Below are 56,749 nucleotides of genomic sequence, written 5' to 3'. Positions count from 1 at the left end.
GAAGTACCACCGCGGAAGATCGCCCTTCGAGTTCCTGAGCATCATTCCGGCCACCGGTATCAGGATCGCCAGGATGGCGAGTGCGGTAACGAGGGCGCGCATCACATTCCGTTCGGTGAAATCCGGTCCGGCAGGCACCAACACGAAAGGGGTGCACCGAAAACGGGGCACCCCTTCTGGCTGCGCCAAGGCGCATGTGGCGGAGGCTGAGGGATTTGAACCCTCGGTGACATCGCTGCCACGACGGTTTTCAAGACCGTTCCCTTAGGCCGCTCGGGCAAGCCTCCCCGCGTCGGCCGGCCTGCGGCGACGCGGGAGTAGCCTACCGGGTGCGGGTCAGTTGTCGCCGCGGCGTTCGCCGAGGACGATCTGGGTGGTGGCCGTCTTGCCGTCGCGGATGTAGGTGACGGTGACCTTGTCGCCGGGCTTGTGGGTCCAGATCTCGCTGATCAGGGTGGGGCCGCTGTCGATCTGGGTGTCGTCCAGCTTCGTGATCACGTCGCCGGGCTTGAGGCCGGCCTTGTCGGCCGGGCCGCCCGGGGTGACGGAGGGGGCGCCGCCGCCGGCGCTGGGGGCGATGCGGGCGCCGCCGCCGGAGTCCTTCATGTTCACGGTCGCCGAGATGACCGGGTAGATCGGGGTGCGCTCCTTGATGAGCTGCTCGGCGACGCCCTTGGCCTGGTTGATGGGGATGGCGAAGCCGAGGCCGATGCTGCCGGCCTGGCCCTGGCCGCCGAAGCCGCCGGTGCCCGCGGACTGGATGGCGGAGTTGATGCCGATGACGGCGCCCTGGGCGTTGAGCAGGGGGCCGCCGGAGTTGCCGGGGTTGATGGAGGCGTCGGTCTGCAGGGCGCTCATGTAGGAGGCCTGGCCGCTGCCGCCGCCGTCGCTGGAGGCCACGGGGCGCTTCTTGGCGCTGACGATGCCGGTGGTGACCGTGCCGGAGAGTCCGAAGGGGGCGCCGATGGCGACGGTGGCGTCGCCGACGGCGGTCTTGTCGGAGTCGCCGAGCGGGAGGGGGTTGAGCTTGGCGCCGGAGGGGTTCTTCAGCTTGATGACGGCGACGTCGTAGCCCTGGGCGCGGCCGAGCACCTCGGCGTCGTAGGACTTGCCGTCGGAGAAGGTCACGGACAGCTTGCCGCTGTCGGCGGCCGAGGCGACGACGTGGTTGTTGGTGAGGATGTGGCCCTGCTTGTCGTAGACGAAGCCGGTGCCGGTGCCGCCCTCGCCGTTGTTGCCCTGTGCCTCGATGGTGACGACGCTGGGCAGGGCCTTGCTGGCGATGTCGGCGACGGAACCGGGCGTACGGCTCTCGGTCTTGGGGTCGCCGGAGGAGGAGACAGTGGTGGAGTTGTCGCCGCTGTGCTGCGCCGCCCAGTAGCCAATGCCGCCACCGATGCCGCCCGCGACGAGCGCCGCGGCGAGCACGGCGGCCACGAGGCCGCCGGCGCTGCTGCGCTTGGGCGGCGGGACGGGGGCACCCCAGGGGGCGGCCGCCTGGTACGGGGGCGGCGCGTCGGCACCGCCGTACCAGGCGCCGCCGGCGGCCGGGGCGCCGAGCGGGACGCCGGTGGCGGTGTGGGTGGCGGCGGCGTCCGGCTCGCCGGCCGGGGCCGAGGGGGCCTGGGTCGGGGCCTGGGTCGGGGCCGGGGGCGTCTGCGGTACCGGCGGGAGCTCGGTCGTACCGTCGCCGGCGGGCGGGGCGGCCGGGGGCGGGGACGTCGGAGACTCCGGCCGCGGCTCGGCCGCGGGCGGAACGGCGGCGCCCTCGTTCTCGGTGCTCACAGTCGTCTCCTCCATCGGTGATCGTCGGACGGACCGCCGGATGGTCCCACCCATCAGGTGCACGTCAGTACAGCGTGTCCGGTAACAGCCTTTCCCATCGCACGTCAGACCGCCGTAAACGGAGCCTGTGACGTCCGCGGAGGTCCTTACTTGCCGACAAATGGGACCCCATGCGCGATTGTGCCAGGCAGTGGCACCATAACGCGGTGACCCCTGCGCGCCACCCCCTCGACGTCGTCGCCCACCGCGGAGCGTCCGACGACGCGCCGGAACACACCCTGGCCGCCTACCGCAAGGCCATCGAGGACGGCGCGGACGCCCTGGAGTGCGACGTACGCCTGACGGCCGACGGGCACCTGGTGTGCGTGCACGACCGCCGGGTCAACCGCACCTCCAACGGCCGCGGCGCCGTCTCGACACTGGAGCTGGCCGACCTCGCCGCCCTGGACTTCGGCTCCTGGAAGGCGCCGGCCGGCGAGACCGAGGCGCCCGACCGCGACCGTACCTCCGTACTCACCCTGGAACGGCTGCTGGAGCTGGTCGTCGACTCCGGCCGCCGCATCGAGCTGGCCATCGAGACCAAGCACCCCACGCGCTGGGCGGGCCGGGTGGAGGAGGCGCTCCTGGCCCTGCTCACCCGCTTCGGCCTGACCGAGCCGCCGCCGGACGAGCCCTCCGCCGTGCGGGTGATGAGCTTCTCGGCCCGCTCCCTGCACCGGGTGCAGGCGGCGGCACCGCTGCTGCCCACCGTCTACCTGATGCAGTTCCTCTCGCCGCGTCTGCGCGACGGGCGGCTGCCGCAGGGCGTGCGCATCGCCGGACCGAGCATCCGGATCGTCCGCAACCACCCCGAGTACGTCGCCCGGCTGCACCGCGCGGGCAACGCCGTCCACGTGTGGACGGTGAACGAGCCCGAGGACGTCGAGCTGTGCGCGCGCCTGGGCGTGGAGGCCGTCATCACCAACCGGCCCCGCGCCGTACTGACCCAGCTGGGCCGACGCTAGGCATTACGGGGTGTGCACCGGCGCGTTCGGTGCGTAAGAAGGCCGCGCGAGTGCTCCCTTCGGCCGGAGGTTGGCCGGTTTCCGGTCCAGTCCATTGGGGCATTCATCCCCTGACGTGGGGCAAAGGAGGTCTCGGGGGTGGCGTTGGTGGTGGCACAGGAGGTGCCCACGTCGTCGATCATGGCCGTACCCCATGGTCCAGCCGGTGTGGGTCGGGCAAGACACCGGATGCGCAGCGAACTGCGCACCAGCGGGGTACCGGAGACGGTCATCGACGACGCGGTACTGATCCTTTCCGAGCTGCTCAGCAACGCGTACCGGCACGGGCGCCCGCTGAGCCGGGTGAACGGCTCCGATGAGGCGGACGGCGGCGTCCTCGCCGCCTGGCGCGTCGACGCCCGCGGCCGGCTCACCGTCGAGGTGACCGACGGCGGCGGCACGACCCGCCCCTTTCCGGCCACGCCCTCGGTGACGGCGCGCGGTGGCCGGGGCCTGAACATCATCAGCGCCCTCTCCCAGGACTGGGGCGTGCGCGACGCCCTCGGCGAGGTGACGGTGTGGGCCGCGCTCTCCGCGCAGGCGGCACTGTCCTCGCACCCGGGTCGTGCTACGCGCGTCGACCCCGTGCCATCGGATCCTTTCGCCGATTCCCTCACCCATGCCCTCGTCGACGCCTACGCCGATCTGGACGAGCCGGCCTGACGCCCGGCCCGGGCACCCGCGCCGGCACCCGCTACGAGCCGCCCGGCACCCCCGCCCGTACCCGTCCGGTACTCCACCCGTACCCGGCCGGCTCCTCCACCCGTACCCGCCCGGCGCGCCGCCCCTTCCGCGCGTGCCCGGCGGCCGCGGCCGCGCCTGGCGCTAGGCTCGCGCCGCAAGGTGGAAACGCCGCGGGGCGCGACGACGCCCCGGGGCGCGACCGCACCGCGCGCCCACGCCGGACGCACCGATCGGGAGACACGCACGCATGGCCAAGAAGCGCCGCCCCCAGACCCAGGCCGCCCAGCCTCGGACCGGCAACACCCCGGTCCCCGTCGTCGGCGCCCGCCAGCCCTGCCCCTGCGGCTCGGGCCGGCGCTACAAGGCCTGCCACGGCCGCGAGGCCTCGCACGCCGCCGTCGAGCTGGTGCAGCGGCCGTTCGAGGGACTGCCGGGCGAGGCCGACTGGGTGGCCCTGCGCGAGCTGGTCCCGGCCGCGACCGTGGAGCTCCGCCTGAAGGGCGGGCTGCCCGAGGGCGTGCCGTCGGTGACGCTGGCCACCGTGCTGCCGATGGCCTGGCCCGCGCTGCGCCGCGACAACGGCGCCGTGCTGCTGGGCCTGCAGAACGACACCGCCACCGGCGACCTCAGCCGCGACCTCGCCGACACCCTGCAGCGGGCCCTGACGGCCGAGCCGGGCACGCCGGTCGCCGCCGGCCGGGCCGCTGTCGACGGGCCGCGCCTGCAGGACCTGCTGGACACCGAGGCTCCCTTCGAGCCGCAGGTGCACACGGGCTTCGAGTTCTGGGTCGAGAACGCCGATAACGCCACCGGCGAGGTCGCCGCCTCCCTCGAGCGGGCCAACGCCGCCGCGATCCCCACCGTCCGCCTCGCCGGCCTGGACGCGGCGTACTGGTGCGAGACGCCGGAGAAGAACCACCTGCGCTGGGTCATGACCGTGCCCGAGGAGCAGCTGCTGGACGCCCTGGCCCGGCTGCACGCCGCGGGCACGAGCTCGCTGGGCGAGGGCACCCGCCTGGTCGGCTCGTTCCGGGCGCACGGGCTGACCGTGCCGGTGTGGGACCTGCCGAGCTCGATGGGTGCGGCGGAGACCGAGAAGCCGGCGGCGGCCCTCGCCGAGCGGCTCGCCGTCGCGCTCGCCGACGACAGCCCGCTGACCGCCGACGAGCGCCGCGCCCGCGGCGGCCTCACGAGCCGTCAGGTCACGCTCAACTGACGGCCGGCCGAGGGGCGGCGGCAGCCGATCCGGAAGATCGTGGCAGTCGATCGCGGCGGCCGTGAGAGCCGATCGCGACGTCCCTGGCAGCCGATCGCGAGGTCTGCGACGGCCGGCCAGGACGTCCTCGACGGTCCGAGCGCGCGATCGGTGACGGATGATCACTAGGGCGTGTCCGGTGGATCATGCAGTGCCCCGTCAGGGGCGCCGTGGTGGCGCACGACGAAGATCCGCCGGACACGGGCCGGATCCGTGCGGGACCCGTGCGAGATCCGTGACAGTCGATCAAGCGGCCGTCCCACGGCAGCCGATCATGGAATCCGGGCCTCCGGGCAGCCTTCCGGGTGATCACCCGAAGGGCCACCCGGAAGATTGCCCGGAGGCATTCGGACACCCACGGACCCCCCGCCGGTCCCCTGCCCGTCACCGGCCGCACCCTCGAAGACGGGCGGATGGGGCGCTTTCCGGCGCCCGGAGCGGGCAATTCCGTGGCCGGAAGGCGTGACTCCTGTCACAACTCCCGTCGCTGACCGGCAAATCGGCGTCCGGAAATCCACGATCGAATTTGCGAACCGCGGATCTCTTGTTACCTTTTTAGGAGCCCGGTCGCTGGTGCATCCCCCGTCGCCAGCGACCGGGCGTTTCCATGCCCGGCGCCGGTTCGGCGCCTTCGGGCACCGGCCGGGGCGGCTCCGCCCGCCGGCCGACCGCGGTGCCGGCGCCCTGGACATCCGTTCCCCGCCCGGCCCGGCCGCCGATGGCCGCGGCCCCTGTGCCCCCGCACCCCTCCGTCCAGCTCATCGCCCTGCCGAAGCCGCAGGTCATGCGCGTGGGCGCGGTCCCGGGGCGGCGCCGCCGGCGGCGCGTACGGCCGGTCCCACGCCCCCGGCGCGGGCCCTACGAGGGGGCGCGGACCCGCCGGAACAGCGCTGACGATGCCCTCGCGCGCCCCTGCCCACGGTCCGCCGGACCGCCCGTTGATCAACCCGCGTCGTCCTCCGGAGAGTTGCTGCCGGAGCGGAGCAGGAGCTTCCCCTCGGTCGAGGCGATCTCCGCAACCGCTGCATACGAGCCATGTCCGCGCACGGTCGCCCGGTGGGGGGTCTCGCACATGTCCGGATTATCGGTTGCGGTCAGACGGCAGTTCACCTGCATGGTCCGGCCGTCGGGGGACATCAGGCTGAGCACGCCCGTCAGCGGGGCGCCGGTGGCGTTGCGATAGTAGGTGCGTCCCCACGTCTCCCGGTCCTGTTCGAGGACGCAGGTCTGCGCCTCCACTCCCTCGGGGGAGGTGAGTTCGGGGCCGCACCTCGCCATCCCGGCGGCGCCGGCCTCCGGGCCCGCGAGGCCGGGCATCGCGGACAGCCCGAGGGCCGGGTCGTCCCAGCCGTCCGTGTCGTCGGGGTGCTGCGCGCCCGACCCCCGTGCCCCGCCCATCGGCCGCAGGGCGGCCGCGCGGGCCGCCGGGCCGGCGCCGGAGCCGGGGTGGCCCTGCGGAGCCCGCCCGGCGCGTTCCTTCGCCCGTCCCGCCGGACCGGCCGTGGCGACTGCCAGCGGCAGCACCACGGCCAGTACCACCGCGCTCGCCAGCGCGATCATCCGGAAATTCGCCGCGCGCTGCCCGGAGGGGCCGGGAAGGCTGGAGGCACGCACCATGGGGATCACCTGCAACTCGCCGCGGGGCACGCGCTCGCGCGCCACCGCGGGGAACGGGACGTAAGGAAGGGGTGGAGGCCGAGCGGCCCCGCCGGCCCGGCGGCGCCCTCGATGTCGCGGCGCCCGGATCCGGTCCGGAGCCCCGAACATACGGGCAGGAAGGGGCGCTTCGCCGCGCCGCGCGCCCGTTTCCCGCGTTTCTCCGGGTGGCTTACACCCAAAAGAGTGAGCGCCGGTTCGCGGCCCGTCCCGGGTGGGTGTGGCAGCGCGTGCGTCTCCCGTCCGTACGCGCTCCCCGCTCCGCCCGCGCCGGGCAGCGGCCCGGCACCCGTCAGTGGGCGAGCCGGGTGCTGTCCCCGCCGGTGCCGGCGCACTGCTCGACCAGCACGTCGACGAGCGTGGCCACGTCGGGCAGCCAGGGCCGGGCCGGTTCCGCCGGGCGGCGCCGGCCGCCGCCGCGGCCCGCTCGGGCCGGGGCCGGCGCCGCCGGACGCGGGGCGCGCTCCCAGCGGACCTGGCCCGCGCCCGTCGGCGAGGGCGGCAGCACGGTGTAGCCGCCCTCGCCGTGGAAGCGCAGCGAGCCGGGCACCCAGTCCTGGCGGTGCAGCAGCTCGCCGAGCGCCTCCAGGGAGTACGGGGCGACGAGCAGCGCCCAGCGGGTGGGGGTGGCGACGACCGGGCCGACCCGTACGCCCGCCCGGTCCAGGGCGGCCAGTGCCCGGGCGCCGGCGACGGCCGGCAGGCTCACCGCGCAGGGGGCCCGGCCCCCGGTGGCCAGCACGACGGGGGCCTCCGGGCGGTTGGTCCACCACCAGCGGACCATCCGGGCGTCGGTGGTCGCCGCCAGCAGCCCGGGGTCGAAGGGGTGGGCGCCGGGGTGGGCGCACTCGGGGTCGGGGCAGCCGCACTCGCGCAGGCGGCCGGGCCGCAGCCCGACGCCGGGCACCACCGGCCACTGCCACTCCGTGGCATAGGTCAGGGCCGCGGTCAGCACCGCGGACCGGCCGGCCCGGCGCAGGGAGAGCTTGCGTCGCCTTCCGAGGATCTCGCGCATGAGCGCTCGTTCCTTTCCGTGAACGTCCGTGAACGCCGAAGGTCGGTCCGCGACCGGGGCACGGCCGGGACCGTGGGGCACATGCACGTCCACCTGAGTGAACGGCATGCACCGCAGGGACTGCAGGAATCGCAAGACTGCAAAGGCACTGCGTGAACTGCATGGGACTGCACTGCATGGTTTGCATGGACTGCGGTGGCACTACGTGGCACTGCGTGGGACTGCAACAGCTTCCTGGGACTGCTATAGCCCCCTGGAGCCCATGGGGACTACATATGGCACTACGGGCACTGCTCGGCGCGGTACTCAACGCGCCGCGACCCCTCGGCCGGCACACCACGTGGATCACGGGTCACTGCGTACTACGCAGCGCATCACGCCGCGGGCCAAGCGGGAAACCTGGCGGGGGGTGGCGCACGCATGGCGCTTCGTGCTGAGCCGGTGCGCCCCTCGCCCTCGGCGCGGGTCGCCCCGTGCCGCCCGGGGACGGGCGTGGCCGTCGACCGATAAGACGCTCGGGTCCGCCACCGGGTTGCGGGGCGGTCCCGACTGCCGCTTGCCCTTCTTTCGAGTACGTACCCACCGGAGTGGGTGCGACGCGCCGTCGGAGCGGGATCAGTCGACAGCAACGGGCGGGCCCCGGCCACATTTTCCGGCCAAACTCCCTGTGCCCCCGATCGGCCGCGAAACCTCATCAGACACCACCAATCCCACTGGTCCGATGCTGGACATGCCCTTGCCCGGGCGTGTACATGTGGAGCACCCACAGCGCGCGACACGTCAGGGGGTGTGCGGTGCCGTTGCCCCGAAAGCACAGGCCAACCCGCTGGTCGAGCGGGGTCGCCGGGCTGCCCGTGCGCCCCGCGCGGGCCGGGGGCCGAGCGGGCCCGCGGCGGCCCGGCCGAGGCGGGCCGCCATGACCACGCCCCACCCGCCGAAAGTGGCCGGAATCAATCCACCGGCCCCTGCCCCCGCGCACACTTCGTCCCCCGCGGTGCCCGGTCCCCCCGCCGCCCCCGAGCCGGGCGCGCCGCCCGCCCAAGGGCCCCCGGCGGACGCCCCCGCCGGCCCCTCGCCCGCCCGCGTCGTCCAGGACCGCCTCGCCGGCTGGGTCTCCGACCTGACCACGCTGCAGGAGCTGACCGAACGCCTGAGCCGCACGGCCGGCGTCGAGGACGCCCTCGGCGAACTGCTGCGCGCGGGCGCCTCGCTCGTCGGCGCCGGCCGCGGCCTGGTCACCCTCCACCCCGCCGCCGCCCACGGCCACCCGGTCACCGTCGGCCTCGGCCTCGGCCACGCCGACCTCGGCCACATCGAGACCCTGCCCGCCGGCGGGCCGCAGGGCTCCGGCGGGCCGTACGCCGGCCTCCTCGACGACCTGCCGCCCGTCGGCGACCGGAGCGGCACCGTCCACCCCGACATCCCGCACGACAGCGCCCTCGACCCCCGCCACCGCGAGGTCGCGGCCCGGCTCGGCTACGCCGCCAGCTACGCCCTGCCGCTGGAGTCCGCCGCGAGCCGCGGCGAGCCCGCGGACCCCACCGCCGCGGGCCGCATCGGCGGCGCCGTGTGGCTGTACGACGAACCGGCCGAGCCCGACGAGCGCCAGCGGCACCTGGCCGGCCTGTACTGCGGCTACGCCACCGAGCACCTGGCCCGGCTCATCGAGCTCGACCACGCCCGGCAGACCCTGGCCACCCTGCGCGAGGAGCTGCTCCCGCGCCGGCTGCCGCGGGTGCCCGGAGTCCGGCTCGCCGTCCGGCACCACCCCGGGGCGGACGGCGGCGGCGCCTGGTACGACGCGCTGCCGCTGCCCGAGGGCGCGCTGGGCCTGGCCATCGGCGCGGTCACCGACTCCGGGCCCGGCGCGATCGCCGCGATGGGCCGGCTGCGGGCCTCCCTGCGCGCGTACGCCGTCATGGAGGGCGAGGACCCGGTCGCCGTGCTCTCCGACCTCGAACTGCTGCTGCGGCTGACCGAGCCGCACCGCACGGCCACGGCCCTGTTCGCCTACTGCGAGCCCGCCGAGCGCAAGGTCGTGGTCGCCGGGGCCGGGCACTGCGCCCCGCTGATCGTCGGCGGCGGGCGGGTGGAGTACGTGGACACCACGCTGTCGGCACCGCTGGGCATGCTCGCCTGCTGGGAGGCACCCAGCGTGGAGATCGAACCGGCGCCCGGAGAAACGCTCCTCTTCTACAGCGACGGGCTGCTGCGCCGCGCCGGCGGCAGCGCCGACCGGGCCTTCGCCCGACTGCACCGGGCGGCCGCGAGCGTGCCCCGCGCGGCCCGGCACGACCCGGAGGCCGTGGCCGACCACGTGCTGCGGGCGGTCCTGCCCAAGGACGCGGCCGGTGCGGCGGGGGGCACAGCGGCCGACGACATGGTCCTGCTCGTGGCCCACTTCGACTGAGCGGAGCCGGACGGCAGCGCTGCGTACTGGGCCCTCGGTCCCTTCTCCGGCACATTCCTGCGCACATACGATGTGAACGGTCGAGGTGAGCGCCCCGCCGAGGAGGAATTGCAGTGACCGAGCAGCCCGCGCCCGAGAACCCCGAGGGCGATGAGCAGCCCATCAAGCAGCGGAAGAACGGCCTCTACCCGGCCGTCTCCGACGAGCTTGCCGCCAACATGACGTCCGGCTGGGCCGACACCGAGCTGCGCGACCTGCAGCCGGTCCCCCAGGCCGCAGAGACCGCCCGCCGCCGCGCGGAGCTGTCGGCCCGCTTCCCGGGCGAGCGCCTGGTGATCCCGGCCGGCAACCTGCTGACCCGCTCGAACGACACCGAGTACCCCTTCCGCGCCGCGACGGAGTACGTGTACCTCACCGGTGACCAGACCCACGACGGCGTCCTCGTCCTGGAGCCGGCCGGTGAGCAGGGCCACACCGCCACCGTCTACCTGCTGCCCCGCTCCGACCGCGGGAACGGCGAGTTCTGGCTGGACGGCCGCGACGGCGAGCTGTGGGTCGGCCGCCGCCACAGCCTCACCGAGGCCGAGCGGCTGCTGGGCCTGCCCGCCGCGGACGTGCGCGAGCTGCCCGACGCGCTGCGCGCCGGCACCGGCCCGGTCCGCGTCGTGCGCGGCCACGACGCCGGCGTCGAGGCGGCCCTCGACGGCCTGGCCGACGCCGGGCGCGACGAGGAGCTGCGCGTCTTCATCAGCGAGCAGCGCCTGGTGAAGGACGCCTTCGAGATCGGCGAGCTGCAGAAGGCCGTCGACTCCACCGTCCGCGGCTTCGAGGACGTCGTGAAGGTGCTCGACAAGGCCGAGGCGACCAGCGAGCGCTACATCGAGGGAACGTTCTTCCTGCGCGCCCGCGTCGAGGGCAACGACGTCGGCTACGGCTCCATATGCGCCGCCGGCCCGCACGCGACCACCCTGCACTGGGTGCGCAACGACGGCCCCGTCCGCTCCGGCGACCTGCTCCTGCTCGACGCCGGCGTGGAGACCCACACCCTCTACACCGCCGACGTCACCCGTACGCTGCCGATCAGCGGCACGTACACCGAGCTGCAGCGGAAGATCTACGACGCGGTGTACGAGGCCCAGGAGGCCGGCATCGCGGCGGTCAGGCCCGGCGCGAAGTACCGCGACTTCCACGACGCCGCCCAGCTCGTGCTCGCGACGAAGCTCGTCGAGTGGGGCCTGGTCGAGGGCCCGGTCGAGCGCGTCCTGGAGCTCGGCCTGCAGCGCCGCTGGACCCTGCACGGCACCGGCCACATGCTCGGCCTGGACGTCCACGACTGCGCGGTCGCCCGCACCGAGACCTACGTCGACGGCGTGCTGGAGCCCGGCATGGTGCTCACCGTCGAGCCCGGCCTGTACTTCCAGGCCGACGACCTGAGCGTGCCCGAGGAGTACCGCGGCATCGGCGTGCGCATCGAGGACGACATCCTGGTCACCGAGGACGGCAACCGGAACCTCTCGGCCGCCCTGCCGCGCACCTCCACCGACATCGAGGCGTGGATGGCCGCCCTCAAGGGCTGACCCGACACACCGCCGCGACCTGCGGCGAGAACCCGGCGGACCGGGGGACCCACCGAGCGGTGGCCCCCGGTCCGCGGCGTTCGGCGGGTGCGGCAATCCCGAAGGAATCGATGCATGTTGATTGCCAAGCAAATCGCACGACCGTACCGTTAATCGAAAGCTCGGGGGGAATGGGGGCTGTCATTCTGCGCGGAACCACGGCACAGTTCGCCCCACTCACTCGCTTCCTCCCTCGAAGCACCGCACGGCCACGCCCCGCGTGACCGGCGCGGCGGGCCCGGTCGAACCCGCCCCTTCTCCCGCGCGTTCAACCCGTACGGCACGACTGCGACTTCCGCTCCTAGGGGGGACGATGCCGATCCATCGGAATGGGACGACAGCCACCACCGGCCACCACCGGCCCGGCGGAACCGGAACCTTCGGGGCCCAGCTGCGCTGGTACCGGGGACGCGCCGGACTCACCCAGCGCGAACTCGCCGAGAAGTCCGGCCTGAGCGTGCGGGCCCTGCGCGACATCGAGCAGGGCCGCGTGCAGCAACCGCAGACCAGGACCCTGCAGCGGCTGATGGAATGCCTCGGCCTCGACCCGGAGGAGGTCCGCCGGGCGGGCACGGGCACGGCCCCCGACGCCGACGCGGACCCCGACGCCCATCCGCCGGACGACCGGCTCCGCATCGGCATCCTCGGCCCCCTCACCATCGGCCTCGGCGGCACCGAACTGGACGTCCGCGCCGCCAAACCCCGGCGATTACTGGCCCTGCTGGCCCTGCACCACCCGCAACCGGTCGGCCTCGGCGAGATCACCCGCGCCCTGTGGCCCACCGACCCGCCCCCCTCGTACCAGGGCCTGATCCACACCTACGTCGGCCAGGTGCGCCGGCTCCTGCTGCCGCCCGGCGCCGGGCCCGCCACGCCGGCCGCCTCGTACCTGGCACGCACCCACACCGGCTACGCGCTGTGCGTCGAGCGGGACCAGGTCGACCTCACCCGCTTCGAGGACCTCTCCGCCAGGGCCCGGCAGGCCCGCGCCGCCGGGGACACCGCCGCCGCCCACGACCTGGCCGGCCGCGCCTACCGCTGCTGGCGCGGACCGCTGCTGTCGGACGAGCCCCTGCTGACCCAGGACCCCGCCGCCACCGCCGCCGCCAAGCGGCGCATCGACAGCCTCCTGCTGTACGCCGACCTCGCCATGGAACTGCGGCGCCCCGAACAGGTGGTGCACCCGCTGCGCCTCGTCGCCGAGCAGGAACCCCTGCACGAAGGGCTGCAGGCCCGCCTCATGGTGGCCCTGGCCAGCTGCGGCGAGCAGTCCGCGGCACTGAAGGTCTTCACCGAGGTCACCCACCGGCTCGACCGCGAGCTCGGCATCGCCCCCGGCGACGAGATCCGCCGCGCCCACCTGCAGGTGCTGCGCCAGGAACTGCCCTGGCCGCGCGGCGAGTGGCTGGCCCGCCTGTCCGGGCGCGGCGAGCGGCCCGCCCCGCCGCAGCCGCGCCACCCTCCCTCGGCCCCGCCGTCCTGCAAACCCTCCCAACTGCCGGGCGAGGCCCGCATCCACGTGGGCCGCGCGGCGGAGACCCGGCAGCTGGACCGGCTGCTGCTCTCCCCCGGCGAATGGCACGGACAGGTGCCGGTCGCGCTGCTCACCGGGCTGCCCGGCGTGGGCAAGACGGCGCTGGCCCTGCGCTGGGCCCACCGCGTCCGCGAGCGCTTCCCCGACGGCCAGCTCTACGTCGACCTGCACGGCCACTCCGTCCGGCCCCCGCTGCCGGCCGCCGCGGCCCTGACCCTGTTCCTGCGGGCCCTCGGCGTCGCGGACGACCGCCTGCCCACCGCCCCCGACGAGGCGGCGAACACCTACCGCACGCTGCTCTCCGGCCGACGGGTGCTGATCGTCCTCGACAACGCCGGTACGGCCGAGCAGGTACGCCCCCTGATCCCCGGCAACGCCGAGTGCGCCGTCCTCGTCACGAGCCGCAACACGCTCTCCGGGCTCGTGGCCCGGGAGGGGATCCGCCGCATCGGCCTCGACGCGCTCGGCCCGGACGAGGCCCTGGTGCTGCTCACCCGGCTGCTGGGGCGGGCGCGCACCGAGGCCGAGCCGCAGGCCGCCGCGGAGCTCGTGCGGTACTGCGGGGGGCTGCCGCTGGCCATCCGCATCGTCGCCGCCCACCTCGCCGAGAACCCCGGCGTCGGCCTCGCCGAGTACTGCTCGGAGCTCGGGGACGACGGCCCGGTGCGCGGCCTGCGGGTCGAGGGGGACCGGCTCTCCTCGGTCGAGGCGACCTTCGAACTGTCGTACAAGGCACTGCCGGAGCCGGTGCGGCGCTTCTTCCGCCTGCTGGCCACGACCGACAGCGGAAACGTCACTGCGCTCACCATGGCCGAGCGGGCGCGCATGACGCCGTGCGAGGCGATCCGCATGCTGCGCACCCTCGTCGACGCGAGCCTGGTGCAGGAGTACGCCCATGGCTGCTTCCGCATGCCCGACCTGCTGCGGCGCTATGCGCGGGTGCTGGTGAAGAGCAACGATGCCTCTCACCTCCGGGTGGTCCGGTCCTCGACCATGTGATCCGGGCAGTAAGGAGATCCTCGGGTCAGCCGCCGAGCGGGTCAGCCGCCGAGCGCCAGGCGCACGGCGAACGTCCCGAAGACGGCGGCGGTGAGCCCGTGCGTGAACCGGGTCGCCCGCGGGGAGTGCAGAAAACGGGCCAGCCGGTGCACCAGCCGCATCCACACCAGGAGCCAGCCCAGCCCCATGGCCAGATACCAGGCGGCCAGCACCGCCACCCCGGCCGCGGGATCCGCCCCCGCGGGCACGAACTGCGGAAGGAAGGCCATCAGGAAGAGACCCACCTTGGGGTTGGAGCCCGTGCACAACAGCCCCTGGACGAACGCCAGTCGCACCCCCGGTCCCCGCTCGGCGGCCGGCCCGGGCGCCGCTGCCGCCGGCGCGGGCGGGCGCAGCGCCGACCGCAGGGCGAGGACGGCCCAGACGACCAGCACGAGCGCCCCCGCCCAGCGGAACGCCGTGAACAACTGCGGCCGCGTGGTCAGCAGCGCGGCCAGGCCGGCCGCGCCCAGGGCCGCCTGGGCGGCCCCCGCCGCGATCATGCCGATCGCGGCGGCGGCCGCCGCCCGGCGGGTGCCGCCCAGCACCAGGCGGGTGATCAGGGCCAGGTCGGGACCGGGCGTCATGATCACCAGCAGGGAACTGGTCACGAAGGCGACCGCGTCGACGGCTCCTCCTCGACGACCAGGCGCTCCTCCAGCGCACGGACGGTGGCGTAGTCCTCCAGCAGTTGCTCCTCCTCGCGGTGGGAGAGGATCACGAAGCCGAAGTTCAGGCTGTCGACCAGGTCCTTGGTGAGGGAAACCCGGTCGCCGTGGGAGAGGTTGAGCACCGAGAAGTGGTGGCTGGGCAGGGTGCGTATCGCCTCCAGCGGAGCCGTGCTGCGCACCGTTCCGGCCCGGCGGGCCATGTGGAAGACGCACATCTGGTGGGCGCGCAGGGCGTACCCCCGGGGCGGCTCGTCGCCGGCCAGCCAGCGCACCGTCCGGTCGATCTGGCTGTCACCGGTGGCGTTGCGGTTGAACCGGGGCTGGCCGCCGCCGTGCGGCCGGGCCCCGAGCTCGATGAGCACCGGCCCCTCGGCCGTGCCCATGACCTCCACGTGGGCCGCGCCGACGCGCATGCCCACGGCGTCCAGGACACCGAAGACGTACTCGGTGAGGCCCGCGACCGCCGCGTCGTCCGGAGGCAGCCAGCGCATCGTGTCGTAGACGGCCATGTGCGGGCCGTTGTCGACCTTGCGATAGGCACATACGTCGACAAGGGAATGCCGGCCGTCGTGGCTGAAGGTGTCCACGACGTACTCGGTGCCCGTGACGAACTTCTGCACGATCAGACGGTCGTCGACCTCGCCGAACTGATTGACGCGACCGAGCTGCCGCTCGAAGACCGCCCGCCAGTCGGCACCGCCCGGCAGCTTGATCACACCGTCCGTGCTGGCGCTCTTGGGCGGCTTGAGCACCAGATCCGCCCCCTGGAGACGCTCCTTCTCCAGCCATTCCTGCACCTCGTCGGCGTTCGCGGTGCAGATCTGCGGGATGACCGGCAGCCCGGCCGCGGCGACGGCCTCGGCCATGCGGCTCTTGTCGCGGCGGGCCTCGGCCAGCTGCGGCACATTGCAGCGGCCGGGCACCAGGAGCGGGGCCAGCCGCTCGGCCAGCTCCACGCCCGACTCGCAGCCCGCGACGACGGCCCGCGGCGCGCGGCCGGCCAACTGCCGGACGACGCCGTCGAGATCGCCCTCGTAGACGACGGTGTCGGGGAAGTCCTGCGGGCGGAAGGAGGAGGCGTAGGCCTCCGGGGGCCGCGGGCCGGTGAGCACGGCCACGGCCGGAATGCCGTGCCGGGCGAGGGCCTCGGCGAACAGGGCACCCGAGGAGTAGGGGTCGACGACGACGCAGGGGCCCTGCCCCCACCCCGCGTGGTGCTCAGGCGCGGTCATGGCCGGCACCTCCCGCCGCCAGGGCGGCCACGGCCGCACAGTAGCGGGCGAAGAACTCCGCCGCGGGCCGGCTGACCCGGCGGGCGCGCACCGGTGCGTGCACCATGCCCTCCTCCATCACGTACTCCACCGGGATGCCGTGCTCGCGCAGCAGGCCGGCGTATTTCTCGGCGTCCACGCGCAGCGAGTCCATCGAGCAGCCCACGATGTAGGCCGGGGGCAGCTCATGGAACGCGCCGCCCAGCAGCGGGGAGACGTACGGATCCTCGGCCTGGCCGGGCCGCGGGCAGTAGCAGCCGGTGTAGAACTCCATCTCGCCCCCGGACAGCAGCGGCGCGTCCTCGCCGCCCTGCCGCCAGCGGGTGAAGTCGAGCACCGGGCTGATCACCGCCTGGCCGCGCAGGCGCGGGCCGCCGCGGTCGCGGGTCATCATCGACAGCACCACCGCCATGTTCGCCCCGGAGCTCTCCCCGCAGATCAGCGCCGCAGTGGGGTCGAGCCCGCCGAGACCGAGCGCGGGAAGATCGGCGAGCGTGCCGCACAGCCCCGCGTAGCAGTCCTCGACGGGGCCCGGGAAGGGGTGCTCGGGCGCCGTGCCGAAGTCGAGGGCGACGGTCACCAGGCCGGTGCGGGCGGCCAGTTCGGCGACGAGGCTGTGGTGGCTGTGCAGCGAGCCGATGACGAAGCCGCCGCCGCGTATGTAGAACAGCACGGCGCTGCCGCTGCGTTCGGCTGGCTCGTAGATCCGGATGCGGGCCGTGCGCCCCTCGTGGGAGACGGTCGCATCACGGTGCCGGACGCCCTCGGGGACGGGGACGGGCAGCACCTCGGTGAGCCCGTCGTACAGCGCGCGCTGCCGCTCCACGGGATAGGTGTAGAAGTCGGGAGGCAGCGCGCGGTCGACCGTCGCCACGAACTCCTCGATGCCCTCTGCGTAGGCCATGCGCCTAGCTCGCTTTCGCGTCGTGACGGCCCGGCTCGGCGCCGGCGTCGGTCTCCTCGTCCGCGCCGGCGCGCGGCCCGGTCATGCCGGTCAGGGTGGCGGCCACGGCCACCGCCGTCAGCACGCCGCACATCCACCAGGTGGCCGCGGGCGACGCCGACCACACCGCGACGCCCGCCACCGGGCCGATCGCGTAGCCGATCTGGAACGGGAAGGCCGCGGCCGCTATGTACCGGCCGCGCAGGTGCGGCGGGGCGATATGGCCCGGGTAGGCGGACGCGCTCGGGGTGCCGATCATCTCGCCCACCGTCCACACCACGGTGGCGACGACGAACATCGCCATGCCGGTGCCCGCCACGTAGAGGTTCATCCCGACGCCCACCAGCCCGATGCCGAGCGCCACCGCGATCCTGGCCGGCAGGTGCTGCACGTACTTGGTGATGAGCAGCTCCAGCGCGATGACCATGATCGCGTTGAGCGACAGCAGCGTCGAGTAGAAGGTCGTGCCGTACCCGTCGGCCTTCAGCTGCAGCGGCAGCGCGGAGGTGTGCTGGATGTACACCAGCGCATTGAGGAAGAGGGCCAGCAGGAAGAGCATGTACCGCCGGTCGCGCACCACCGCCGCGTACGACCGGACGGGGGCGTCCTCCTCCGCCGTGACGGCCCCCGTGCGGTCACCGGAGCGGGTGAGCACCAGGGCGCACAGGGCGAAGCCGATCTGTGCCGCCGCCTCGATGTAGAAGATGAGGTCGTAGGAGAAGCTGATGAGGAGCGCGCCGAGCAACGGGCCTATGGTCGTGCCCAGGTTGAACGCCATGCGGTAGATGGCGAACACCATGACGTGGTGCTCCTTGGGCGTGCGCTCCACGAGCAGCGCCGAGGAGGCCGGGCGGTACGCCTGGGCCACCACGCCGATCAGTGCCGCCACCGCGACGATCACCGGCAGGCTGGTGAGGTAGACCAGGCTGAGCGTGAGCGCCCCGGCGAGCGCCATGGAGCTCGCGATCGTCCGGGCGTAGCCGAGCCGGTCCGAGAGCGAGCCGCCCAGCAGGACGCCCACCACCGTGCCGACACCGTAGGCGCCGAGCGCGAAGGCCGCGTCGGTGGCGGAGATGCCCTTGTCGGTGAGGTAGAGCACCAGGTAGATCTGCAGGAAGTTGCCCAGCCGGTTGATGAGCATGCCGCCGAGCACCAGCCAGATGGGCCCGGGGATGCCCCGCAGCGTCTGCATGACCGAGGGCTTGGCGGCCTTCGGCGCGGGGGCGGGTGGTTGTCCGGTCGTGGTCATCTGGCCGGGCCCTCCAGCGGCCGGCTCTTGAGCTCGACGATCCGCGGGGCGTCGGCGAGCGCGGCCCGCGCCTGCTCCACCGAGTCGGCGAGCGCGACGACGCGGCCGTAGCGGGAGATGTACCCGCGGGGCGGCAGGCGCAGCACGGCGCCGGCATCCGCCATTTCCACGGCGCTGTGGATCGACGGGGTGAACCGCCCCTCGTGGACGGTCACCGCCTCCACCTCGACGTCCTGCTCGGGGTAGAGGAAGCGGACGGCCGCCGCCTTGCGGTGCCGGACCGTGGTGTCGGGACGGCGACCGGCCGCCGTGTCCGCCGCCGCGAGGGCGACGTCGACGCCGGTGGCCAGGTGACCGAGGTAGGGAATCATGTCGCCACCGAGGCGGGCGTTGACCTCCATCAGCTTCGGCCCGTCGGGCGTCAGGCGGAACTCGGTGTGGCTGACGCCGGTGGTGAGGCCCAGCGCGGCGTGACTGCGCCGCAGGGCGTCGAGGAGCACCGGGTCGGACAGCAACGGGTCGGCGCCGTCCACCTCGTGGCCGATCTCCTCGAAGTAGGGCGCCATGCCGACCTCCTTGTGCGCGACGACGAGCGGGGTGCACTCGCCCTCGAAGCAGACGGAGTCGACGCTGATCTCCGGCCCGTCGACGAACTCCTCGACCAGCACGGAGACGTCGAAGACGGGAACGCCGGGGTAGGAGGCGCCCGCGGCGGTCGCGTAGGCCTCGGCCAGCTCCCCGGCACCGGCGGCCTTGCGCACGCCCAGGCTTCCCGCGAGGCCGCGCGGCTTGAGCACGACGGGGTAGCCGATCTTCTCCGCGGCGGCCTCGGCCTCGGCCAGGGACCGCACGCCGATCGAGGCCGGCTGGGCCACACCGGCCCGCTCCAGCGCCGTTCTGCCCGCGAGCTTGTCCCGGCAGGCGGTGACGGCCTCGGGGGTGTTGCCCGGCAGCCCCAGCGCCTGCACGATGTGCGCGGCCGGTGCGATCAGGCCCTCGTCGTAGCAGAACATGCCCGCCACCGGGTGCTCGGCGGCCACGCGGCGGGCGGCTTCGACCAGCGGCTCCGGGCGCGTGTTGTCGACGATCGTGCTGCCGACCACGTACGGCCGCTCCCACGTCACCTCCGCGGGCTGCAGGAGCCACAGCGCATACCGCCGGGCGACCGTCTGCAGAATGAACTCCCTGCTGCGCCGGCCGCTGCTGCCCACCAGAAGCAACAGCGGCTTCTCGCCGTCCCACCCCATGTTCCGCTCCCTCACGTCTCGAATCGCTCCTGCGGCCGGTGCGGTCGCAGGAGGTGCCCCCATCCCGCGCAGACGGCGGTCACCGGTTGAAACACCGGACCGGCCGCCGCCGTTGCACGGGCCCCGCCCCACGGTGCAGCGGGGGTCAAAGGGGACACCGGGCCGCCAGTTCCGGTGCCAGGGTCCGGTGTTCCCGTCGCACCCCGGCCTCCCCCTCCGCCGCCGGGTCCGCGCCCCAGGCGGCGGGCCGGTCGGGGAAGACGGCGGTCACCGTGCCGCCCACCCGGACGGCGGGGATCTCCGCGCGCAGCCGCGCGACCGAGGTCTTCATCTCGTGCCACGGGCACACCAGCCGCACGGCGTCCGCGGTGGGGGCGGCCAGGTGCAGGGGGCCGCCGCGGTGCGGGCAGCGGGCCCGCATCACGAACCCCCGGCCCGCCACCGTGGCGTAGACGTACGGGGTGCCGGCGACGACGACGCAGTTGTCCCGTCCGGCGACGGGGAAGGTCACGACAGGCACGCGCGGTAGTCCCCCACGGAGTGGATCTCGTAGACGCATTCGTCGGACAGGATGTCGGCGCCGTGCAGCCGGTTGCGCCTGATCACGACGCCCTCGCCCGCCTGCAGGGTCAGCGACGAGCCGAGCCCGCTCTCGAAGCGCATGGTGCCGGAGACGATGTGGCACAGTTCGTCGCCGTCGTGGCAGTGGGTGTTGGACAACTCTCCCCGTGGCTCGACCAGATGGGCGACCGGCGCCTGCACCCGGCCCAGCCGGATGCCTTCGAAGACCGGGCCGTGGAGCTTCTTGAGCTCCGGCTGGTCGTCCATCCACCGGATCTGCTCGGCGAAGTCGTGGTCGCCGATCTCCAGCAGCGTGCGGTACTCCTCGATACCGCGGACGAGCTCCGGGATGATCCCCTCGCCGTGCGCCTCCAGCAGCGGCTTGATGATCTTCTCGCGGGCCATGCGGCCGTGGTGCTGGTCGATGTGGACGTGCTCGGTGAAGTACTCGGTGTCCACCACGTCGCCGAACACACCGCGCAGCAGCCGGTCGGCCCGGCGGCAGAAGTCGACCAGCGAGCTCTCGGTGTAGTAGAGGGCACCCACGTAGCGGAAGAAGAGTTCGTGGTTCTTGCCCAGGTAATGGAAGTAATTGTTCAACAGGAGGCTGCTGTTGAGGTAGTACTGCCAGTACCGGTGGACATCCGACTCCAGGCCGACCGACTCGAGGGTCCGCTCGTACAGGGTGCTGTGCTTCGTCTCGTGCACCCCGTAGCCGTACTCGTCGATGACGACCTTGAACCACTCCGACTGGGCCCTGCCGTAGTAGCCGAGCACATTGCGCATCATCGGGGACGCCTCGGAGAGGAAGTCCGGCGCGAACTGCACCAGCCACATCCGCGCGGCGCGCTGCGGATCACTGGAGCCGGTGATGGTGCGCTCGAACGGCGACTGCTCCTCCTCGCTCTCCATGACCAGCGAGTCCAGGTAGCTGTCGAGGCTCTCCGTCGTCCAGGTGCCGGAGGTCTCCACCTCGTCGTCGAGGAAGCCGAAGGCGTAGCGCTCCAGGGCGGGGCGGATCCGCTCGCCCAGCGCCCGGTTGCCCGGGCTGTAGAAGGCGCGGAAGTCCTCCTCCTTGCCCTTGAGGCCGGACTTGGGGAAGAAGACGAGATCGGCCTCGTAGATGCTGGTCAGCAGGCGGTTCACGGCCAGGCTGGTGTAGTCGAGGACGTTCGCCCGGCCGGGCACCGCGTCGAAGTCGAGGTGCGGGAGCACCTGCGGGCGCAGCTGGCGGCGGTAGGGGTTGTCGTGGTTCAGCCAGTCCTCGTTGTCGAGGTAGATGGGGTTGGTGGCGTACTGCACCACGGCGTCGCGCAGTTCCTTGCCACTGAGTTCGAACGGTATGTGCTGCGGGACGTGACTCATGACTCGCTCCCTTGTCCTCAGAGGTGCACGCTCAGCTGGAAGTCGCTCCACCGCAGGCGGAAGGGGACCTGCTCCCCCGCCTTGACCGGCACCGGCTTCTCGAACGGGACCCACCCCTGCATCCAGTGCGACGTGGTGTTGCGGGGGGAATTGCTCAGCGTGATGCCGTCGTCCAGGTCGAGCTCGAACCAGACCACCAGGGCGTGGACCTCGCCGTCGTCCGTCGCGGTCAGGGACACCGGGCGCTCGCCCGGCTCCAGCGGATCGCGCACGAGGTCGAACTCCAGGACGCGGTCGGCGTGCGACATCAGCCGGTGCGGCCAGGTGCCCAGCCGTACGGGGAAGTGCCCGCGGGTGGCCAGCGCGTTCATCAGCGAGACGTCGAAGGCGTCGGCCATGGCCACCTGGTTGAGCTTCACTGCGGCCTCGCTGTGCACCAGCTGGCCGATCAGCCGCGCGCTGGTGGGCAGCATGACGGCGTCCGGGGCCAGCAGGTGTTCGCGGGCGTGCCGCACGGAGGGCAGCAGGCCCTCGCCGATCAGGCCGCAGTCGACGATCTCGGAGACCAGGACGTCCACCGGGGCGTCGAGGTCCTTGCCGACCTCCAGCTCGTGCGACGGCTTGTCGATCACCGTGATCGTCCCCGAGAGGTCGTGCGCGTCGACGACCTGCCGGGCGACCTCGGCCAGCAGCGGGTTCATCTCGCACGTGACGACCTTGCGGGCGCCGGCCCGGGCCGCGGCCATGGCGAGCAGCCCGCTGCCGGAGCCGATGTCCAGCACGCTCGCCCCCGGCGGGATCACCCGCTCCAGGGCGGTGACCAGGGCGTCGTTGCGCTCGGCGTCGTTGAGCATGGGGAAGTGCCAGCGCGGCACCGTCCGGCGGGCGATGCGCGCGAAGGCGTCCGAATCGGTGGACAGCCCGCCGGACGGTGCCCGCAGGAGCGAGGACGCCTGTTCGGCTATCTCGCTCATCTCCTGGGCCAGCGACTGCAGCGAGGCCACCAGCAGGCGGTGCTGCGGGCTGTTGGGCGAGGTGTTCCCGCCGCCCGGTCCGGCACCCGCCCAGGACGCCGCGATCTCTCCGATCTCTTCGATCTCTCCGACATGTGCCTGCTGCATGTGCACCACTGCTCCTCACGCCTTCTCGCCGGGTCGACCGTGGTGCGAGGCCGGCCTTGTCGACCTTCAAGATCTCGGCGCCCCCGCACTGCGACCGTACGGAGGAAAGGGGGAAGCCGATCTGCAGCGCGCCTTCACCGCGAACGGCAGTTCCTACCGCGCGGTTGACATGGACACAGTGCGGTGACCTGGGCGGACGCGGACACGGCGTACCGGCGGTCACAAGGCGGCAGATTCCGCCGCGCCGCGCCGGTTGATTCCGGCGCCGGCGACCGCCGCGCACGGCGCGGCCGGCGGTGTGACGTCGGCCACTACCGCAGCGCCCCGTAGGGGCGCGGGGCAGGGCGTGTCCGGCGGGTCTTCGTCACGCGCCACCGCGGCGCCCCGTAGGGGCGCTGCATGATCCGCTGGGCACGCCTGGCCGTCGGTGGCCGGTCGCGCCCACGCGGCGGCAGCCGCAGATCAGCGCTGCCCCGCGCCCCTACGGGGCGCAGCACGATCCGCCGGGCAGGGCCTACGACGCCTGCAGCAGGGCGCCTGCCGGCGGGGCGCCGTCCCGCCACTTGAGGATCTTGTCGAAACTCACCACCGCACCGGCTCTGCCGGGCCGATTGCGCACCCGCACGTGATCCGTGAGGGAGGCGATCAAATAAAGACCCCGGCCGTGTTCCTCGTGAACGCCGGCCGGGGCCTTGGTGTACGTGGCGCGGGCCGTACGGGCGGCGCGCCTGCGGGGATCGGTGAACCCTGGTCCCGAATCGGTCACCTCGATGCGACAGGTGTCGCCGTCGATCACGGCGGTGACCCGGTAGCCGGACGACGCATCACCCCCGTGCTCGACGGCGTTCGCACACGCCTCGCTCAGGGCGATGGCCAGGTCGTACGAGGTCTCGGGGTCGACGCCGGCCGTTTCCATGGCACCGATCAGCAGCCGCCTTGCGAGCGGAACGCTCGCGGCCTCGCGCCGCAAGTGGAGTGACCACCAAATGCTCATGCTCAGCCTCCTGGCTGCGGCTCGACATACCGATACCTATAGCCGCACCACGCGCCCGGTAAGCCTGTCGGCCCTGTGAGTGCCCTCATTCGGCCGACGCGCCGAGTGGGTGAAGTCGTGTAAGGGAGTGGCCATGGAAGCGCGCGGGACCCGTGCGCAGGCCGGGCACCCTGCTTCTAGATCGTCCGGCGGCGGTGGGATGATGGCGCAGCCATGCCTCAACCCGTCGCGCGCGCCGGCGCCGATCTGCGACTGATCCGGGCCGCGGTGTTCACCGCGGTCTGTGTCGTGCTGTCCGCGGGCGGGCACGTGCTGGCGTCCTGCGCCGGGGTACCGCTGTGGACCCTGGCCGCGGGTTGCGTGCTGGTCTTCGCGGTGGCCGCGCCGCTGGCCGGGCGGGAACGCTCGCTGCCGGGCATCGCGGCCGCGCTGGCCGTCGGCCAGCTCGCGCTGCACGCCCTCTTCGGACTCGGCCAGGCCCGCGCGGGCGCGATGCCCGTCCCCGGGCGGGACGGACACGAGGGCCGTCTCATCGACTTCGCCGGGCAGCTTTTGTGCGACCAGCGGCCGCTGTCCGCGGCCGAGGCACGGCGCGTCGTGACCGACGCCGGTCTCGACCCCGCGGTGCACCCGGCGATGGCCGCACCCGCCGGCGGCACGGCCGCGCCCGGCGCCGGCCACGCCTCGCTCGCGCACGCCCTGCTGCCCTCGCTGCCGATGGTGTTGGGCCACCTGCTGGCCGCCGTCGCCCTGGGCTGGCTGCTGCGGCGCGGCGAAGCGGCCCTGTGGCGCCTGGTGCGCCTGTCCGCCGGCCCCGCCCGCCAGCTGGCCGCGGCCGCGCTGTTCGGTGCCCTGCGTGCCGCCCTGGCGCTGGTGCGCGTACGCGTACGGGCTCTGCAGGCCCCCGTCGTCGTACGGCGCCGGAGCACGGCCGACGACGAGCGTCCGGCCCGGGAACCGGAGCTCCAGCACTTCGTGATCAGGCGGGGACCGCCGGCCTGCGCCCTCGCGGCCTGACCGACGCGACGCACCGCCGCCCGCAGGGCGGGAAAGGGGCCGTTCGCGCCGTCGCCGCACGCGCGCCACCCCTCTTCTTCCCTCCTGCCATCGATCGGAGTCCTCCCATGACCGCGTCCCGTCGTTTGCTCGCCGCCCGCACCTCCCTTGTCGCCGGCCTGGCCGCCGGCAGCCTGCTGCTGCTCTCCGGCCCCGCCTTCGCCCATGTCAGCGTGCAGCCGGGCACCGCCGAGAAGGGCGGCTACAGCACCATCAACATCAAGGTGCCCAACGAGAAGGACAACGCCTCCACGGTCAAGCTCGAGCTCAGCCTCGACCCCAAGCACCCGCTGGCCTCGGTGATGCCGCAGGCCGTGCCGGGCTGGGAGGTGAAGGTGGAGAAGACCAAGCTCGACAAGCCGCTGCAGATGCACGGCAAGACCATCGACGAGGCCGTCAGCAAGGTCACCTGGACCGGCGGCAAGATCGAGCCGGGGCAGTTCCAGCAGTTCCCGCTGTCGGTCGGCCAGCTGCCCACCGACGCCGACGAACTGGTCTTCAAGGCGCTGCAGACCTACTCCGACGACGACGTCGTGCGCTGGATCGACCCGTCCAAGCCGGGCGGCGAGGAGCCCGAGCACCCGGCACCGGTCCTCAAGCTCGTGGCCAAGGGCACGGCCGGCGCGGCGGGCGGCCACTCGCACGACGGCAAGGACGGCGACAAGTCCGACAAGAAGGACGGCGCGAAGGGCGGCGTCACCGCCGAGGCGGCCGGCGACGACAAGGGCGACAAGGACGCGAGCGACGGCACCGCCCGCGCCCTGGGCATCGCCGGCATCGTCGTCGGCGCGGCCGGTGTGGCCTTCGGCGTGCTGGCCGGGCGCCGTCGCACCGCTGCCTGACCGAGCAGCACCGACTCCTGGAGAAGCACCCATGCGCACCAAGCTCCTGGGCGCGGCCCTCGCCGTGGCGGCCGCGCTCACCCTCACCGCCTGCGGCGGCGGATCCGGCGACGGCGGCGACAAGCCCGCCGCGGACGTCTCCGCCGAGCCGCAGAAGACCGGGGCGATCACCCTGGACACGCCGAAGGCCAAGCCCGACCTCGTGCTGAGCGACACCTCCGGCAAGAAGTACGAGCTGGTCAAGGAGACCAAGGGCCGCCCGGTCCTGCTCTACTTCGGCTACACCTACTGCCCCGACGTCTGCTCGACGGTGATCTCCGACGTCGCGGCCGCGGAGAAGAAGCTGTCCAAGGCCGATCAGGACCGGCTGCAGGTCGTCTTCGTCACCACCGACCCCGAGCGCGACACCCCCGAGCGGATGCGCACGTGGCTCGACGCCCAGGGCGGGCAGGACATCGTCGGCCTGACCGGCGACTTCGACACGATCCAGGCGGCGGCCAAGCCGCTGGGCATCCTCGTGGAGAAGCCGAAGAAGGAGAAGGACGGCTCGGTGACCGTCAGCCACGGCGCCGAGGTCGTCGGCTTCTCGCCGAAGGACGACGCCGGTCACTGGATCTACACCACGTCCACCACGTCCGAGCAGTACGCCAAGGATCTCCCGAAGATCGTCAAGGGGGAGAACCCGTGATGCGCAAGAGCACCGTCCTGACCGCCGCCGCCCTGCCGCTGGTCGTCGCCGGCGCCCTGCTGATGGTCACCGGCTGCCAGTCGGAGAAGGACGCGCTGTCCTCCAACAAGGCGGAGCTGTCCGTCAGCGGCGCCTACATGCCGCAGCCGGCGATGGACGACATGGCCGCCGCCTACTTCACCGTCGAGAACGACGGCGGCAAGGCCGACACGCTGACCAAGGTCACCAGCCCGCTCTCGTCGGACATCACCCTGCACACCACCGAGGGCTCGCAGATGAAGCACGCCCCGCAGCTGCAGGTGCCCGCCAAGGGCAAGCTCGCGCTCGCGCGCGGCGGCACCCACCTGATGCTCGGCAAGCTCGGCCACAAGCCGCAGGTGGGCGAGAAGGTGAAGTTCACGCTGCACTTCGCGGACTCCGCGCCGATCACCGTCGAGGTGCCGGTGCAGAGCACGTCGTACCGTCCGGCGGGCTGACGCGACGATGAGCAGGACGGGTACGGCCCGGCGGGCCGGGGCGCTGCTCGGCGCCCTGCTCGCCGCGCTGCTGTGCACCCTGACCCTCGGCGCGACCCCCGCCTCGGCGCACGCCGCGCTGACCGCCACCGACCCGGCCGACGGGTCGGTGGCGGCCACCGCGCCCCGCCAGGTCACGCTCACCTTCTCGGAGGGCGTGCTGCTGGGCGCGGACTCGGTACGGGTCCTCGACCCGCGGGGCGGGCGCGTCGACGAAGGAGCGCCCCACCACGCGGACGGCCGCTCCGAGACGGCGGTCGTCGCCCTGCGCGGGCAGCTCGCCGACGGTACGTACACCGTGGCGTGGCAAGCCGTCTCGGCGGACAGCCACCCGGTGGCCGGCGCCTTCACCTTCTCGGTCGGCGCGCCGTCGGCGACCACGGTGTCCGTGGACTCGGTGGCGCAGCACACCGACGCGGCGGTCTCCGCCTTCTACGGCATCGGCCGCTATGCGGCGTACGGCGGCTTCGTGCTGCTCGTGGGCGGCTGCGTGTTCGCCGGACTGTGCGGTGCCTCGCGGGCCGTGCAGCGTGTCGCGGTCGGCGGCTGGGTCGCGCTGTTCGCCTCGACGACCGCGCTGTTGCTGCTGCGGGGCGCGTACACCGGTGGCAAGGGACTGGGGTCGGTCGCCGACCTGACGCTGCTGACCGGCGTCCTGGCGACGAAACCGGGCGTGGCGCTGCTGTCGCGCCTGCTGCTGCTGAGCGCGGCGGCGGTGTTCCTCGCCGTACTGTTCGGCAGCTTCGCGCGCGAGGACGGCCCCGTCGAGCGCGGCCGGGCCGTCGCGTACGGGCTGGGCGCCGGCGGTGCCGTCGTGGCCTCGGGCCTCGCGGCGACGTGGGCCCTGGCCGAGCACGCCTCGGCAGGCGTACAGGCGTGGCTGGCCATGCCGGTCGACGTGGTGCACCTGTTGGGCGTGGCCGTGTGGCTGGGCGGGCTCGCCGCCCTGCTGGCCGCGCTGTGGTCGGGAGCGGCGGTCGGGCGGACGGCGGTACTGCGCTTCTCCCGCGCCGCCTTCGTCTCGGTGTGCGTCCTGGTGGCGACCGGCGTCTACCAGTCGTGGCGGCAGCTGGGCTCCTTCGGTGCGCTGACCGGCACCTCCTACGGACGCACCCTGCTGGTCAAAGTTGGACTAGTGGTCGTCATGGTGACCCTGGCCGCCGTGTCGCGCCGCTGGACCGGGCGCCTGACGGACGGCAGCACCACCGCACGGCGGACGCCGGCGCGGCCGGCCGCGCCGGCACCGTCCGCCGATCCGGTACGGGCCGCCCAGCTCGCCCGGCAGCGCGCGGCGCAGGAGAAGGCCGCCGGGCGGCGGGTGCGCGACGCCGACGCGACGCGCACCGGACTGCGGCGCGCGGTGCTGGCCGAGGCCGCCGTGGCCGCCGTCCTGCTCGCCGTCACCACGCTCCTGACGAGCACTCAGCCCGGACGGGCGGAGGCCGAGGCCCGGCGGGCCACGGGCCGGCCGGCATCCGGGCAGGCGACCGCCGCGCCGGCCGAGGTGCGCATCCCCTACGACACCGGTGGCAAGGGCGGCCGCGGCACGGCCGTGGTCACCCTGGACCCGGCCCGCGCCGGGGCCACCACCGTGACCGTCACCCTGACGGACGACTCCGGCCGCCGTGTGGACGTTCCCGAGCTGACACTGTCCTTGACCGAGAAGGCGAAACGGATCGGTCCCCTGCGCACCACGCTCGAACGTCAGTCCACCGGACAGTGGCGGGCCACCGGATTCCGGGTGCCCATGGCCGGCGACTGGCAGCTGTCCCTGACCGTAAGGACCTCGGACATCGACCAGGTCACCGAGATCGAGAACGTGAAGATCACCTGATGGCTGACACGACTGGTACCAAGACCGCCGGCTCCCCCTCCGGTCCGTCCTCCGAGCCCCCCGCCGCCGGAACCGCCGCCGGACCCGCCGCCGTCTCGCGGCGCCGGCTGCTGGGCACCGCCGGAGCCGTCGGCGCCGGCGCCCTCGTCGTGGGCGCCGGAGCCGGCGCCGCCGGCGCCCAGGCGGTCGGGGGCAGACCCGACCCCCTCACCTCGATCGGGGCGACCAAGTACCCCTTCCACGGCACCCACCAGACCGGCATCGTCCAGCCGGCCCAGGCCCACGCCCACCTGGTCGCCTTCGACCTCGCCCCCGGCAGCGGCAGCAAGGCCGCCGCGGCCCTGCTGCGCCGCTGGTCCGCCACGGCCGCCGACCTGATGTCCGGCGAGACCCCGCGCGACGACGACCTGGGCATCGCCCTGGACGCCGGCCCCTCGGCCCTGACCGTCACCTTCGGCTTCGGCCACAGCTTCTTCGACCGCACCGGGCTGACCGACCGCCGCCCCGCGGCGCTCGAACCGCTGCCGTCCTTCAGCGCCGACGCGCTCGACCCCAAGCGCAGCGACGGCGACCTGTGGATCCAGATCGGCTCCGACGACGCCCTCGTCGCCTTCCACGCCCTGCGGCTCCTGCAGCGCAAGGCCGGCGAGACCGCGCGCCTGCGCTGGCAGATGACCGGCTTCAACCGCACACCGGGCGCCACGTCCCACCCCATGACCGGGCGCAACCTCATGGGACAGATCGACGGCACCAACAACCCCAAGCCGACGGACCCCGCCTTCGACAAGCACGTCTTCGTACCGGACGGCCGCGACGCGAGCGGCGGCGCGGCGGAGGCGTGGATGGCCGGCGGCTCCTACGCCGTCGTCCGGCGCATCCGGATGCTGCTCGACAGCTGGGACCACCTGTCGCTGGAACGGCAGGAACGGATCATCGGCCGCCGCAAGTCCGACGGCGCGCCGCTGTCCGGCGGCTCCGAGACGACACCGGCCGACCTGCAGAAGGTCGGCCCCGACGGAGCCCTCGCCATCGCCGGCGACGCGCACATCCGCGTGGCCTCGCCGGCCTCGAACCGCGGCGCGGCGATGCTGCGGCGGCCCTTCTCCTACCACGACGGCTTCCGCGACGACGGGGCGCCGGACGCGGGACTGCTGTTCATCGCATGGCAGGCGGACCCGATGAAGGGGTTCGTGCCGGTGCAGCGGAAGCTGGACCGCGGGGACGGGCTGTCCCGCTTCCTCAGCCACGAGGCGAGTGGGCTGTTCGCGGTGCCGGGTGGGTGTGCGGAGGGCGAGTACGTGGGGCAGCGCCTGCTGGAGGGTTAGGGCGTGTCCGGCGAATCATGCAGTGCCCCGTAAGGGGCGCGGGGAACTGCGCGATCGGCCAGCGACGGCCCGCAGCTGACACACCACCCCCGAGGGGCCGACTGCGGGCACGTCGTGGCTTGTCGCGCAGTTCCCCGCGCCCCTACGGGGCGCCGTGGTGGCACGTGACGACGATCCGCCGGACACGCCCTAGTGCCCCGTAGGGGCGCCGTGGTGGCGCAACGCCGCGGCTATCGTGGGCACCGCGAAATTGAGCGCACCCCTCCGGAGGAGAACCGCGTGATGCCGGCCACTCGTTATACGTACCTCGGGCCCGAGGGGACCTTCACCGAGGCCGCGCTGCGCACGCTGCCCGAGGCCGCGACCCGTGAGCTCGTGCCCATGGTCTCCGTGCCCGCCGCGCTCGACGCCGTCCGCGGCGGGGACGCGGCCGCCGCGCTCGTGCCGATCGAGAACTCCGTCGAGGGCGGCGTCACCGCCACCCTCGACGAACTCGCCACCGGCGAACCGCTGATGATCTACCGCGAGGTGCTGCTGGAGATCGCCTTCGCGCTGCTGGTGCGCCCCGGCACCCGCATGGAGGACATCAAGACGGTCACCGGTCACCCGGTCGCGCAGCCGCAGGTGCGCAAGTGGCTCGCGGCGCACCTGCCGGATGCGGTGTGGGAGTCGTCCGCGTCCAACGCGGACGGTGCGCGGCTGGTGCGCGAGGGCCGCTACGACGCCGCGTTCGCGGGGGAGTTCGCGGCGGCGACGTACGCACTGGAGCCGCTGGTGACGGGCATCCACGACGCGCAGAACGCGCAGACCCGCTTCGTGCTGGTGGGCCGTCCGGCGCGGCCGGCGGCGCGGACGGGGGCGGACCGCACGTCGCTGGTGATGTGGCAGCGCGACGACCATCCGGGCGCCCTGCTGGAGTACTTGCAGGAGTTCGCGGTGCGCGGGGTGAACCTCATGCGGATCGAGTCGCGTCCGACGGGCGAGGGCATGGGCCGCTACTGCTTCTCCGTCGACTGTGAGGGCCACATCACCGACCGCCGGGTGGCGGAGGCCCTGATGGGGTTGAAGCGGACGTGCGCGAAGGTACGCTTCCTGGGTTCGTACCCGCGTGCGGGTGTCGACCCGGACGAGCTGTCGGGCGCCGTGGTGCCGCCCCGGGCGGGCACGTCGGACGGTGACTTCGTGGCGGCGGCCGAGTGGCTGGCGCGCTGCCAGGACGGGCGTATCTGAGCCCCGGGCCCCCGGGCCCGAACCGCGGTTGCCCACAGAGTTATCCACAGGTACTTCTCGACCTGGGGATAAGTCGACAGATCGAGAGCCCGGGAAATCCGTACGAAACGGTCACCGCTCGACAAATCACTCCGAGGGGTCACGCCGTTCGTCCACAGCCCCTCTTTCCGGTGATCTCCAGCCCCTGGTCCACCGAAATGCCTCGAACAACCCTTTAGGGGGAGGCAACGCCACCCCAAAGAGTGGCGCACAGAGGTTTACACGAGGAAACCCTGATGAATGACGGAAGAGCCGGAAGGCTTGATTCCGACATCCACAGATTTCCCGCACACCCTGTGGACAATGAAGTGGAACCACATGTTCCTGTGGACAACGCAGCGGCGGCCCACGGTGGGCATCTTTCCGGGAATTCCGGCGTGTACCGTCACCATGCCGCACACAAGCCACAGGCGTTTTTCCGCCTCCCCCGAATACCGTTCATTCACGCGACTTGATTCGGGCAAATCGCCACCAAAAGGAATATCGCGTCGAGCGGCGGCGGCCCACGACGGTAGCCTGGAGGGGTGATTGACCTTCGCCTGCTCCGTGAGGACCCCGACCGAGTGCGCGCGTCCCAGCGCGCCCGTGGAGAGGACGTCGACCTCGTCGACGCACTGCTCTCCGCCGACGAGCGGCGCAGGTCGTCCGGCGTCCGCTTCGACGAGCTGCGCTCCGAGCAGAAGGCGCTCGGCAAGCAGATCCCCAAGGCCACCGGCGACGAGAAGGCCGCCCTGCTGCAGAAGGCCGCCGAGCTGTCCGCCGCCGTCAAGGCCGCCGACGCCGAGCAGGACGAGGCCGCGGCCGAGGCCCAGCGCCTGCTGCTGCAGATCGGCAACCTCGTCCACCCCGACGTGCCGCGCGGCGGCGAGGACGACTTCGTCGTCCTGGAGACCGTCGGCACGCCCCGCGACTTCGCCGCCGAGGGCTTCGAGCCCAAGGACCACCTGGAGCTCGGCCAGGCGCTGGGCGCCATCGACGTCGAGCGCGGCGCCAAGGTCTCCGGCTCGCGCTTCTACTACCTGACCGGCGTCGGCGCGCTCCTGGAGCTCGCCCTCGTCAACGCCGCCATCGCGCAGGCCACCGCCGCCGGCTTCACCCCGATGCTCACCCCGGCGCTGGTCAAGCCGCGCGCCATGGAGGGCACGGGCTTCCTCGGCCAGGCCGCGCAGGACGTCTACCACCTGGAGAAGGACGACTTCTACCTGGTCGGCACGTCCGAGGTCCCGCTCGCTGCGTACCACATGGACGAGATCATCGAGGCCGACAAGCTGCCGCTGCGGTACGCGGGCTTCTCGCCCTGCTTCCGCCGCGAGGCCGGCACGTACGGCAAGGACACCCGCGGCATCTTCCGCGTCCACCAGTTCGACAAGGTCGAGATGTTCTCGTACATCGCGCCGGAGGACGCCGAGGCGGAGCACGCGCGCCTGCTGGAGTGGGAGAAGCAGTGGCTGACGAGCCTGGAGCTGCCGTTCCAGGTCATCGACACCGCCACCGGCGACCTGGGCGCCTCCGCCTCGCGCAAGTTCGACTGCGAGGCGTGGATCCCGACCCAGGGCAAGTACCGCGAGCTGACCTCGACCTCCAACTGCGACGAGTTCCAGGCGCGCCGCCTGTCCGTCCGCATGCGCGAGGGCAAGAACGTCCGCCCGCTGGCCACGCTCAACGGCACCCTGTGCGCCGTGCCGCGCACCATCGTGGCGATCCTGGAGAACCACCAGCAGGCCGACGGCTCGGTGCGCGTGCCCGAGGTCCTGCGCCCGTACCTGGGCGGCCGTGAGCTCCTGGAGCCGGTCGGTAAGTGAGCAACTCACCCGAGCTGCCGTACCGACTCATCGCGACCGATCTCGACGGGACGCTGCTGCGCTCCGACGAGACCGTCTCGGAGCGCACCCGCGCCGCCCTGGCACGGGCCACGGCGGCCGGTGCGGCGCACCTCGTCGTCACCGGCCGGTCCGTCGCCTGGACCCGGCACATCCTCGACGCGCTGGACTACCGGGGCCTGGCCGTCTGCGGCCAGGGCGCGCAGGTCTACCACGCCGGTGAGCACCGGCTGCTGACCTCGGTGACCCTCGACCGGCAGCTGGCCGCGCTGGCCGTCGCCAAGATCGAGGCGGAGACCGGTCCGCTCCACCTGGCGGCCAGCCGCGAGGGCCTGGAGGGCGACCTCCTGGTCACTCCCGGCTACCGCGTCCAGGAGGGCCCGCTGCCCACCGTGCCGATCACCGACGCGGCCGAGCTGTGGGCGGCGCCGCTGAACAAGCTCTACCTCCAGCACCCCGACCTGGACGACGACGCCCTCGCCGAGGCCGCCCGCTGTGCCGCGGGCGGCCTGGTGGGCGTGACGATGGCGGGCTCCGGCATCGTCGAGCTGCTGCCGCTGGGCCTGAGCAAGGCCACCGGCCTGTCCCTGGCCGCGCGCCGCCTGGGCGTGCCGGCCGCGGCGACGATCGCCTTCGGCGACATGCCCAACGACGTGCCGATGTTCGGCTGGGCCGGGCACGGCGTGGCCATGGCGAACGCCCACCCGGAGCTGCTGGCCGTGGCCGACGAGGTCACCGTCACGAACGACGAGGACGGGATCGCCCTCGTCCTTGAGCGTCTGTTCGACTGAGCACCGCCCGTACAGCCGTCGTGGGTCCGTCCCAGGACCACGGCGGCCGTCCGCGCGTCAGCGGCCGGCACCCCAGCCCGATGGCCAGCGCGATCGCGTGCCCCACGTCCGTGAACGTCCCGCCGGTCAGCAGCGGTACGCCGAAGAACGCCACCGCCCCCACCAGGTAGGCCCAGCGCCAGGGCCGCGGGACGCGGTAGGCGAGGACGCCCACGGCACCGGCGAGGCCGTACGAGACGCCTATGTCGACAACGTGCTTCATCGAGCGCGGCGCCGAATGGCTCCGGATCGCCAGCAGCAGCACCTCCTGGCTGATCAGCGTGGCCGCGATGTGCGCGGCGGCGACCGTGACCAGCCAGCGCAGGCTGCCGATCCAGCGCTCGACGTTGGCGTGGACGATCTCGAAGAGGGCGGCGTAGAGCAGGAACGACGACGGGCTCTCGATCCAGAAGCCGCTGATCAGCAGGGACTGCAGCGGGTGCTTGTTCAGCTCGTGGATGTTGCTGCTGGTGCGGTGCAGCAGGAACGCCTCCAGGCCCTCGCTGGCCGACGCGATGACCAGGCTGGTGATGCCGATGATCAGCAGCCAGATGTGGGTGCCCGGCGAGGTGCGGATCCAGGTGCGGATCCCGGCGCGGACGGCGTCGGGGTTCGCGGGGAGGTTCACCCTTCGACGGTAGCGGCGCCACCTGTGAGGCGCAGTTGTAGGATGACTGGGCAACCGGTTGAATGCTCAGCGGTTGAATGCTCACTCTTCGGAAGGACACCGATGGCCCTGCGAGCGGCGGGACGCCAGTCCCTCGTGGACACCGTCGTGGAACAGCTGCGCGCCCAGGTCGCCGCCGGCGAATGGCGCGTCGGCGAGCGGATCCCCACCGAGCACGCCCTCGCCGAACAACTGCAGGTCGGGCGCAACACCGTCCGCGAGGCCGTACGCGTGCTCGTCCACGCCGGCATGCTCCGCTCGCGCCAGGGCGAAGGAACCTTCGTCGTCTCCACCGCCGACCCCGCCGACATCGTCCGCGGCCTGCAGCGCGCCGGCATCCGCGACGTCCTCGAACTGCGCATCGCCCTGGAGACCGAGGCCGCCCGCCTCGCCGCACTGCGGCACGAGAGCACCGACATCGAACGCATGCGCGCCGCCCTCGATGCCCAGACCGCCTACGAAGACCCCGAGGGCCAGCCCGACTCCGGCAACCTGGAGCTGTACGCCGACCACGACGTCGCCTTCCACCGGGCCGTGGTCGAAGCCGCGCACAACCCCGCGCTGACCGCGACGTACGCCTGGTTCAGCAGCTCGGTGCGCGAGGCACTGGTCACCTTCCTCGGCGACCGCGACATGCCGCGCGTCGTCCACGGCGACCACCACGCCCTGATGGAGGCCATCGCCTCCGGCGACCCCGAGGCCGCCGGGCGCGCCGCCCGCACGCTCCTCGAACGACCCAAACAGGCCGTCGAAGCGCTGCTCGCCGAGGACTGAGCCGCCCTCTTCCGGACTTCCTTTCGCACCACCCCTGGAGGCACCCCCATGCCCGAGCCGAGGCCCGGCACCCCCCTGATCGACGCCGAGGACGCCGAGGACCACATCGCCCCCGCGCCCCCCGTGGCCGCCGCGCGGCGCCGGCTGCTCGCCCACCCCGCGTTCGTCCTCACCGGCATCGTCCTGGCCTCGCTCAACATGCGCGCCGCACTCGCCGGTGTCTCCCCGCTCATGAGCGAGATCGGCGACCACTTCCACCTCACCGCCGCCACCTCCAGCCTGGTCACCACCATCCCGCTGGTCTTCATGGGCCTCGGCTCCATCGCCGCCCCCCGCCTCGCCCGGCGCTGGGGCACCGAGACCGTCCTGTGCGCGGCCCTCGCCCTGCTGTGCGGCGGCATCCTGCTGCGCGTCACCCCGCCGGTCGTCGCGCTCTTCGTCGGCTGCGCCCTCGTCGGCACCGCCATCGCCCTGCTCAACGTCCTGATGCCCGGCCTGGTCAAGCGGGACTTCCCCGACCGCGCGGCAGGCATGACCGCCCTGTACTCCACCACGTTGATCCTCGGCGCCACCGGTGCGGCCGCCTCCGCCGTACCGCTGGAGGACGCCCTCGGCGGCTGGCAGGGCTCCCTCGCCTCATGGGCCGTCCTCGCCGCCGTGGCTGCCGTCCTCTGGCTGCCGCAGGCCGTGCTCGTACGCCGCGCCGGCCGCGGGAACGGGCCGGGTACCACCTCGGCCCCCACGGCGGCCGGCCCCCGCCTGAGCCGCTCCCCGCTGGCCTGGCAGGTCACGCTGATGATGGGCACCCAGTCGCTGGTGGCCTACGTGTGCATCGCCTGGATGCCGACGATCTTCACCGACCACGGCATGAGCAAGAGCCAGGCCGGCATCGTCTACGCCTTCTACACCCTCACGCAGATGGCCGGCTCCTTCTTCGTGCCCCTGCTCGCCGGACGCATGCGCGACCAGCGGCTGCTCGCCGTCGGCGTCGTCGCGCTGCTGGCCGCGGGGCTGACGGGCCTGCTCACCGCCCCGGTCGCCGGGGCGTGGGTATGGGCCACGCTCATGGGCGTGGCCCAGGGCGGACTGCTCGGACTCGCCCTCACCTTCATGGTGCTGCGGACACGCGACGCGCACACAGCGGCCCGGCTGTCGGGCATGGCCCAGACGTGGGGCTACCTGCTGGCGTCGGTGGGGCCGTTCGCGATCGGGTGGGTGTACGGGGCGACCGACAGCTGGGCGCTGCCGATCGCACTTCTGCTCGGCGCTTGCTGTGCGCTGCTGTTCCTCGGCCTGGGAGCCGGGCGGAACCGGAAGATCTGACGCAGCGCCTGCGGCGGGCTGTGCCCGGTGTCCTCCATCGCCGGACGGGCTGACGGTGTCAGCCCGTCCGGCGATGGAGGACCAGCAGACCGCCCGTGTCTACTCCTCGCCTGCCAGGGTCAGGGACTTCATGCGGTGGACCGCGTACGTCGTTGCCGCCACCGTCACGACCGCCAGCAGGGTCACCGCCACCGGGAGGCGGACGTCCGAGGTGATGACGCCGTCCGCGCCTATGCGCTGGGCCAGGGACAGGGCCCACTGCTGGACGCTGAGCGTGCGCGCCCCGGGGATGAGGTTGCCGAACAGCGACTCCCACACCAGCGCGTACACCAGTCCGGCGACGACCGCGTGCCGGGTCACGACGCCCAGCAGCAGGAACAGGGCACTGTAGGCCACCGAGGCGGCCGCGGCGGCGGCCGCGTAGGCCACGGCGATCTGCTGGCTGTTGCCGTTGAGCAGGAAGCCGGCCAGCAGCGTGGGCAGCGCCGTGAAGGCGATGCTCACGCCGATCGCCACGACGAGCTTGGTCAGGACGACGGTCGTGCGCGGCACCGGCTTGGCCAGGAGGTAGACGACGGAGCCGTCGTCGATCTCCGGGCCGATCGCGCCGGTGCCGGCGACGACGCCGACGAGCGGCACCATCGTGGCGAGCGCGAAGCCGCCGAGGACGTTGACGGCCGTGTCGTCGTCGGCGCCGGTGAAGGCGCGGACGGCGGCGGAGAGCACGAGCAGCAGGGCGGGCAGGGCGAAGAGCACGACCGCCCGGCGGCGGCCCAGGAGACCCCGGTAGGTGAGCCGGGCGACGGTCGGGTGGTAGAGCGACACGGTGGACATCGAGGCGCCTCCTTTCAGGCCGCGACGAGGTAGGAGAAGACCGATTCCAGGGACTCGTCGGAGGGCGTGACGGTCAGGAGCCGGATGCCGTGGGCCCGGGCGAGCTGCGGCAGGATCTCGGTGAACCGGCCGAAGTCGGCGGCCTGGACGCGCAGGGCGCCCTCCTGGACGTCGACGTCGATGCCGGAGGTCGAGGGGTCGGCGATGAGCGCCGCGGCCAGGGCCCGGTCGTCGCTGGAGCGCACGAGGTAGCGGTGGGGGCGGTCGGTCATCAGACGACGGATCTTGCGGAAGTCGCCGGAGGCGGCGTGCCGGCCGGCGACGACGACCTCGATGTGCGCGGCCAGTTGCTCGACCTCCTCCAGGATGTGGGAGGAGAACAGCACGGTGCGGCCTTCGGCGCCCATGGCGCGCAGCAGGTCCATCAGCTGCATGCGCTGGCGCGGGTCCATGCCGTTGAACGGCTCGTCCAGCAGCAGCACGGAGGGCTCGTGCACGAGGGCGGAGGCCATCTTCACGCGCTGGCGCATGCCCTTGCTGTACGTGGCGATCCTGCGGTCCTGGGCGTACTCCATCTCGACCGTGGCCAGGGCCCGCTGGGCCTCCTTGGCACCGAGACCGTGCAGCTCGGCGTTGGCCAGGACGAATTCGCGCCCGGTGAGGAAGTCGTACATCGCCTCGCGCTCGGGGACGACCCCGATGTGGCGGTAGACCTGCTCGTTGCGCCAGATGACGTCGCCGTCGAGGGTGACGGTGCCGGTGGAGGGGGCGAGGAAGCCGCCCATCATGTTGATGAGGGTGGACTTGCCGGCACCGTTGGGGCCCAGCAGTCCGGTGACGCCGGGGCCGACGGTCATGGTGATGTCGTTGACCGCCACCACGTTGCCGAACCAGCGGGAGACGTTGTCGAGGCGGATCGTGGTCACAGCCCGGCCCTCCGGTATCGGCGCATCAGGAGTGCGTAGCAGCCGGCGACGACGGCCAGCAGGACGCCCAGGTAGACGACGCCGGCCGCGGTGCCCGGCCCGTGGCCACCGGGGAAGGTGCTGGTGGCCGACAGGAACGCCGTCTGGACGCCGTCGACCAGGGTGATCGGCGAGAACAGCCCGAGCCAGGGGATCACGTCGGTGTGGTCGGTGGTGAGCGCGATGCCCTGGACGGTGCTGACCGCGCCGTAGGAGATCGTCAGGACGGCGATGACGGCAGCCACTCCGAACCCGCGGCGGGGCGTGAGGGCGGCGACCACCAGGCCGATGCCGGCGAAGAGGAGCGAGAGCAGAGCCACGGAGACCAGTCCTTGTGCGAAGCCCTTCGTCTGGTCGGCGAAGTCCATCTTGGCCAGCAGGGCGCCGACGTAGAGGATCACCAGGGGCACCGCGGTGAGGACGAACAGCGCCGACGCCATCGCCGCGAACTTCGCGACGACGTAGTCCACGCGCTCGATCGGGCGGGAGAAGTACAGCGGAACCGTCTTGAAGCGCAGGTCGCGCGAGACCGCCTGGGGCGCCTGCGCAGCCAGGTACAGCCCGATGACGGCCTGCACGTAGAGCGCGTAGCGCGTGTACTGCATGGGCAGGCTGTGCATCTTGGTGCTGACGGCCACGGCCACCACGATGGCGGCGGGCAGGCACATCACACCGAAGAGGATCATCGGCAGGACCTTGGAGCGCGCCGAGCGGCCCAGGCCGTAGGCGCCGCGCAGGCTCTGCGAGAACAGCGAGCGGCGGGCGTAGGCCCGGCCGAGGCGGGCCCCCTCGTAGGGGCGGTAGCCGATGTTGTGGATGACGTCCGGGTGGGCGCCGCGCGCGGGCCCGCCGGTGGTCGGGGCGTCATGCGGCATGGCCGGCGCCTCCCTTGTCCAGCTCGTGCGGTTGCTCGTCGCGGAAGACCTCCGCGATGCGGTGGCGGCGCTGCTCCATGCGGACCAGGCCCACGCCCAGCCCGGCGACGGCGTCGCGCACCACGTCGTACGTCTCCTCGCCCGCCACGTCGACCAGCAGCACCCGGCCGGGCGCCGGGGAGCCGTCGGCCGACCGGCCGGCGGGCCGGGCCGTCAGGCCCGCGTCGGTCAGCGCCGCGAGCAGGGCCGCGGTGCCGTCGGGGCAGGCGTCGGTGTCGGTGACCTCGACGGCGAGGGAGCCGGTGTCCTGGGTGAAGTCCTCGGTGGAGGAGGAGCGCAGCAGCCGGCCGCCGTCGATGACGACGACGTGGTCGCAGGTGCGCTCCAGCTCGCCGAGCAGGTGCGAGGTGACCAGCACCGAGATGCCGAAGTCGGTGTGGACGCGGCGGATCAGCGCCAGCATCTCGTCCCGGCCGACCGGGTCGAGGCCGTTGGTGGGCTCGTCGAGCAGCACCAGGCGCGGGTCGTGCACGAGCGCCTGGGCCAGCTTGACCCGCTGCTTCATGCCCGTGGAGTAGCCGCCCATGGGGCGGTAGCGCTCCTCGTACAGGCCGACGTGGCGCAGGGTGTCCGCGGTGCGCTCGCGCGCGGCGGTGGGCGGCAGCCCGGACATCCGCGCCATGTGCACGACGAACTCGGTGGCCGAGACGTCGGGCGGCAGGCAGTCGTGCTCGGGCATGTACCCGACGCGCTCGCGGATGCTGCCGCCCTGGGTGGCGACGTCCAGGCCCAGGACCTCGGCCCGGCCCTCGGTGGCCGGCATCAGCCCGAGCAGGATCTTGATGAGCGTGGACTTGCCGGCTCCGTTGGCACCCACCAGACCGGTGACACCGGGGGTGATGTCGAGGGAGAGCCGGTCCAGGGCGGTCACCCGTGGGTACCGCATGGTGAGGCTTTCGGTGGCGATCACAGTCACGCCTTCGACGGTAGTGCCGCGCCCGCCGCCGGGCGTCAGACCAGACGGCTGGATCCGCCTACTCCTCCGGTCTGACATTCCCGTACGGGTGACGGGGGCGGGCGCGGGCGCCCGGTCCGTGCACGACCCTTGACGTGGCCGCCGGTCATTGTCACATTCATCGGTGTCAACGTGCGTGCACGGCTTCGGTCTTGGGCGGAGGACGACGGCATGACGGATGCGGTGGGCACGGCGGAGCTGGAGGGCTTCCGCCGGGTGCAGCGCCTGGCGTACGCGTGTGCGGAGGCGGTGGCCGCGCGGCTGCGACCGGGGGTGACCGAGCGCGAGGCCGCCCGGATGCAGCGGGAGTGGCTGTACGGGCGCGGGGTGCGGGACTGGTTCCACCTGCCCTTCGCGTGGTTCGGCGACCGGACGGCCTTCACCGGCTTCCGGGTGCCGCTGCAGTTCTTCCCCACGGGCCGCCGGCTGGAGCCGGGGATGCCGTTCATCCTCGACATGGCACCGGTGCTGGACGGCTTCACCGCGGACATCGGCTACTCGGGCTGCCTGGGTGCGAACCTTCTGCACGACCGGCTCATGGACGACCTGGCCGAGCACCGCGAGCTGATCCTGCGCGAGGTGCGCGAACGCCGGCCGCTGCGGGAGATCTACGAGGACGTCGAGCGGCTCATGGTCCGCCAGGGCCACGTCAACCGGCACCGCGCCTACCCCTTCGGCGTGATCGCCCACAAGGTGGGCCGGGTGCCGCAGCGCCGCTTCTCGCCACAGGTCCTCGGCTTCGGCACGCAGGCGCTCAAGGGGCTGGCGGCGGACGCCCTGCGCGGCCACCGGGAGGGCTGGTCGCCGCTGTGGAGCCCGCGCCGCTCCTCCGACCACCCGCCGCGGCCGGGCCTGTGGGCGGTGGAGCCTCATCTCGGCTTCCGGGGGACGGGCGCGAAGTTCGAGGAGCTCCTGGTGGTCACCGACTCCCGGGACCCCGAGGAGAGCGCTTTCTGGCTGGACGACGACCTGCCGCACGTGCGGCGGGTGAAGAGGGAGGGAGCGGCCGCATGAGCGGGGACGGCACAGGGGACGGCAGGGGAATCGAGGGCGCGCGCGAGCGCACGGTCCGCACGGGCGGGATCGCGCTGTGCGTCGCCGAGCTCGGCGAGGCGGACCGCCCCACGGTGGTGCTGCTGCACGGCTACCCCGATTCCAAGGAGATCTGGGCCGAGGTGGCCGCCCGGCTGCGGGACCGCTTCCACGTCGTGCTGTACGACGTGCGCGGCCACGGCCGCTCCAGTGCGCCCGTCCCGCTGCGCGGCGGCTTCACCCTGGAGAAACTCACCGACGACTTCCTGGCCGTCGCCGACGCGGTCAGCCCCGGCCGGCCGGTGCACCTGGTCGGGCACGACTGGGGGTCGGTGCAGGGCTGGGAGTTCGCCACCGTGGCGGCGACCGAGGGCCGCCTGGCCTCCTTCACCTCGATCTCGGGACCGTCCCTGGACCACTTCGGGCACTGGATCAAGGAACGGCTCGCCCGCCCCACCCCGCGCCGCCTCGCCCACCTCCTCGGCCAGGGCAGCCGCTCCTGGTACGTGGGGGCCCTGCACCTGCCCGCACTGCCCGAAGCCGCCTGGCGCGGTCCGCTGGGCCGGCGCTGGCCACGGATGCTGGGCCGGCTGGAGACACTGCCGCCGGACGCCGACCCCGGCTACCCCACCGCCTCCGTGCGGGGCGACGGCGCCCACGGCGCCTGGCTGTACCGGGACAATGTATGGGCCCGGATGCTGCGCCCCCGCCCGGACGCCCACGCCCACGTGCCCGTCCAGCTGATCGTGCCCACCGGCGACATCTACCTCTCCGAACGGCTCTACGACGACCTGGAGCGGTGGGCGCCCCGCCTGGTGCGCCGCACGGTGGCGGCCCGGCACTGGGTGCCGCGCACCCGGCCCGACCTGCTGGCCTCCTGGATCACCGACTTCGTCACCGCCCAGGAGGACGCACCGGCCGAGGGCGTGCCCGCCCGGGTGCCGGCGGGCACCGGCCCGTACGCCGACCGGTTCGGCGGGCAGCTGGTGCTGGTCACGGGCGCGGCGAGCGGCATCGGGCGGGCCACCGCGCTGGCCTTCGCGGAGGCCGGCGCCCGCGTGATCGCGGTCGACCGGGACGCCGCCGGGGCCGCCCGCACCGCCGAGCTGGCTCGGCTGACCGGGGCACGCGGCGCCTGGGCCGAGTGCTGCGACGTCTCCGACGAGCAGGCCATGGAGAAACTGGCGGCCAAGGTCGCGGGCGAGCACGGCGTGGTGGACGTGCTGGTCAACAACGCCGGCATCGGCCTGGCCGGCACCTTCCTGGACACCACCGCCGAGGAATGGCGCCGGATCTGGGACGTCAACGTGGGCGGCGTCGTCCACGGGTGCCGCGTCTTCGGCCGGCAGATGGCCGAGCGGGGCCAGGGCGGGCACATCGTCAACACCGCGTCGGCAGCCGCCTTCCAGCCCACGCGCGGCCTGCCGGCCTACAGCGCCTCCAAGGCCGCCGTGCTGATGCTCAGCGAGTGCCTGCGCGCCGAGCTCGCCGGCAAGGGCATCGGGGTCACCGCCGTGTGCCCCGGCATCGTCAATACGCCGATCACCGGCAGCACTTCCTTCGTGGGCGTCGGCGAGGAGGAGCAGCGCCGCCGCAGGGAGCGGGCCGGGCGGCTGTACGCCCGGCGCAACTACCCGCCCGAGAAGGTGGCCGCCGCGATCCTGCGGGCGGTGGCCGGCAACGCCGCCGTGGTGCCGGTGGCCCCCGAGGCACACGTCCTGCGGTTGCTCTCCCGCTTCACCCCGCGGCTGCGGCGAGCCCTCGCGCGGATCGATCCCCCGCTGTAGCCGGACCGGACGAGGACCCGGCAGAGGACCTGGAGGAACTCCCGCATGAAGCACGGCCACCGCATAGCCCCGCGCCGCGTGTCCTTCGACTGGCGCGAGACCCCGCTGCACTGGATACCGGACGAACCCACAGCCACGCACGTGGTCAACGTGCTGCACCTGCTGCTGCCCGCCGGAGAACGGTGGTTCGTCAAGGTCTTCAAGGAAGCCCTGCCCCTGGTCACGGACGAGGCGCTGCGCAAGGACGTCAAGGGCTTCATGGGCCAGGAGTCCACCCACAGCGTCCAGCACTCCTACGTGCTGCAGCACCTCGCCGAACAAGGCCTGGACACCACCCCCTACACCCGGCACGTGGACTTCCTCTTCGACGTGCTGCTCGGCGAGAGACCCCCCTTCGGCCTGCCCCTCACCCCCCGCGAATGGCTGCGCTTCCGGCTTGCGGTGATCGCGGCGATCGAGCAGTTCACGGCGGTGCTGGGCGACTGGGTACTGCGCACGGAAGCCGTGGACGCGGCCGAGCCGGACCCGGTGATGCTGGACCTGCTGCGCTGGCACGGCGCGGAGGAGGTCGAACACCGCTCCGTGGCCTTCGACATGTACGAGCACTGCGGCGGCGAGGACCCCGGCCGCTACGCCCGGCGGGTGCTCGGCATGACGATCACCGCACCCACACTGTTCTACCTGTGGGGCCGGGGCGCGGCCTACCTCATCCGCAACGACCCCTGGCTCACCGGCCGGCTGCGCTACACCCTCGCCCAGCACAACCGGGCCATCTCCAAGGGCCTGCTGCCCTCCTGGCGCGAACTGGGCTCGGCCGTGCCCCGCTACCTGCGGCGCTCCTACCACCCCTCCCAGGAGGGATCGATGCAACGAGCCATCGCCTACCTCACCTCCTCGCCCGCCGCCCGGGCCGCCGCGGGTGCGGTGGGCCGCGCCGCCGCCTCGTAGGGAGTCGCCGTGCCGGAAGCGGAATACCGCATCGAGGACCTGGCCCACCACAGCGGCACCACGGTCCGCACGATCCGCGCCTACCAGGACCGCGGCCTGCTGCCCAGGCCGCGGCGGGACGGCCGCGCCAACGTCTACGGCGAGGCCCACCTGGCCCGGTTGCACCAGATCGCGGAGCTGCTGGAGCGCGGCTACACCCTGGCCAGCATCAAGGAACTGCTGGACGCCTGGGACACCGGGCGGGGCCTGGGCGGGGTACTGGGCCTGGTCACCGAGACCGAGGGGCCCTGGAGCGACGAGGAGCCGGGCCGGATCGGCCGCGCCGAGCTCGCCGCGGCCTTCGGCGGGGAGCAGGACGACGAAGCCGTCCGGGAAGCGGTGGACCTCGGCGTCCTCGTCCGGCTGCCGTCCTCGGACGAGGAGTCCGGCGAGGAGTTCCTGGTGCCCAGCCCCCGGCAACTCGCCGTCGCCGTCGAGCTGCACGCCGCAGGGGTGCCCCTTGCCGCGATCTCCGGCCATCTGCGCGAACTGCGGACCCAGGTCGAACACATCGCCTCCCGCTTCCTGGAGTTCACCACCGAGCACGTCTTCCGCCCCTATCTCGACCAGCCGCTCGCCGACGAGAAGGCCGCCGAGGCCGCCGACCTGGTACGCCGGCTGCGCCCGCTGGCCCAGCAGAGTGTGGACGCCGAACTGGCCCGCGCCATGCGGGAGCTGGCCGTCAGCCACCTGCGCCGCCACCTGGCCCCACCGCCCTGCACGCCCCCCACGGACGATCCCCCCGAGCCGGTGCCGCTGCCGGCCGCGACCGTGCGCGCCGTGCGGGCCCTGGCCGGGCCCGCGAACACCGCCGCCTTCATCGCCGCGGCGGCCGAGCGGGAGGTCCGGGCCCGCACGCTGGATGCGCTCGTCCCACCCCCGTTGGAGGACGAGAGCATCCGGCGTGCGGGCCCGGAGGCGGGTTAGGCCGTGGCCGGCGGGTCTTCTGCGGGCACGTCGTGGCTTGTCGCGCCCCGCGGCCGGCGACGGCCCGCAGCTGACACGCCACCCCCGAGGGTCGACTGCGGGCGCGTCGTGGCTTGTCGCGCCCGCGCGGCGGCAGCCGCAGATCGACACCGCCCCGCGCCCCTACGGGGTGCCCTAGGCGCCCTGTTCCATCCGGGCCCTGACCCGCTCCGGGTAGCGCGCCGTGAACATGGCCGGCGCCATGAACCCGGCCACCTGCACCGGTATCGAGACGGAACTGCCGAGCCCCGCGGCGGCGACCCCCGCCAGCGCCGCCGCGGTGACGGTGAACGAGGCCGCCCAGGCCGCCGTGAGGACCATGTTGATCCGGCGGAAGCCGGGGTGGTCCCACACCTCGCGCGGCGCCTGGCGCTTGGCTATGCCGGTGGTGAAGGGCCGGCCCACCAGGAGCGTCGCCCAGGCGGTGACGGCGAGCCAGCCGAGCGACAGGCCCCCGCCGTAGTGCCGCAGCCCGCTGTGCGGCAGGGCGAAGGCCACGGCCGTCAGGGCCGCGAAGAAGACGGCGGTGCTGCCCTCCAGCACCAGCGCCTCGCGCTCCGTGCCCGACCGGCGCTCCGAGACCAGCAGCGCCAGCGCCGCCACCAGGCCGGTGACCGCACCCCACTGCCAGCCGGCCGACGAGACGACCGCAAAGGCGATCCAGGGAATGAAGCCGCGCAGGTAGTTCACCGGATCTCCTCGATCCCTCACTGACATTCCAATGTTGACATGTCGAAGTTAGAAGATCCATCGCCCACATGTCAACTGTGGAAGGTAAGGTGGGAGCCATGAGCCTGAGACACGCCATGCTCGGCCTCCTGGCCGAGCAGCCGGCCAGCGGATACGACCTGATGAAGCGGTTCGAGACCACGCTCGGCAACGCCTGGCCGGCCACGCAGAGCCAGGTCTACGGCGAGCTGGGCAAGCTCGCCAAGGCCGACCTGCTCGAAGTGGTGTCCGAGGGCCCGCGCGGCCGCAAGGAGTACGCCATCACCGGGGCCGGCCGCGCCGAGCTGCGCCGCTGGCTGACCGAGACGGCCCCCGAGCGGAGCCGCCGCAGCGAGGCGATGCTGCGGGTCTTCTTCCTCGACCTCCTCACCCCCCTGGAGGCCGTCGCCTACCTCACCGGCGAGGCCGAGCGCGTCGCCCGGCAGCACGCGGGCATGCGGGAGCTGGAACGTTCCGTCGACTGGAGCGACGGCTCGCTGGCCGTCAACGGCCGCCTGGCCCTGGAGTACGGCCTGCGCTTCACCGCGATGTACGAGGAGTGGGCCCGCTGGGCGGCCGCGCAGGTCGAGGAGCGCATCCAGCAGGAGAGATCCACCCGGCCGGAAGCGGAGGACTCCTGACGGAAAAGCCGGCTGCTCACAGCCCCGGCGCCCCCCACACCGGGAACCAGCGCCCCAGGTCCTCCTCGATCCGCAGATCGTCCGCCAGCAACGCCCTGACCTGCAGTTCCAGGGCGTTGTCCCGCTTGTCGTGAGCCGCGGGCAGCGGCGCGAAGGGATAGAACGTACCGCGCTTGTAGAGGTAGACGAGGGCGAGCGGCCGCCGGTCGCCGTCCGCGAACGCCATGAGCGAGCACAGCAGTTGGGGTCCGAATCCGCCGTCCTGGAGCAGGGTGTTCACCGCGTGCAGGTCGCTCACCAGGGCGGCGGTGTCCTCGGGGGGCTGCCGGGCGAGCAGCCAGGTGTAGCCGTAGGCGTCCCGGCTGAACTCCACGGGCACGCCGCCGCGTGCCACATCGGTGTCCAGCAGCTCCCCCACCTCGCGCCGGATCCGGTCGAACGCCCCGCCCTCGACACTGGCGAAGCACACCGACGCCAGCCCGGTCGGCATGAACCCGGCCCCCGCCTGCAGGGTGACGGCGGCGGAGGGCAGGGCGAACAGCCGGTCGAGATCCGGCCCCACCTGCCGGCTGCGGCCGAGGATCGCGTCCCACCAGCCCATCAGACGCCTCCCATCAGGTGCCCCCTTCAGACGCCTCCCATCAGACGCTCCCCATCAGGCGCCTCCCAGCTGTGCCGCGATGCGTCCGAGCTGGTCGAGCCGCTGTTCCAGGGAGGGGTGGGAGTCCAGCAGCCGGGTCAGGCTCTCCTTGGAGAAGGCGGGGACGAAGTAGAAGGCGTTGAAGGGCTCCGCCTGGCGCAGGTCGCGGGTGGGAATGCGGGCCATCTGCCCGGTCACCTTGGTCAGCGCGGACGCCAGTGCCGAGGGACGGCCGGTGAGCAGGGCGGCGGCGCGGTCGGCGGACAGTTCGCGGTAGCGGGAGAGCATGCGGGTCAGCAGGAAGCTGATCACGTAGACGGCCGCGCTGATCAGCGGGATGAGCACCAGGAGCACGGCGGTGTTCTGGTCGCGGCCGCCGGCCCGGCGCAGCCCGCCCCACAGTCCGATGCGGGTGATGATCCCCGCCAGGACGCCGAGGAAGGAGGCGACGGTCATGACCGCCACGTCGCGGTGGGCGACGTGGGAGAGCTCGTGCGCGAGCACGCCTTCGAGCTCCTCGGGTTCCAGCCGGCGCAGCAGTCCGGTCGTCGCGCAGACGACGGCGTTGCGCTGGTTGCGGCCGGTGGCGAAGGCGTTGGGCACGTCGCTGTCGGCGATCGCCACCCGGGGTTTGGGCATGTCGGCGAGCGCGCACAGCCGGTCGACGGCGCCGTGCAGCTCGGGCGCCTGTTCGCGGGTGACCTCGCGGGCGCCCATGCCGAAGGCCGCGATCCGGTCGCTGAACCAGAACTGGGCGACGAACACCGCGCCCGCGAGCACCAGGACCACCGGCCAGGACCCGCGCACCAGCGCCACCAGCACGCCGACGAAGACGACGTACAGCAGGCCGATGAGGAACATCGTGCCGACCATGCGGGTGGTCAGCCCCCGGTCGGGGGCGAATCGGGATCCGCGCACCGCGCACCTCCAGGGCCCGACGGAGCCTTCGTCCCGATTCTCCCTCTTGGGGGCCCGCGGGTCAGCCCAGCTGGGCGAGCGCGTCCGTGGCGATCTTCTCGAAGACCGCGACGTCCGCCGCGAAGATCGAGTCGGCGATCGGGAAGTGCACCACGATCTCGTCGATCCCCAGCTCGGCGTGGGCGCCCGCGAAGTCGACGAACGCGTCGAAGGACTCCAGCGGCCGGTCCGGCGTGAAGCCGGTGAGCAGCACCTTCGGCAGCTCGGCGACGTCGCGCCCGGCCTTGGCGCAGATCTCCCCGAGCCGCTCGATCTGCCCGGCGATGGCCGCCCGGGACTGCTCCGGCGTGCCCGTCTCGTACAGCTTCGGGTCGCCCGTGGTCACCCACGCCTGGCCGTGCCGGGCCGCCAGCCGCATCCCGCGCGGGCCGGTGGCGGCGACGGCGAACGGCAGCCGGGGCCGCTGCACGCAGCCGGGGATGTTGCGGACCTCGTGGGCCGCGTAGTGCTCGCCCTCGTGGCTGACGACGGGCTCGGTCAGCAGCCGGTCCAGCAGGGGCACGAACTCGGCGAAGCGGTCGGCGCGCTCGCGCGGCGTCCACGGCTCCCGGCCGGGCCCGAGCAGGGCGGTGGCGTCGAAGCCCGAGCCGCCGGCGCCGATGCCGAGCGTGATGCGGCCGCCGGAGATGTCGTCCAGCGAGATGAGCTCCTTGGCGAGCGTCACCGGGTGGCGGAAGTTCGGGGAGGTCACCAGGGTGCCCAGGCGCATCCGGGACGTCACGCCGGCGGCCGCCGTCAGGGTCGGCACCGCGCCGAACCACGGGCCGTCGCGGAAGGTGCGCCACGAAAGGTGGTCGTAGGTGTACGCGGTGTGGAAGCCCAGCGCCTCGGCGCGCTCCCAGGACGCCCGGCCGCCCTCGTGCCAGCGGCGGTCGGGAAGGATCACGGTGCTCAGTCGCATGCCCCCGAGCGTAACCGCCGCCTCGGACAGCCGTGCGCACATGTGTACGTACATGAGTACGCACGCTTGTGCGCACACGCCACCGCAGTGCCGGAGAATGGGCCCGTGACTTCCGCTACCGAGCAGCCCGGTCCGCCGCCGCCCCGCCGGAGCCCCGCCGTGCCCCGGCTGATCGCCACCGACCTGGACGGCACCCTGCTGCGGGACGACAAGACCGTCTCCGCCCGGACCGTGGCCGCCCTGGCGGCCGCCGAGGCCGCCGGCATCGAGGTCTTCTTCGTCACCGGCCGCCCGGCCCGCTGGATGGACGTCGTGGCCGACCACGTGCACGGGCACGGCCTGGCCATCTGCGCCAACGGCGCCGTCGTGGCCGACCTGCGCGACGGCGCCCGCTTCGTGAAGGTGCGCCCGCTGCGGGCGGCCGCCGCCCTGGAGATCGTCCACGCGGTGCGCGCCGCGGCCCCGGGCGCCTCCTTCGCGGTCGAGCGCACCGGAGGGGTGCGCTACGAGCCGCAGTACCCGCCCTTCCCGCTCGACCCGACCAAGGAGACCGCCCCGGCCGAGGAGCTGCTGGGCGACGGCGAACGGGCCGGCGACCCGGTCGTCAAGCTGCTCGCGTACCACCCGGAGCTGGAGCCGGACGCCTTCCTGCACCTGGCCCGGGCCGCCGCCGGCGAGCACGGCGTCTTCACCCGGTCCAGCCCCACCGCGCTGCTGGAGATCAGCGGCCCCGGCGTGAGCAAGGCCAGCACGCTCGCCGAGTGCTGCGCCGAGCGCGGCATCTCCCCCGACCAGGTGGTCGCCTTCGGCGACATGCCCAACGACCTGGAGATGCTCGACTGGGCGGGCACCGCGTACGCCATGGCCAACGCCCATCCCGACGTGCTGGCCGCGACGGTGCTGCACACGGCCGCCAACACGGAGGACGGCGTGGCCGCCGTCATCGAGGAGATCCTGCAGAGGCTGTAGGGCCTGCGGCCCGGTAGGGGCGCGGGGAACTGCGCGACAAGCCACGATGCGCCCGCAGGTGCGGTGTCGGCTGCAGGCCGCCGGTGGCCGATCGCGCAAGTTGCCCGCGCCCCTACCGGGCGCTACAGCACCACGCCGCGGGCGCGCAGCCAGGGGACGGGGTCGACGGCGCTGCCGAAGTCGGCGGTCGTGCGGACCTCGAAGTGCAGGTGCGGCCCGGTGGAGTTGCCGGTGGTGCCCGACAGGGCGATCCACTCGCCCGGTCGCACCCGGTGGCCCGGTGCCAGCAGCGGTGCCGCCAGGTGGGCGTACTGCGAGTACCAGCCGCCCTGGTGGCGGACGACCATGCTGATCCCGAACGGCCCGCCGCAGCCGATGGACAGCACCGTCCCCGCGCCCACCGAGCGCACCGGCGTGCCGGTGGGCACCGCGAAGTCCTGTCCGCTGTGGCCGCTCGCCCAGTGCGCGCCGGTGCCGCCGAAGCCGGCGCTCAGCTCGTAGCTCAGCAGCGGCCGGGTCCAGCCGGAGCGGGAGACGCCGGCGCCCCGGTTGGCGTCGTCCTGCGCCTGCGCGCTGCTCTGCAGCTCCTCCTGCAGCCCATCGAGGTCCACCGGTGTGCAGCGGCCGTCGCGGACGGTCTGCTCGGCCAGGGCGTTCAGCTCGCTGCGCGAGGTCGCCAGGCGCTCCTCCAGGGCGGCCTTCTCCGTCCGCAGCCGCGCGGTGTCGACGGCCAGGGCCTGGGCCGTGACGGACGCCGACAGGCGGCCGGCGGCCAGCGTCCGGCTTCTGTTGTCGTTCTCGATGAGCATCCGGGCCAGCCGCTCGCGCCGGTCGAACTCCAGCATCTGCATCGCGATCAGCTCCAGGGGCTCCTCCGCCGCGCCCGGGGAGCCCGCCGCGGTGAAGCCGCCGGTGCGGTACTGCTCGCGCGCCGTGGCCCCCGCGTCCCGGCGCAGCAGGGAGGCCGCCGACCGCTGCCCCTGCAACTGGTGCGCCAGCCGCGCGGCCCGCGTCCGCTCCTCCTTGGCCGCCTGCACACCCCGCTCGTACCGCAGGGCGACCCGGCCGGCCTCGTGGGCCAGGCGCAGGACCTCCGAGCCGACGCGCACCAGCCGCTGCGGCGGCCGCCCCGCGGACGACGGTTCCGCGGCCGAGACTGGCACCAGCAGGATGCCCAGCGCGCACAGCGCGGCGGCGCCGCGCAGGTGCCTGCGGCCGGCGCGCGCGGCCCGGCGCGTCCGCCGCGGCCGGCGGTGGGGAGCGTACGGATGCAATCGCCGCATGCCGCGATCCTGCGCGGGCACCCGGCGGACCGCGCCCGCGGGCGACCGTTCGGAGGAAGGAATGCGGCCGGAAGGACCCGCCCGTACGCCCACCGGGCCCACGGGCGGCGCGCTACAGCGGCGCCTCCCACACCACCGTCGTACCGCCGCCGTCCTCGCCGATGCCGGGGCCGTACGCGCTGGAGCCGCCGAGGGACTCGGCCCGCTTGGCGAGGTTGCGCAGCCCGCTGCGCCGGCCGCCCTGCGGGATGCCCACCCCGTCGTCGGCGACCGTCAGCCGCACCGCCTCCCGGCCGTCCGGCAGGGTGGCGGTGGCGTCGACGGCGACCTCGATGCGGGAGGCCCGCGCGTGCCGGTAGGCGTTGGAGAGCGCCTCCCGCAATGCAGCAATCAAGTTCTTGCCGGTGAGTTCGCCGACCTTGGCGTCCACCGGGCCGGTGAACGTCGCCGACGGCCGGAAGCCCAGCGGCACGGCCGCCGTGCCCAGTTCCCGCAGCACCCGGGTGCGCAGCCCGGCGGGACTCTCCGTGGGCTCCTGCTGCAGCGCGAAGATGGCGGTGCGGATCTCCTGGATCGTCACGTCCAGCTCGTCGACGGCCTGTCCCACCTTCTCGCGCACCTCGGGCGGGTCGGCCATCCGGTGGGCGCTCTCCAGCAGCAGCCCGGTGGCGAAGAGCCGCTGGATGACCAGGTCGTGCAGGTCGCGGGCGATGCGGTCGCGGTCCTCGAAGACCGCGAGGCGCTCGCGGTCGCGCCGGGCCTGGGCCAGGACGAGCGCGAGTGCGGCCTGCGCGGCGAACTGGACGGCGAGGGTCCGCTCGGTGTCGCTGTACGGTCTCGCCCCGCGTCGCCGCGGGATGGCGAGCGTACCCAGCACCCGCTCGCCGCTCTTGAGCGGCAGCAGCATGCTCGGGCCGAAGCGCGGCGCCACCTCCGTGATCATGCGGGGGTCGGTGGCCGAGTCGTCGACGAACACCGGCTCCCCCGCCATCAGCTGCGAGACCACCGGACTGTGCGGCGGCATCACCGTGCCCAGCAGCGCCTCCGGCTCGTCGGCCGCGACCGCCACCATCTCCAGGCCGCCCTCGCCGTCCGGCACCAGCACGATGCCGGCGTCGGCACCGGCGAGCCGGCGCGCCTGCTCGGCGACGACGGTCAGCGCGTCCTCGCCCTCCCCACCCGAGAGCAGGGCGGTGGTCACCGCCACCGAACCGTCGATCCAGCGCATGCGCTGCCCCCGCTCCTCGTGCACCTGCACATTGCCGATCGCGATGCCCGCCTCGGTCGCGAGGATCTTCACCATGTGCAGGTCCGCGATGCCGAACTCGCCGCCGTCCCGCTTCTCCGTCAGATACAGGTGGCCGAAGATCTCACCGCCCACCCGGATCGGCACCCCCAGCGCGTGCCGCCCGTCGGGGAAGGCCGCGATCCCGCCGCGGTTCTCCTGCTCCGCCGCGCCGTAGGTGACGAAGTCCGACAGCTCCTCCCCGCCGGCCGCGCCGACCACCCCGATGGCGGCGTACCGGGCGCCGGCCAGCTCGGCGGCCGTGCGGCAGATGCGGTCCAAGGTGGTGTGCAGCTCCAGGCCGGTGCCGACCGAGCGCATCGCCTCCAGCAGCTGCGGCACCCGTCCGGTGAGCTCCGTGGACAGCCCCCACAGGCTGCGCGTGGCCTCGGTGGCCGCGTCCAGGGAGTCCATGGGCCGGGCGGAGGATGCGTCGGGGGACTCGTCAGGGGGGTCCGCGGGCCCGGTGGGCCCCGCCGTGGCTGCCATGCCACCGAGCCTAATGAGCCCTATTTGCCCTTTGCCGGGGAAAGCACCTTTCGGTGGGTGTCCGGCGCGTCGTTGCCCGCTTCCTGGTCGAGCATGCGGCGGAACGGCCCCGGCGCGCCCGCGAGCTCCTCGTACGTCCCGCGCTGCACCATGCGCCCGTGCTCCAGGACGACGACCTCGTCGACCGCCGCCAGCCGCGCCAGCCGGTGCGTGATGAGCACCGTCGTACGGCCCTCCGTCGCCGCCAGCAGATCCGCCGTCAGCGCGTCCGCGGTGGCCAGGTCCAGGTGCTCGGCCGGCTCGTCCAGCACCAGTACGGGGAAGCCCGCCAGCAGCGCCCGGGCCAGCGCCAGGCGCTGGCGCTGCCCTCCCGAGAGCCGGGCGCCGTGCTCGCCGACCATCGTCTCCAGCCCCTGCGGCAGGCCGTCCACCCACTCCAGCAGCCGCGCCCCCGCCAGCGCCGCGCGCAGCTCCTCCTCGCCGGCCCCCGGCCGCGCCAGCCGCAGGTTCTCCCGCAGCGAGCTGTCGAAGACGTGCGCGTCCTGGGCGCACAGCCCCACCAGGCGGCGCACCGCGTCGCCGTCCATCGCCGCGGCCTCGCGGCCCGCCAGCGTGTACGAACCGCACTCGGCGTCCAGGAAGCGCAGCAGCACCTGGGCCAGCGTGGTCTTGCCCGCCCCCGACGCGCCCACCACCGCGATGCGGCGGCCGGCCGTCAGCTCCATCCCGAAGTCCTGCAGCGCCGGTGCGTCCTGCCCCGGGTGCCGTGCCGTCAGGCCCGTCACCCGCAGCGGGAAGGGCGACTTCGGCGCCGGCTCCGTCCCCTCCCGTACGGGCTCGGGCGCGTCCAGCACCTCGTACACCCGCTCGGCCGAGCGCCGTACGCGCTGCCGGTGCTGTACGGCCGACGGCAGGCCGGCCACCGCCTCGAAGGCGGCCAGCGGCAACAGCACCACCACCGCCAGCCACACCCCGCCCAGCCGGCCCTCGTGCACGGCCGCCACCCCCGCCCACGCCGCGCCCGCCACGGTCAGACCGCAGGCCAGCGCCGACAGCCCGGCCCCCAGCGCGGTGGCCGCCGCCGCCCGGCGGGCACTGCGCGTGAGCGTGCCGTCGGTCGCCCGCAGCCGCGCCAGCCGGGCCGGCACCGCACTGGCCACGGTCAGCTCGGCGAGCCCCGTCATCAGCTCGACCACCTGCTCCGACAACTCCCCCCGCGCCGGCGCCAGCCGCCGCTCGGCCCGCCGGGCCACGGCACCGGACAGCACCGGCACGACGACCCCGGCCAGCAGCAGCCCGGCGGCCAGCACGGCTCCGGCCTCCGGCAGCAGCCACGCGGCGAAGGCCACCGAGGCGGTGCCCACGAACAGGGCCGAGACCAGGGGCAGCAGCCAGCGCAGGAAATAGTCCTGCAGCGCGTCCACGTCGGCGACGAGGCGGGAGAGCAGGTCGCCCCGGCGGCTCTCCCGCAAACCCGCCGGCGCCAGCCGCTCCAGCCGCCGGTAGACCGCGACCCGCAGATCAGCCAGCACGCGCAGGGCCGCGTCGTGGGACACGAGGCGCTCGGCGTACCGGAAGACGGAACGGCCGATGCCGGACGCTCTGGTCGCTGTGACCGCCACCATCAGGTACAGCACCGGGGGGTGCTGGGAGGCCCGGGAGATCAGCCAGCCGGAGGTGGCCATCAGGGTCAGGGTGCTGGCGAGGGCCAGCGTGCCGAGCGCTGCCGCGAGGGCGAACCGCTTCCGCACGGGGCGTCCGGCGGCCCGGACACGGGCCAGTGCCCCCGCGCTGCGCGCGGGGGAGCTCCCACCCGCCCGCCCATCGCCCGGAACAGCAAGGGACTCCGTCGGAACGTGCTGTTCGGGGTGAACAGGCGGGTGGGTGGGCGTCGCCCCCGGTTCGGAGGGCCGGGAAGAACCCAGGTGCACCACCCGGTCCGCCACCGCCAGCAGGGCCGGGCGGTGCACGACCAGGAGCACCGTGCGGCCCGCCGCCAGTCTGCGGACCGCCTCGACGACGGCCGCCTCCGTCGTGCCGTCCAGGGCCGCCGTCGGCTCGTCCAGCAGCAGGACCGGGCGGTCGGCGAGGAACGCGCGGGCCAGGGCGAGGCGTTGGCGCTGCCCGGCGGACAGCCCCGCGCCGTCCTCGCCGAGGCGGGTGTCAGTGCCCTGCGGCAGCATGGAGACGAACTCGAGCGCACCGGCGTCGCGCAGTGCGGCGCGCAGCTGTGCGTCCGTGGCACCGGGCCGGGCCAGCATCACGTTCTCGGCGACGGTGCCGGCGAAGAAGTGGGGGCGCTGCGGGACCCAGGCCACCTGGTCCCGCCAGCCGGAGGGGGTCAGCGATGCCAGGTCCGTGTCATCGATCAGCACGCGTCCGCTCGTGGGGCGCTGCAGTCCGAGCAGGACGTTCAGCAGGGTGGTCTTGCCCGATCCACTGGGGCCGGTCAGGGCGACCGTCTCGCCCGGGGAGACGGTCAACGTGGTGGAGGGCAGGGCCGGTTCGGTGCGGCCCGGATGGTGTACCTCGACGTCCTGCAGGCGCAGCGCGGCACCGCGAGCGTCCGGGGCCGGCCGCGTGCCGGCCGGGGCGGGCGGGGTCTGAAGGAGGGTGAGCGCCTCGTCGGCGGCCGCCAGGCCCTCGGCCGCGGCGTGGTACTGCGCGCCGACCTGGCGCAGCGGGAGGTACGCCTCGGGGGCGAGGACGAGCACCATCAGGCCGGTGGCCAGGTCGAGTTCGCCGTTCACCAGCCGCATGCCGATGCCGACGGCGACCAGGGCCACCGACACGGTGGACAGCAGCTCCAGTGCGAAGGAGGACAGGAAGGCCAGCCGCAGGGTGCGCAGGGTGGCCCGCCGGTAGTCGGCGGTGATCGTGCGGATGGAGGCGGCCTGGGCCTTGGCGCGGCCGAAGACCTTGAGCGTGGGCAGGCCCGCGACGACGTCGAGGAAGTGGCCCGACAGACGGGAGAGCAGCCGCCACTGCCGGTCCATCCGGCTCTGGGTGGCCCAGCCGATGAGGGCCATGAACAGGGGGATGAGGGGGAGCGTGAGGACGATGATCAGGGCCGAGAGCCAGTCGGCGGTGCCTATGCGGGCGAGCACAGCGACGGGGACGACGACGGCGAGGCCGAGCTGGGGCAGGTAGCGGGCGAAGTAGTCGTCGAGCGCGTCCATGCCGCGCGTGGCGAGGGTGGTCAGGGCACCGGTCGGGGCGGCACCGGGGCCCAGCAGCGCGGCGTGGGCGAGGAGTCGGGTGCGCAGGGTGGACTTCACCGCGGCGCTCGCGCGGTGCGCGGCCCGTTCGGTGAGCCAGGCCACCGCCGCCCGGCCGAGGGCGGCGGCGGCCAGCAGGGTCAGCGGCCGCATCAGGTCCGCGGGTGTCCGGCCGTGCTGGAAGGCGCCGGTGACCACGTCGGCGATCAGCATCGCCTGGGCGATCACCAGCCCGGCGCCCGCCAGGCCGAGGACGACGGTGGCGGCGACGAAGCGGCGGGCCGCGGCGGCGTGGGCGAGGAGCCGGGGGTCGACGGGCTTCATGGCGCCGGGCTCAGTGGGCGGCCGGGATGTGCCGGGTGGAGATCCGCTTGCGGAAGACCCAGTACGTCCAGGCCTGGTAGCCGACGATGACGGGGGTCGCGAAGCCCGCGACCCAGGTCATGATCTTCAGCGTGTAGGCGCCGGAGGCGGCGTTGGTGACGGTCAGGCTCCACGCGGGGTCGGAGGTGGAGGGCAGCACGTTCGGGAAGAGCGCGAGGAAGACCGTGGCGAAGGCCGCCACCACCGCCAGTCCGGACAGCGCGAACGCCCAGCCCTCGCGGCCCGCCCGGTTCAGCAGCAGGGCCAACGGCAGGGCGCCGAGGGCGAGGACGACCGCGGGCAGGCTGCGCCCGTTGCCGTACGCCGCCTGCGTCCAGATCAGGAAGGCGGCCGCGAGCAGCACGGCCGCGATGCCGTAGCGCCCGGCGTGGGCGCGGGCCCGGTGGCGGAT

The 56,749-nt window shown here is 73.5% G+C and carries 49 protein-coding genes and 1 tRNA gene (2 of these 50 only partly in view); 23 read left to right on the top strand and 27 right to left on the bottom strand.

Annotated elements, in window-relative coordinates; translation table 11 throughout:
- The 3 genes from AB0K17_RS03605 to AB0K17_RS03595 form a co-directional block, all read right to left on the bottom strand.
- Positions 1-102 carry the 5' portion of a hypothetical protein gene (locus AB0K17_RS03605; protein WP_365981968.1) on the bottom strand. Its footprint begins 63 nt before the window's first position, so 102 of the gene's 165 nt are visible here — the first part of the coding sequence; its start codon is at positions 100-102; its stop codon lies off the left edge, out of view.
- A gap of 95 nt (positions 103-197) precedes the next feature.
- Positions 198-287 (bottom strand) — tRNA-Ser (locus AB0K17_RS03600).
- Between the two features lie 49 nt (positions 288-336).
- Complete coding sequence (locus AB0K17_RS03595) at positions 337-1,785, bottom strand: trypsin-like peptidase domain-containing protein (RefSeq protein WP_365981967.1); 1,449 nt, start codon at positions 1,783-1,785, stop codon at positions 337-339.
- Positions 1,786-1,991: 206 nt separating this feature from the next.
- Here AB0K17_RS03595 and AB0K17_RS03590 point away from each other — a divergent pair, with 206 nt between their 5' ends.
- From AB0K17_RS03590 to AB0K17_RS03580, 3 genes are all read left to right on the top strand, one after another.
- Positions 1,992-2,789, top strand: a complete 798-nt coding sequence (locus AB0K17_RS03590) for a glycerophosphodiester phosphodiesterase (RefSeq protein WP_365965087.1) — start codon at positions 1,992-1,994, stop codon at positions 2,787-2,789.
- Positions 2,790-2,927: 138 nt separating this feature from the next.
- On the top strand, positions 2,928-3,491 hold the full coding sequence (locus AB0K17_RS03585; RefSeq protein ID WP_365981966.1) for an ATP-binding protein: 564 nt from the start codon (positions 2,928-2,930) through the stop codon (positions 3,489-3,491).
- 268 nt (positions 3,492-3,759) lie between these two features.
- A complete protein-coding gene (locus AB0K17_RS03580) occupies positions 3,760-4,728 on the top strand; it encodes a DUF5926 family protein (protein WP_365981965.1) in 969 nt (322 codons plus the stop codon).
- A gap of 981 nt (positions 4,729-5,709) precedes the next feature.
- Here the strand turns inward: AB0K17_RS03580 and AB0K17_RS03575 are convergent.
- Positions 5,710-6,384, bottom strand: coding sequence for a hypothetical protein (locus AB0K17_RS03575; protein ID WP_365981964.1), 675 nt, complete (start codon positions 6,382-6,384; stop codon positions 5,710-5,712).
- Positions 6,385-6,715: 331 nt separating this feature from the next.
- Positions 6,716-7,438 carry a bifunctional DNA primase/polymerase gene (locus tag AB0K17_RS03570; protein WP_365965083.1) on the bottom strand — a complete coding sequence of 241 codons (723 nt, stop codon included), beginning with the start codon at positions 7,436-7,438 and terminating at the stop codon, positions 6,716-6,718.
- Between the two features lie 916 nt (positions 7,439-8,354).
- Here AB0K17_RS03570 and AB0K17_RS03565 point away from each other — a divergent pair.
- The 3 genes from AB0K17_RS03565 (at position 8,355) to AB0K17_RS03555 (ending at position 13,997) form a co-directional block, all read left to right on the top strand.
- Entirely contained in the window at positions 8,355-9,848 is a 1,494-nt protein-coding gene (locus AB0K17_RS03565) for a PP2C family protein-serine/threonine phosphatase (protein WP_365981963.1), read from the top strand.
- A gap of 107 nt (positions 9,849-9,955) precedes the next feature.
- Positions 9,956-11,425: an aminopeptidase P family protein gene (locus tag AB0K17_RS03560; protein ID WP_365982048.1), complete on the top strand. Its 1,470-nt coding sequence runs from the start codon at positions 9,956-9,958 to the stop codon at positions 11,423-11,425.
- A gap of 352 nt (positions 11,426-11,777) precedes the next feature.
- Positions 11,778-13,997: a BTAD domain-containing putative transcriptional regulator gene (locus tag AB0K17_RS03555; protein WP_365965081.1), complete on the top strand. Its 2,220-nt coding sequence runs from the start codon at positions 11,778-11,780 to the stop codon at positions 13,995-13,997.
- Between the two features lie 41 nt (positions 13,998-14,038).
- Here AB0K17_RS03555 and AB0K17_RS03550 read toward each other — a convergent pair whose 3' ends face one another.
- The 9 genes from AB0K17_RS03550 to AB0K17_RS03510 all read right to left on the bottom strand — a co-directional run bounded on the left by AB0K17_RS03550 (position 14,039) and on the right by AB0K17_RS03510 (position 23,458).
- Positions 14,039-14,647, bottom strand: a complete 609-nt coding sequence (locus AB0K17_RS03550) for a LysE family translocator (RefSeq protein ID WP_365981962.1) — start codon at positions 14,645-14,647, stop codon at positions 14,039-14,041.
- Positions 14,644-15,939, bottom strand: a complete 1,296-nt coding sequence (locus tag AB0K17_RS03545; protein ID WP_365981961.1) for an ATP-grasp domain-containing protein — start codon at positions 15,937-15,939, stop codon at positions 14,644-14,646. Before AB0K17_RS03545 ends, AB0K17_RS03550 begins: the two co-directional genes overlap by 4 nt.
- Entirely contained in the window at positions 15,926-16,882 is a 957-nt protein-coding gene (locus tag AB0K17_RS03540) for an alpha/beta hydrolase (RefSeq protein ID WP_365981960.1), read from the bottom strand. Before AB0K17_RS03540 ends, AB0K17_RS03545 begins: the two co-directional genes overlap by 14 nt.
- A gap of 4 nt (positions 16,883-16,886) precedes the next feature.
- On the bottom strand, positions 16,887-18,170 hold the full coding sequence (locus AB0K17_RS03535) for an MFS transporter (protein ID WP_365981959.1): 1,284 nt from the start codon (positions 18,168-18,170) through the stop codon (positions 16,887-16,889).
- The gene (locus AB0K17_RS03530; RefSeq protein ID WP_365981958.1) at positions 18,167-19,432 is read right to left on the bottom strand and encodes an ATP-grasp domain-containing protein; all 1,266 of its coding nucleotides are present in this window, start codon (positions 19,430-19,432) and stop codon (positions 18,167-18,169) included. The genes AB0K17_RS03535 and AB0K17_RS03530 overlap by 4 nt, the downstream gene beginning before the upstream one ends.
- Before the next feature lie 130 nt (positions 19,433-19,562).
- Complete coding sequence (locus AB0K17_RS03525; RefSeq protein WP_365965075.1) at positions 19,563-19,937, bottom strand: Rieske 2Fe-2S domain-containing protein; 375 nt, start codon at positions 19,935-19,937, stop codon at positions 19,563-19,565.
- Positions 19,925-21,343: an iron-containing redox enzyme family protein gene (locus AB0K17_RS03520; protein WP_365981957.1), complete on the bottom strand. Its 1,419-nt coding sequence runs from the start codon at positions 21,341-21,343 to the stop codon at positions 19,925-19,927. Before AB0K17_RS03520 ends, AB0K17_RS03525 begins: the two co-directional genes overlap by 13 nt.
- A 17-nt stretch (positions 21,344-21,360) precedes the next feature.
- Positions 21,361-22,464, bottom strand: a complete 1,104-nt coding sequence (locus AB0K17_RS03515; RefSeq protein WP_365965073.1) for a 50S ribosomal protein L11 methyltransferase — start codon at positions 22,462-22,464, stop codon at positions 21,361-21,363.
- A gap of 514 nt (positions 22,465-22,978) precedes the next feature.
- Complete coding sequence (locus tag AB0K17_RS03510) at positions 22,979-23,458, bottom strand: ATP-binding protein (RefSeq protein ID WP_365965072.1); 480 nt, start codon at positions 23,456-23,458, stop codon at positions 22,979-22,981.
- Positions 23,459-23,671: 213 nt separating this feature from the next.
- Here AB0K17_RS03510 and AB0K17_RS03505 point away from each other — a divergent pair, with 213 nt between their 5' ends.
- From AB0K17_RS03505 to AB0K17_RS03465, 9 genes are all read left to right on the top strand, one after another.
- Positions 23,672-24,475 (top strand): hypothetical protein, encoded by an 804-nt coding sequence (locus AB0K17_RS03505; RefSeq protein ID WP_365981956.1) that lies wholly within the window; start codon positions 23,672-23,674, stop codon positions 24,473-24,475.
- 107 nt (positions 24,476-24,582) lie between these two features.
- Positions 24,583-25,356, top strand: a complete 774-nt coding sequence (locus AB0K17_RS03500; RefSeq protein ID WP_365981955.1) for a YcnI family protein — start codon at positions 24,583-24,585, stop codon at positions 25,354-25,356.
- Positions 25,357-25,387: 31 nt separating this feature from the next.
- Positions 25,388-26,044 (top strand): SCO family protein, encoded by a 657-nt coding sequence (locus tag AB0K17_RS03495; RefSeq protein WP_365965068.1) that lies wholly within the window; start codon positions 25,388-25,390, stop codon positions 26,042-26,044.
- Positions 26,044-26,520, top strand: coding sequence for a copper chaperone PCu(A)C (locus tag AB0K17_RS03490; RefSeq protein WP_365981954.1), 477 nt, complete (start codon positions 26,044-26,046; stop codon positions 26,518-26,520). Before AB0K17_RS03495 ends, AB0K17_RS03490 begins: the two co-directional genes overlap by 1 nt.
- Positions 26,521-26,527: 7 nt before the next feature.
- Positions 26,528-28,393 carry a copper resistance protein CopC gene (locus AB0K17_RS03485; protein WP_365981953.1) on the top strand — a complete coding sequence of 622 codons (1,866 nt, stop codon included), beginning with the start codon at positions 26,528-26,530 and terminating at the stop codon, positions 28,391-28,393.
- Complete coding sequence (gene efeB / locus AB0K17_RS03480) at positions 28,393-29,718, top strand: iron uptake transporter deferrochelatase/peroxidase subunit (protein ID WP_365981952.1); 1,326 nt, start codon at positions 28,393-28,395, stop codon at positions 29,716-29,718. Before AB0K17_RS03485 ends, efeB begins: the two co-directional genes overlap by 1 nt.
- A gap of 282 nt (positions 29,719-30,000) precedes the next feature.
- Positions 30,001-30,948, top strand: a complete 948-nt coding sequence (pheA, locus tag AB0K17_RS03475) for a prephenate dehydratase (RefSeq protein WP_365965064.1) — start codon at positions 30,001-30,003, stop codon at positions 30,946-30,948.
- Between the two features lie 563 nt (positions 30,949-31,511).
- Positions 31,512-32,789 (top strand): serine--tRNA ligase, encoded by a 1,278-nt coding sequence (gene serS / locus AB0K17_RS03470; RefSeq protein ID WP_344433100.1) that lies wholly within the window; start codon positions 31,512-31,514, stop codon positions 32,787-32,789.
- Positions 32,786-33,598 carry an HAD family hydrolase gene (locus AB0K17_RS03465; protein WP_365981951.1) on the top strand — a complete coding sequence of 271 codons (813 nt, stop codon included), beginning with the start codon at positions 32,786-32,788 and terminating at the stop codon, positions 33,596-33,598. Before serS ends, AB0K17_RS03465 begins: the two co-directional genes overlap by 4 nt.
- On the opposite strand, the gene AB0K17_RS03460 is transcribed toward AB0K17_RS03465, so the two are convergent.
- Complete coding sequence (locus tag AB0K17_RS03460; RefSeq protein WP_365965062.1) at positions 33,546-34,265, bottom strand: rhomboid-like protein; 720 nt, start codon at positions 34,263-34,265, stop codon at positions 33,546-33,548. The two genes, AB0K17_RS03465 and AB0K17_RS03460, sit on opposite strands and share 53 nt — an antisense overlap.
- 102 nt (positions 34,266-34,367) lie before the next feature.
- Here AB0K17_RS03460 and AB0K17_RS03455 point away from each other — a divergent pair, with 102 nt between their 5' ends.
- Positions 34,368-35,078: a FadR/GntR family transcriptional regulator gene (locus tag AB0K17_RS03455; protein WP_365981950.1), complete on the top strand. Its 711-nt coding sequence runs from the start codon at positions 34,368-34,370 to the stop codon at positions 35,076-35,078.
- Positions 35,079-35,126: 48 nt separating this feature from the next.
- Positions 35,127-36,401, top strand: coding sequence for an MFS transporter (locus AB0K17_RS03450; protein WP_365981949.1), 1,275 nt, complete (start codon positions 35,127-35,129; stop codon positions 36,399-36,401).
- Positions 36,402-36,500: 99 nt separating this feature from the next.
- Here AB0K17_RS03450 and AB0K17_RS03445 read toward each other — a convergent pair whose 3' ends face one another.
- The 4 genes from AB0K17_RS03445 to AB0K17_RS03430 are packed head-to-tail and all read right to left on the bottom strand — an operon-like array spanning position 36,501 to position 40,021.
- On the bottom strand, positions 36,501-37,235 hold the full coding sequence (locus AB0K17_RS03445; protein WP_365981948.1) for an ABC transporter permease subunit: 735 nt from the start codon (positions 37,233-37,235) through the stop codon (positions 36,501-36,503).
- Between the two features lie 14 nt (positions 37,236-37,249).
- Positions 37,250-38,161, bottom strand: coding sequence for an ABC transporter ATP-binding protein (locus AB0K17_RS03440; protein ID WP_365965058.1), 912 nt, complete (start codon positions 38,159-38,161; stop codon positions 37,250-37,252).
- Entirely contained in the window at positions 38,158-39,075 is a 918-nt protein-coding gene (locus tag AB0K17_RS03435; protein WP_365981947.1) for an ABC transporter permease subunit, read from the bottom strand. Before AB0K17_RS03435 ends, AB0K17_RS03440 begins: the two co-directional genes overlap by 4 nt.
- Positions 39,065-40,021: an ABC transporter ATP-binding protein gene (locus AB0K17_RS03430; RefSeq protein ID WP_365982047.1), complete on the bottom strand. Its 957-nt coding sequence runs from the start codon at positions 40,019-40,021 to the stop codon at positions 39,065-39,067. The genes AB0K17_RS03435 and AB0K17_RS03430 overlap by 11 nt, the downstream gene beginning before the upstream one ends.
- Positions 40,022-40,261: 240 nt before the next feature.
- Here AB0K17_RS03430 and AB0K17_RS03425 point away from each other — a divergent pair, with 240 nt between their 5' ends.
- Genes AB0K17_RS03425 through AB0K17_RS03410 form a run of 4 tightly spaced genes read left to right on the top strand, consistent with a single transcriptional unit; the run spans position 40,262 to position 44,823 of the window.
- Entirely contained in the window at positions 40,262-41,104 is an 843-nt protein-coding gene (locus AB0K17_RS03425) for a M24 family metallopeptidase (RefSeq protein WP_365965056.1), read from the top strand.
- Positions 41,101-42,909: an SDR family oxidoreductase gene (locus tag AB0K17_RS03420; protein WP_365981946.1), complete on the top strand. Its 1,809-nt coding sequence runs from the start codon at positions 41,101-41,103 to the stop codon at positions 42,907-42,909. The genes AB0K17_RS03425 and AB0K17_RS03420 overlap by 4 nt, the downstream gene beginning before the upstream one ends.
- Before the next feature lie 45 nt (positions 42,910-42,954).
- Positions 42,955-43,857, top strand: coding sequence for a metal-dependent hydrolase (locus AB0K17_RS03415; protein WP_365981945.1), 903 nt, complete (start codon positions 42,955-42,957; stop codon positions 43,855-43,857).
- A 9-nt stretch (positions 43,858-43,866) separates the two neighbouring features.
- The gene (locus tag AB0K17_RS03410) at positions 43,867-44,823 is read left to right on the top strand and encodes a MerR family transcriptional regulator (RefSeq protein WP_365981944.1); all 957 of its coding nucleotides are present in this window, start codon (positions 43,867-43,869) and stop codon (positions 44,821-44,823) included.
- A gap of 174 nt (positions 44,824-44,997) precedes the next feature.
- Here the strand turns inward: AB0K17_RS03410 and AB0K17_RS03405 are convergent, their stop codons facing one another.
- A complete protein-coding gene (locus AB0K17_RS03405; protein WP_365965052.1) occupies positions 44,998-45,552 on the bottom strand; it encodes a hypothetical protein in 555 nt (184 codons plus the stop codon).
- Positions 45,553-45,650: 98 nt separating this feature from the next.
- Here AB0K17_RS03405 and AB0K17_RS03400 point away from each other — a divergent pair, with 98 nt between their 5' ends.
- The gene (locus AB0K17_RS03400) at positions 45,651-46,211 is read left to right on the top strand and encodes a PadR family transcriptional regulator (RefSeq protein WP_365965051.1); all 561 of its coding nucleotides are present in this window, start codon (positions 45,651-45,653) and stop codon (positions 46,209-46,211) included.
- Positions 46,212-46,227: 16 nt separating this feature from the next.
- Here AB0K17_RS03400 and AB0K17_RS03395 read toward each other — a convergent pair whose 3' ends face one another.
- The 3 genes from AB0K17_RS03395 to AB0K17_RS03385 form a co-directional block, all read right to left on the bottom strand.
- Complete coding sequence (locus AB0K17_RS03395; RefSeq protein ID WP_365965050.1) at positions 46,228-46,812, bottom strand: hypothetical protein; 585 nt, start codon at positions 46,810-46,812, stop codon at positions 46,228-46,230.
- Positions 46,813-46,866: 54 nt separating this feature from the next.
- The gene (gene htpX, locus AB0K17_RS03390; protein WP_365965049.1) at positions 46,867-47,769 is read right to left on the bottom strand and encodes a zinc metalloprotease HtpX; all 903 of its coding nucleotides are present in this window, start codon (positions 47,767-47,769) and stop codon (positions 46,867-46,869) included.
- 61 nt (positions 47,770-47,830) lie between these two features.
- The gene (locus AB0K17_RS03385) at positions 47,831-48,730 is read right to left on the bottom strand and encodes an LLM class flavin-dependent oxidoreductase (protein WP_365965048.1); all 900 of its coding nucleotides are present in this window, start codon (positions 48,728-48,730) and stop codon (positions 47,831-47,833) included.
- Between the two features lie 105 nt (positions 48,731-48,835).
- Between AB0K17_RS03385 and AB0K17_RS03380 the strand changes: the two genes are divergently transcribed.
- Positions 48,836-49,699, top strand: a complete 864-nt coding sequence (locus tag AB0K17_RS03380) for a Cof-type HAD-IIB family hydrolase (protein ID WP_365981943.1) — start codon at positions 48,836-48,838, stop codon at positions 49,697-49,699.
- A gap of 122 nt (positions 49,700-49,821) precedes the next feature.
- Here the strand turns inward: AB0K17_RS03380 and AB0K17_RS03375 are convergent, their stop codons facing one another.
- The 4 genes from AB0K17_RS03375 to cydB all read right to left on the bottom strand — a co-directional run.
- Positions 49,822-50,982 (bottom strand): peptidoglycan DD-metalloendopeptidase family protein, encoded by a 1,161-nt coding sequence (locus AB0K17_RS03375; RefSeq protein ID WP_365981942.1) that lies wholly within the window; start codon positions 50,980-50,982, stop codon positions 49,822-49,824.
- A 112-nt stretch (positions 50,983-51,094) separates the two neighbouring features.
- Positions 51,095-52,681 (bottom strand): GAF domain-containing protein, encoded by a 1,587-nt coding sequence (locus AB0K17_RS03370; RefSeq protein ID WP_365965147.1) that lies wholly within the window; start codon positions 52,679-52,681, stop codon positions 51,095-51,097.
- A gap of 95 nt (positions 52,682-52,776) precedes the next feature.
- A complete protein-coding gene (gene cydD / locus AB0K17_RS03365) occupies positions 52,777-56,298 on the bottom strand; it encodes a thiol reductant ABC exporter subunit CydD (RefSeq protein ID WP_365981941.1) in 3,522 nt (1,173 codons plus the stop codon).
- A 10-nt stretch (positions 56,299-56,308) separates the two neighbouring features.
- Positions 56,309-56,749, bottom strand: the final stretch of a protein-coding gene (gene cydB / locus AB0K17_RS03360) for a cytochrome d ubiquinol oxidase subunit II (RefSeq protein ID WP_365965044.1). It continues 561 nt past the right edge of the window; only the last 441 of its 1,002 coding nucleotides appear in the window; the start codon falls outside the window, past its right edge; it ends in the stop codon at positions 56,309-56,311.

The sequence above is a fragment of the Streptomyces sp. NPDC049585 genome, assembly GCF_040675615.1.
Taxonomy (GTDB): Bacteria; Actinomycetota; Actinomycetes; order Streptomycetales; family Streptomycetaceae; genus Streptomyces; species Streptomyces luteosporeus.
Note: the sequence above shows the minus strand (reverse complement) of the source record. Positions and strands in the feature narration are given on the sequence as shown.

Coding starts and splice junctions, on each gene's coding strand:
- AB0K17_RS03580 (WP_365981965.1), top strand. CDS start 3,760: ATGGCCAAGAAGCGCCGCCCCCAGACCCAGGCCGCCCAGCCTCGGACC.
- AB0K17_RS03575 (WP_365981964.1), bottom strand. CDS start 6,384: ATGGTGCGTGCCTCCAGCCTTCCCGGCCCCTCCGGGCAGCGCGCGGCG.
- AB0K17_RS03570 (WP_365965083.1), bottom strand. CDS start 7,438: ATGCGCGAGATCCTCGGAAGGCGACGCAAGCTCTCCCTGCGCCGGGCC.
- AB0K17_RS03565 (WP_365981963.1), top strand. CDS start 8,355: ATGACCACGCCCCACCCGCCGAAAGTGGCCGGAATCAATCCACCGGCC.
- AB0K17_RS03555 (WP_365965081.1), top strand. CDS start 11,778: ATGCCGATCCATCGGAATGGGACGACAGCCACCACCGGCCACCACCGG.
- AB0K17_RS03545 (WP_365981961.1), bottom strand. CDS start 15,939: ATGACCGCGCCTGAGCACCACGCGGGGTGGGGGCAGGGCCCCTGCGTC.
- AB0K17_RS03540 (WP_365981960.1), bottom strand. CDS start 16,882: ATGGCCTACGCAGAGGGCATCGAGGAGTTCGTGGCGACGGTCGACCGC.
- AB0K17_RS03535 (WP_365981959.1), bottom strand. CDS start 18,170: ATGACCACGACCGGACAACCACCCGCCCCCGCGCCGAAGGCCGCCAAG.
- AB0K17_RS03520 (WP_365981957.1), bottom strand. CDS start 21,343: ATGAGTCACGTCCCGCAGCACATACCGTTCGAACTCAGTGGCAAGGAA.
- AB0K17_RS03515 (WP_365965073.1), bottom strand. CDS start 22,464: ATGCAGCAGGCACATGTCGGAGAGATCGAAGAGATCGGAGAGATCGCG.
- AB0K17_RS03510 (WP_365965072.1), bottom strand. CDS start 23,458: ATGAGCATTTGGTGGTCACTCCACTTGCGGCGCGAGGCCGCGAGCGTT.
- AB0K17_RS03505 (WP_365981956.1), top strand. CDS start 23,672: ATGCCTCAACCCGTCGCGCGCGCCGGCGCCGATCTGCGACTGATCCGG.
- AB0K17_RS03500 (WP_365981955.1), top strand. CDS start 24,583: ATGACCGCGTCCCGTCGTTTGCTCGCCGCCCGCACCTCCCTTGTCGCC.
- AB0K17_RS03495 (WP_365965068.1), top strand. CDS start 25,388: ATGCGCACCAAGCTCCTGGGCGCGGCCCTCGCCGTGGCGGCCGCGCTC.
- AB0K17_RS03490 (WP_365981954.1), top strand. CDS start 26,044: ATGCGCAAGAGCACCGTCCTGACCGCCGCCGCCCTGCCGCTGGTCGTC.
- AB0K17_RS03485 (WP_365981953.1), top strand. CDS start 26,528: ATGAGCAGGACGGGTACGGCCCGGCGGGCCGGGGCGCTGCTCGGCGCC.
- efeB (WP_365981952.1), top strand. CDS start 28,393: ATGGCTGACACGACTGGTACCAAGACCGCCGGCTCCCCCTCCGGTCCG.
- pheA (WP_365965064.1), top strand. CDS start 30,001: ATGCCGGCCACTCGTTATACGTACCTCGGGCCCGAGGGGACCTTCACC.
- AB0K17_RS03455 (WP_365981950.1), top strand. CDS start 34,368: ATGGCCCTGCGAGCGGCGGGACGCCAGTCCCTCGTGGACACCGTCGTG.
- AB0K17_RS03450 (WP_365981949.1), top strand. CDS start 35,127: ATGCCCGAGCCGAGGCCCGGCACCCCCCTGATCGACGCCGAGGACGCC.
- AB0K17_RS03445 (WP_365981948.1), bottom strand. CDS start 37,235: ATGTCCACCGTGTCGCTCTACCACCCGACCGTCGCCCGGCTCACCTAC.
- AB0K17_RS03435 (WP_365981947.1), bottom strand. CDS start 39,075: ATGCCGCATGACGCCCCGACCACCGGCGGGCCCGCGCGCGGCGCCCAC.
- AB0K17_RS03430 (WP_365982047.1), bottom strand. CDS start 40,021: ATGCGGTACCCACGGGTGACCGCCCTGGACCGGCTCTCCCTCGACATC.
- AB0K17_RS03425 (WP_365965056.1), top strand. CDS start 40,262: ATGACGGATGCGGTGGGCACGGCGGAGCTGGAGGGCTTCCGCCGGGTG.
- AB0K17_RS03420 (WP_365981946.1), top strand. CDS start 41,101: ATGAGCGGGGACGGCACAGGGGACGGCAGGGGAATCGAGGGCGCGCGC.
- AB0K17_RS03415 (WP_365981945.1), top strand. CDS start 42,955: ATGAAGCACGGCCACCGCATAGCCCCGCGCCGCGTGTCCTTCGACTGG.
- AB0K17_RS03400 (WP_365965051.1), top strand. CDS start 45,651: ATGAGCCTGAGACACGCCATGCTCGGCCTCCTGGCCGAGCAGCCGGCC.
- AB0K17_RS03395 (WP_365965050.1), bottom strand. CDS start 46,812: ATGGGCTGGTGGGACGCGATCCTCGGCCGCAGCCGGCAGGTGGGGCCG.
- AB0K17_RS03385 (WP_365965048.1), bottom strand. CDS start 48,730: ATGCGACTGAGCACCGTGATCCTTCCCGACCGCCGCTGGCACGAGGGC.
- AB0K17_RS03375 (WP_365981942.1), bottom strand. CDS start 50,982: ATGCGGCGATTGCATCCGTACGCTCCCCACCGCCGGCCGCGGCGGACG.
- AB0K17_RS03370 (WP_365965147.1), bottom strand. CDS start 52,681: ATGGACTCCCTGGACGCGGCCACCGAGGCCACGCGCAGCCTGTGGGGG.
- cydD (WP_365981941.1), bottom strand. CDS start 56,298: ATGAAGCCCGTCGACCCCCGGCTCCTCGCCCACGCCGCCGCGGCCCGC.